Source organism: Paenibacillus alba, from assembly GCF_013204855.1.
Taxonomy (GTDB): domain Bacteria; phylum Bacillota; class Bacilli; order Paenibacillales; family NBRC-103111; genus Paenibacillus_E; species Paenibacillus_E alba.
Map to the genome: position 1 here is coordinate 57,672 of NZ_JABMKZ010000029.1, position 53,977 is coordinate 111,648.

The 53,977-nt window shown below is 46.6% G+C and carries 39 protein-coding genes and 1 pseudogene (1 of these 40 running past the window's edge); 3 read left to right on the forward strand and 37 right to left on the reverse strand.

What is annotated here, in order from left to right; all coding sequences use genetic code 11:
- From HQN90_RS27410 to HQN90_RS27475, 14 genes are all read right to left on the reverse strand, one after another.
- Positions 1-870: the 5' portion of a helix-turn-helix domain-containing protein gene (locus tag HQN90_RS27410; RefSeq protein ID WP_173224680.1), read on the reverse strand. It extends 567 nt beyond the left edge of the window; 870 of the gene's 1,437 nt are visible here — the first part of the coding sequence; the start codon lies at positions 868-870; its stop codon lies beyond the left edge, outside the window.
- Entirely contained in the window at positions 842-2,638 is a 1,797-nt protein-coding gene (locus HQN90_RS27415; protein ID WP_173224683.1) for a cache domain-containing sensor histidine kinase, read from the reverse strand. The genes HQN90_RS27410 and HQN90_RS27415 overlap by 29 nt, the downstream gene beginning before the upstream one ends.
- 463 nt (positions 2,639-3,101) lie before the next feature.
- A complete protein-coding gene (locus HQN90_RS27420) occupies positions 3,102-4,451 on the reverse strand; it encodes an ABC transporter substrate-binding protein (protein ID WP_173224686.1) in 1,350 nt (449 codons plus the stop codon).
- Positions 4,452-4,570: 119 nt separating this feature from the next.
- On the reverse strand, positions 4,571-6,166 hold the full coding sequence (locus tag HQN90_RS27425; RefSeq protein WP_173224689.1) for a response regulator: 1,596 nt from the start codon (positions 6,164-6,166) through the stop codon (positions 4,571-4,573).
- Complete coding sequence (locus tag HQN90_RS27430; protein ID WP_173224692.1) at positions 6,163-7,884, reverse strand: histidine kinase; 1,722 nt, start codon at positions 7,882-7,884, stop codon at positions 6,163-6,165. The genes HQN90_RS27425 and HQN90_RS27430 overlap by 4 nt, the downstream gene beginning before the upstream one ends.
- Before the next feature lie 817 nt (positions 7,885-8,701).
- Positions 8,702-9,097: a VOC family protein gene (locus HQN90_RS27435; RefSeq protein ID WP_173224695.1), complete on the reverse strand. Its 396-nt coding sequence runs from the start codon at positions 9,095-9,097 to the stop codon at positions 8,702-8,704.
- Between the two features lie 88 nt (positions 9,098-9,185).
- Complete coding sequence (locus tag HQN90_RS27440) at positions 9,186-9,692, reverse strand: AAA family ATPase (protein ID WP_173224806.1); 507 nt, start codon at positions 9,690-9,692, stop codon at positions 9,186-9,188.
- Positions 9,693-9,948: 256 nt separating this feature from the next.
- Positions 9,949-11,697 (reverse strand): hypothetical protein, encoded by a 1,749-nt coding sequence (locus HQN90_RS27445; RefSeq protein WP_173224698.1) that lies wholly within the window; start codon positions 11,695-11,697, stop codon positions 9,949-9,951.
- 60 nt (positions 11,698-11,757) lie between these two features.
- Positions 11,758-13,383, reverse strand: coding sequence for a DHA2 family efflux MFS transporter permease subunit (locus HQN90_RS27450; RefSeq protein WP_173224701.1), 1,626 nt, complete (start codon positions 13,381-13,383; stop codon positions 11,758-11,760).
- A 14-nt stretch (positions 13,384-13,397) separates the two neighbouring features.
- A complete protein-coding gene (locus tag HQN90_RS27455; RefSeq protein ID WP_173224704.1) occupies positions 13,398-14,714 on the reverse strand; it encodes an efflux RND transporter periplasmic adaptor subunit in 1,317 nt (438 codons plus the stop codon).
- Between the two features lie 9 nt (positions 14,715-14,723).
- Complete coding sequence (locus HQN90_RS27460) at positions 14,724-15,383, reverse strand: HlyD family secretion protein (RefSeq protein ID WP_173224706.1); 660 nt, start codon at positions 15,381-15,383, stop codon at positions 14,724-14,726.
- Positions 15,380-15,823, reverse strand: coding sequence for a MarR family winged helix-turn-helix transcriptional regulator (locus HQN90_RS27465; protein WP_079417575.1), 444 nt, complete (start codon positions 15,821-15,823; stop codon positions 15,380-15,382). The genes HQN90_RS27460 and HQN90_RS27465 overlap by 4 nt, the downstream gene beginning before the upstream one ends.
- Positions 15,824-16,118: 295 nt before the next feature.
- Entirely contained in the window at positions 16,119-16,430 is a 312-nt protein-coding gene (locus tag HQN90_RS27470) for an RCC1 domain-containing protein (protein ID WP_173224709.1), read from the reverse strand.
- Between the two features lie 63 nt (positions 16,431-16,493).
- A complete protein-coding gene (locus HQN90_RS27475) occupies positions 16,494-17,258 on the reverse strand; it encodes an SDR family oxidoreductase (protein WP_173224711.1) in 765 nt (254 codons plus the stop codon).
- A gap of 167 nt (positions 17,259-17,425) precedes the next feature.
- Here HQN90_RS27475 and HQN90_RS27480 point away from each other — a divergent pair, with 167 nt between their 5' ends.
- Positions 17,426-18,523: a stalk domain-containing protein gene (locus tag HQN90_RS27480; protein WP_173224715.1), complete on the forward strand. Its 1,098-nt coding sequence runs from the start codon at positions 17,426-17,428 to the stop codon at positions 18,521-18,523.
- Between the two features lie 107 nt (positions 18,524-18,630).
- On the opposite strand, the gene HQN90_RS27485 is transcribed toward HQN90_RS27480, so the two are convergent.
- Both HQN90_RS27485 and HQN90_RS27490 read right to left on the reverse strand, forming a co-directional pair.
- A complete protein-coding gene (locus tag HQN90_RS27485) occupies positions 18,631-19,839 on the reverse strand; it encodes a multidrug effflux MFS transporter (protein ID WP_173224718.1) in 1,209 nt (402 codons plus the stop codon).
- A 128-nt stretch (positions 19,840-19,967) separates the two neighbouring features.
- A complete protein-coding gene (locus HQN90_RS27490; RefSeq protein ID WP_216855486.1) occupies positions 19,968-20,258 on the reverse strand; it encodes a cyclic-phosphate processing receiver domain-containing protein in 291 nt (96 codons plus the stop codon).
- A 297-nt stretch (positions 20,259-20,555) separates the two neighbouring features.
- On the opposite strand from HQN90_RS27490, the gene HQN90_RS27495 reads away from it, so the two are divergent.
- Positions 20,556-21,254: a DUF4386 domain-containing protein gene (locus tag HQN90_RS27495; protein WP_173224722.1), complete on the forward strand. Its 699-nt coding sequence runs from the start codon at positions 20,556-20,558 to the stop codon at positions 21,252-21,254.
- Between the two features lie 224 nt (positions 21,255-21,478).
- On the opposite strand, the gene HQN90_RS27500 is transcribed toward HQN90_RS27495, so the two are convergent.
- The 21 genes and pseudogenes from HQN90_RS27500 to HQN90_RS27600 form a co-directional block, all read right to left on the reverse strand.
- Entirely contained in the window at positions 21,479-22,144 is a 666-nt protein-coding gene (locus HQN90_RS27500) for a VOC family protein (protein WP_173224726.1), read from the reverse strand.
- Positions 22,145-22,267: 123 nt separating this feature from the next.
- Positions 22,268-22,414, reverse strand: a pseudogene (locus HQN90_RS27505) (helix-turn-helix domain-containing protein); the annotation flags it as partial.
- Between the two features lie 504 nt (positions 22,415-22,918).
- Positions 22,919-24,295 (reverse strand): sulfatase family protein, encoded by a 1,377-nt coding sequence (locus tag HQN90_RS27510; RefSeq protein ID WP_173224732.1) that lies wholly within the window; start codon positions 24,293-24,295, stop codon positions 22,919-22,921.
- 72 nt (positions 24,296-24,367) lie between these two features.
- Entirely contained in the window at positions 24,368-25,192 is an 825-nt protein-coding gene (locus HQN90_RS27515) for a carbohydrate ABC transporter permease (RefSeq protein WP_173224735.1), read from the reverse strand.
- On the reverse strand, positions 25,189-26,091 hold the full coding sequence (locus HQN90_RS27520) for a carbohydrate ABC transporter permease (protein WP_216855487.1): 903 nt from the start codon (positions 26,089-26,091) through the stop codon (positions 25,189-25,191). Before HQN90_RS27520 ends, HQN90_RS27515 begins: the two co-directional genes overlap by 4 nt.
- 17 nt (positions 26,092-26,108) lie before the next feature.
- Positions 26,109-27,626: an ABC transporter substrate-binding protein gene (locus HQN90_RS27525; RefSeq protein ID WP_173224740.1), complete on the reverse strand. Its 1,518-nt coding sequence runs from the start codon at positions 27,624-27,626 to the stop codon at positions 26,109-26,111.
- A 121-nt stretch (positions 27,627-27,747) separates the two neighbouring features.
- On the reverse strand, positions 27,748-28,599 hold the full coding sequence (locus HQN90_RS27530; RefSeq protein ID WP_173224743.1) for a helix-turn-helix transcriptional regulator: 852 nt from the start codon (positions 28,597-28,599) through the stop codon (positions 27,748-27,750).
- Between the two features lie 125 nt (positions 28,600-28,724).
- On the reverse strand, positions 28,725-30,464 hold the full coding sequence (locus HQN90_RS27535; RefSeq protein WP_173224746.1) for a fibronectin type III domain-containing protein: 1,740 nt from the start codon (positions 30,462-30,464) through the stop codon (positions 28,725-28,727).
- A gap of 233 nt (positions 30,465-30,697) precedes the next feature.
- Complete coding sequence (locus HQN90_RS27540) at positions 30,698-33,832, reverse strand: glycosyl hydrolase (protein ID WP_173224749.1); 3,135 nt, start codon at positions 33,830-33,832, stop codon at positions 30,698-30,700.
- A 39-nt stretch (positions 33,833-33,871) separates the two neighbouring features.
- Positions 33,872-35,464: a response regulator transcription factor gene (locus tag HQN90_RS27545; protein WP_173224752.1), complete on the reverse strand. Its 1,593-nt coding sequence runs from the start codon at positions 35,462-35,464 to the stop codon at positions 33,872-33,874.
- Positions 35,461-37,251 (reverse strand): histidine kinase, encoded by a 1,791-nt coding sequence (locus HQN90_RS39720; protein WP_173224755.1) that lies wholly within the window; start codon positions 37,249-37,251, stop codon positions 35,461-35,463. Before HQN90_RS39720 ends, HQN90_RS27545 begins: the two co-directional genes overlap by 4 nt.
- A 64-nt stretch (positions 37,252-37,315) precedes the next feature.
- Positions 37,316-38,911 carry a type 2 periplasmic-binding domain-containing protein gene (locus HQN90_RS27555; protein WP_173224758.1) on the reverse strand — a complete coding sequence of 532 codons (1,596 nt, stop codon included), beginning with the start codon at positions 38,909-38,911 and terminating at the stop codon, positions 37,316-37,318.
- Positions 38,912-38,988: 77 nt separating this feature from the next.
- On the reverse strand, positions 38,989-39,861 hold the full coding sequence (locus HQN90_RS27560) for a carbohydrate ABC transporter permease (protein WP_173224762.1): 873 nt from the start codon (positions 39,859-39,861) through the stop codon (positions 38,989-38,991).
- Between the two features lie 15 nt (positions 39,862-39,876).
- Positions 39,877-40,779 (reverse strand): ABC transporter permease, encoded by a 903-nt coding sequence (locus tag HQN90_RS27565; RefSeq protein WP_246362871.1) that lies wholly within the window; start codon positions 40,777-40,779, stop codon positions 39,877-39,879.
- A 198-nt stretch (positions 40,780-40,977) separates the two neighbouring features.
- The gene (locus tag HQN90_RS27570) at positions 40,978-44,541 is read right to left on the reverse strand and encodes an S-layer homology domain-containing protein (RefSeq protein ID WP_173224765.1); all 3,564 of its coding nucleotides are present in this window, start codon (positions 44,539-44,541) and stop codon (positions 40,978-40,980) included.
- A gap of 122 nt (positions 44,542-44,663) precedes the next feature.
- Entirely contained in the window at positions 44,664-45,737 is a 1,074-nt protein-coding gene (locus HQN90_RS27575; protein WP_173224768.1) for a sialidase family protein, read from the reverse strand.
- Between the two features lie 119 nt (positions 45,738-45,856).
- A complete protein-coding gene (locus HQN90_RS27580) occupies positions 45,857-47,302 on the reverse strand; it encodes an ABC transporter substrate-binding protein (protein WP_173224771.1) in 1,446 nt (481 codons plus the stop codon).
- Positions 47,303-47,407: 105 nt separating this feature from the next.
- Positions 47,408-49,117, reverse strand: a complete 1,710-nt coding sequence (locus tag HQN90_RS27585; RefSeq protein ID WP_173224774.1) for a sensor histidine kinase — start codon at positions 49,115-49,117, stop codon at positions 47,408-47,410.
- The gene (locus HQN90_RS27590; protein ID WP_173224777.1) at positions 49,114-50,664 is read right to left on the reverse strand and encodes a response regulator transcription factor; all 1,551 of its coding nucleotides are present in this window, start codon (positions 50,662-50,664) and stop codon (positions 49,114-49,116) included. The genes HQN90_RS27585 and HQN90_RS27590 overlap by 4 nt, the downstream gene beginning before the upstream one ends.
- 18 nt (positions 50,665-50,682) lie before the next feature.
- Positions 50,683-51,513: a carbohydrate ABC transporter permease gene (locus HQN90_RS27595; RefSeq protein WP_173224780.1), complete on the reverse strand. Its 831-nt coding sequence runs from the start codon at positions 51,511-51,513 to the stop codon at positions 50,683-50,685.
- 13 nt (positions 51,514-51,526) lie between these two features.
- Complete coding sequence (locus tag HQN90_RS27600; protein WP_173224783.1) at positions 51,527-52,477, reverse strand: carbohydrate ABC transporter permease; 951 nt, start codon at positions 52,475-52,477, stop codon at positions 51,527-51,529.
- 344 nt (positions 52,478-52,821) lie between these two features.
- Between HQN90_RS27600 and HQN90_RS27605 the strand changes: the two genes are divergently transcribed.
- Positions 52,822-53,977: transposase (locus HQN90_RS27605; protein ID WP_173224786.1), on the forward strand; the 1,156-nt coding region annotated here is incomplete at its 3' end.

Consider the following 53,977-nt stretch of genomic DNA (forward strand, 5'->3'; position numbering starts at 1 on the left):
TTCATTGCGTTCTTCAAAGCAGCGGATCAGCTCGGCTTCCAACTCCGCGATGGGCGGCAACTTGTGTCGTTCCTTCATCTGACTTGCTTCACGACCGTACCAAGCGCCGTTCAACTGATTCAGTGCCCGCCGCCAATCCTGAGATAAACGAGCCAGACTGCTGCCCGCAGCCAGTCCGGCAGCACGGTTCGGCTTGTTCCAGCGGGCATGGCCTGCCTTCATCTGAAAGCTCCAGCAAAAGAAGGTTGTCTGTCCCCCTTCATAGAAGGATTGAACCAAGAGATACTCTTCCGTTCGGATACCCGCTTGATCGGCGTCAGCAGGTACGGCTCCGCTCAGCACGGCAATCACATCAAGCCACAGACTGCGAAATTTCTCCGCTGCCGAAACCGTTCCAACCGGATCCTCATGTATTGTTGTGCCTGTTCCCTGAATGCCCGACCAAGCACGGTGATAAAGAGGATACAGCACCTCTCCAGCACCTCGAAGTTCTTCAAGCAAATCCCCCTTGATCCGCGCCAGATTTTCCAACAGCACCTCATCGTTTAAAGACAGCTTCAACAGATAGTTAAAGGCGCCATATTGAAGGGCGTCCCGGACGTAATCAAAATGGCTCATGGCCGTCAGCATTATAAACCGGCTGCGGATTCCCGCCTTCCGTGTTTCCTTCAGCAGTTCAATCCCGTCCATGCCCGGCATGACAATATCGGCAATCACGACATCAGGCTTAAGCTCCAGAATAGCCGCCAATGCCTCCCTTCCGTTACCCGCCTCACCCGCAACACAAAAACCGTGGCGTTCCCAATCTACCGTTTCTCTGAGTGCCTCCCGGACAAAACCTTCATCTTCCACTAGCAAAACCGTCCACATGCCCACCATCTCCTTCCTGTGAATAAGGCGTTGCAATCAACAATGGCAGCTGGATCCGGACCACGGTCCCTTCCGCGCTGGATATAAATTCTATGGAGCCTTCCCGCTTAAAAAGCAGCTGCAGCCTTTCTCTCAGGTTGCTTAGTCCGATGCCGTGTCCGATTCGCCGGACTGGCCTGCGGGCAGCCTCTTCCATGCCGACGCCGTTGTCTTCCACCTCCAGAATAAGTGCGCTTCCTTCCACTTTGGCTCTGACCCAAATGGCGCAGCAGCCTTTGGCCTCGTCAAAGCCATGGACGATGGCATTCTCCACTAGTGGCTGGAGGCTAAGCTTGGGAACCAGAGCGTATTGAACCGATTCATCCATCTCATAATGGATGGTGAAATGATCCCGGAAGCGAAATGACTGTATCGATTCGTAGGAGCGCAACAGTTTGATTTCTTCTTTGAGGCTAACCAGCTCAATATCTGAACCCAAGCTTGCCTCCAGAATAGACCCCAAAGAGGTGCAGATGCCCGCGATCGCTTCCTGCTTTTCTTTTCTGGCCATCCATTTGACCGTGTTCAAGGTGTTCAACAGAAAATGCGGGTTCATTTGGGAAAGCAGCATTTGGAATCGAACCGCCTGCTTTTGCCGCTCCTCCAGCTTAAGCTTGTTTATGAGTACGACAACATCATCTATCATTCGGTTGAAGCTTTCGCCAAGGGAGCGCACCTCGTCCGTTGCACCCTTGCCGATGGTAATTTTGACATTCAGCTTCTTGTCCGAGGCTTCCTCCATGCTCCGTTCCAGGATATACAGCGGCCCCGTCATGCGGGCCGACAGGAAGATGGTCACCAGCACGAAGGCGATGACCAGAATGCTCAGAAAAAGGAAAGCGATCAGCCTTAACCGCTGAATCTCCTGCTGCAGCTCACTTAAAGGCATTTGACTGACCACATACCAGTCCAGTTCCTCCAGATAGCTGTAATTGACAAGGGACAAGGCGCGTTCATCCTCGAAATGCCCTTCCTTCGCCTGGGCAGACATGATCCTTTGCATCATAACGCTGCTGAAAGCTGTTTCCTTGCTTTGCAAAACGATCTCTCCTTGGCCGGAAAAGATGGTCAGATCCTTGTTGGCCGGGCTATCCTTTAACGTGCTGCGGAACCATTCTTGAATGTTGATGCTGATGCGCGCCAGTCCATAATTTCCCCGCAGCTGGTCATCCAGAATGGTGTACAGGCTCAGAAGCTTGCTCCCTTGGCTCCCGCTCACATCATTCCAATCATCGGCCATCCAGCGATAGGGATGAGACCCGCTTCGCAGCTCATTCTGCCAATCTTGCAATTCTTTCAACCGATTGGTCAACTGGCCATTGGGAGCATAGGACGTGTATACATTGCCCTTACGATCGATAAACCGGAAATACAGCTCCGTCTGATGGAAGAAAAAGCTGTTATTGATCCCAAACATTTTGCTTTCGATCACTTTCTTTCGGTCAAAGGGATCATACTTCTCCGGATCGTCCATAATCTGAATCAGACTCTCGTCCTGACTCAGCATGATGTTCGCCTTATAGGCGAATGCCATCATATCCGTCAAGGATACATGAACCTGCTGCATACGCTCGGACATTTGGTCCATCATGTCCTTCTGGCGAATGGATTCGAAATGCTGAAACAAATAAAAAATAGCGAAGCACAAAGGAACCATCAGGAGGGTAATGTAAGCTAGGATAAGCCTGATCTTCAAAGTGTTCGGTAGCAAGCGGCGCCATATTTTCATCGGAATGATTCACTCCCCAAGCGTAGTCGGATGTCTTCAATATACAAAATATGACGGAGGCATGTATACGCTCTCCGAAAGAATCGCCGAATTCCGCGAATAGGCAAAAAAGCCTCTGTCATGAGCATGAGACGCTTTGCCCAGAACCACGGCCGATTTTGAGTTATTGAATTTGGTCATACATTCAATTGTATCACGCGAAAAGACGGAACCCGTAGATTAAAACTTGTAGATTCATATAATAATTCTTAGAAGTTGGAGCATTCCTCACAGTTCCGTTATTCCCGCTGACAAATCCTAGTAAGGAAATCCCATTGAGGGAACTCTAGCGCCCTGTAATTCCCTTATCTCCGCAAGTGGCAGCCGGGATATCCCTGGGATAACCCCGCGAACAATCCAATTACAAGAAAGACCTGGCAGACTTCTTATTGAAGTCCGCCAGGTCCCTTTTGCAGCACAACGATTATTTTTTCTCAGCCTTAATCGCTTGATCCGCTCTTGTTTTCATATTCTGAATAGCTTTGTCCAAAGGCTGTACACCCATGACATATTTCTCTGTTTCCTCGTTAATAATTTTGGTCATTTCCGGTAAAGCGGTGGAAATCGTTTGAACGGGGAATGTATAGTCACCTTTGATTAAAGACTTCAAAGAATCCACGTTAATCAGGTTTGCTGCATCTCCGACCATAAGCTCAGCCACTTTATCCACATCGATCTTCTTGGAAGACGGCAAGCGCCCTCCCGGAATCATCAGAAGATTGCCTTCTGTTAGGTACCACGAGATAAATTGGAAAGCTTCGTCTTTGTTCGAAGACGTATTGTTAATCGACATGAAGTCGTTGAATCCTGCCGTATTCACTTTCCCGCCTTTCTCTAATTGGGGCACTGGGGCAAAAATGGTTTTGAACTCATGCGGGAAACTTTTCGTGTCCTTCACATTCCTTAGCAAATGTGTCCCCCCGAAGATCATCGCCGCTTTACCGGTCAGAAGCTCATTGGGAGGAAGCAGTTTGTTGGCGATAATTTCCGGCCACTTGACAGATAATCCTTTATCCTGCAGCGATTTTTGATATTCCAAGCCCTTCTTGACGGCAGGACTGTCGAAGGTGGATAATCCATCCGCGGTATAGTAGGAATCCACTGGCTTATTCTCAAGAATGGCGAAACGCACCATATTATCATCCGGAACCTTGATAAAGCTGCCCTTCTGATCAGCCGTTTGCAGCTTCTCGGCAAGGGTCATGTAGTCGTCCCATGTCCAGCCTTGAGCCGGAATCTTCTCTCCTGCTTTCTCCAAAGCCGTTTGATTAATCATTACGGAAGATAACAGCTTCATGGCCGGCAAATAATGCGTTTTCCCTTTGAAAGGGATGACATTATCTTTGCCAATTATTTCATCCACATTAAATTTATACTTGCTAATCAAATCATCCAACGGAAAGGTGACGCCAGCGTTTGCCCGGCGATTGTAATTCGTTTCTCCATAGCTGAAGAAGATATCCGGTGCATCAGAGTTGCTGATAAGGGCCGTATCTAGCTTCGTATTGCCGCTATCGTCGTTCACATAACGTGTATACTCTACTTGGATATCGGGATGCGAGCTATTCCATTTCGTGACCACATCCTTGGGTCCGCTCTCTTCAGGAATGCCGCCCCACATCTTAAGTTTAACAGCCTTTTTCGAAACTGCAGAGTTTGTTGTGTTGGCCGCAGCGGGTGATGGGCTTGTTTGGCTGTCGCTCTTAGCACAACCTGAAAGCATCAAACTAAATGCCACAGTAAGTGATAATGTGGAATAAATCGTTTTCTTCATACTGGTAAAACCCCTCTCTTACTTGTTTTCATCCGTCTGGAACATCATTAGCATAGCAAAGTGATCATTCCTGCGTAATGAATTCATTTAAGATCTTACCTGTCTTGTTTTATCCACTTTTAGTGAATGTAACGCTTACGATATTCTTGCGGGTATATGCCTTCAATCTTTTTGAACAGCTTAGCGAAATAATTAGGGTCCGAATAGCCGATTGCGTCGGCAACTTCATAAATTTTAACATTGGGATCCTTAAGCAGTTCTCTGGCTTTCTTCATTCGTATACGGATCATGTAGTCGATCATCGTTTCGCCAGTTTCTTTCTTGAATAAGGAGCTTAAATACGGTTCCGTAAAATTAACTTCCTTGGCCAAGTCAGACATTCTAAAAGAAGTGCTGTACTTTTCTTCGATCATCCTTTGCACGGTCCTAATTTCCGGGCGAGGTTGATGAACCACGTTTGAACGCAAGTGCTCGAAGAAGACTGGGATCCAGCCAACCAACCACTCGCTTATTTGTTGTATGGATTCCGCTGTCCTTACCATATGATGAGGATAATTTCCTTCGTAAGACTCAATCGAGTATAAGTCTCCTCCTTTATGTTGCAGATGCAGCTCGAATAGATGTACAAGATGCAGCCAACGTTCTCTGGCTAATTCAGGATAAAGTCTGGGTACATCGTCATCCAAATAAGCGTCCGCCATATTTTGTATGGCATTCTGAAGCGATTCTATATCCTGCCGAGCCATCATATCCAGCCATTCATCCTGTGACGAAATGGGTACAGCTTGGTGAGCAAACATTTGCGATCTATATGGAATGACACGATTCAAGTCATTGTAAAATCTCTCCAAAAGAGCTTCTTCGGCAAATTTACAAGCTTCATACAGGTCATATGCTCGTTCAACTGGAGAATACGTACCGAAATAGACCGATAGTTTGAGATAGCGTTGTATACATTCCGTCATCTCCTGAAGCATCGATTCAGCCCCTGGACCGGATATCATGCCGAATCGTCCCCCACCTAGTTCAACAATGTGTCCAGCCATATATTTGCGCATAACTTCCCGCAGGATATTCAACGCGGAAAAGTGCAGCAGCTTTTCACTCTTGAAACGATTCTCATCTACAACCGATTCGTATCGGTCGATTTTCATCATCGAAACCGTCCATGGAAATGGGGGAAGTAGATTCGCATATTCCTCTGAGAGATCATCCGCTTCCCGCTTCGAGTACTGCATGGTCATGAGATCACGCAAATGCTTTTCAATGGTTATTTCTTGGCGAAATTGAACCGCTGTCCGATTAAGCAGTATTGTTTCCTCCTGCTTTTTACGCTCGTTCTCGATTTCCTCTTGCATTTGCTGCAGCTTGGTTTGAAGATCATCCGGCTGCATGGTCAGCTTCAAAATATAGTCGGAAGCGCCTAGCTGCAAGGCCCGCCTTACATACTCAAAATCATTATAATTGGATAAAATTAAAATTTTGATATGCGGATATAAGTCCTTCACCCGTTCCATTAACGTGATTCCATCCATATTCGGCATGGAAATGTCCGTAATCAAGAGGTCACATGGCTTTTCGGCCAGAATGGCAAGCGCATCTAATCCGTCCACCGCCTCGCCAATCAATTCAAAACCAAATTCCTCCCAAGGAATAAACGTCTTGAGTCCAAGCCTTACCAGAAATTCATCTTCCACTAATAAAAGCTTGGTCATGCTGAATCCTCCATCCTGTTCCAGGGCAGCTTAATAACCGTCTCCGCTCCGGCATCCATGCCATTGCGCATAAATAATCCATAGGGTTCCCCGAAATGCATTCGAATCCGACTTTGAACATTTTCAAGCCCAATTCCACTATATTTCCCTTGTCTGATGGGATCGGATTCCTTCGTAGCGCCGGCTGCAAGCTTTCTCTCAGACAACCCTTGTCCATTATCTGTAATCGTAACAAACAACAAGTCATCTACCTGATAAGCCGCAATATGGATGCTAAGAGGCGTACGATTCCCATGGATTATACTGTTTTCCACAATAGGTTGAAGAGTGAATTTAAGCATACATGCAGACAATAGACTTTCATCGACATGAATCGACAATTCTATGTTATCGTTAAAGCGAATTTTTTGCAGCGAAAAATAATGGTGTATAAAATCAAGCTCATCTCGCAGTGTAACAACTTCGTTCTCCTGCTTCATACTGTAGCTCAGCATAATACCCAAGGAAGTAATCATATCCCCAACGTTTTTGGCACCCGAAAATAAAGCCAGCCACTTAATCGAATTCAGGGCATTAAATAAGAAATGAGGAGAAATTTGGGCTTGCAGGGCATGAAATCTTGCTTCCTCTTTAAGCTGCTGCTCTTCGCGGAGAGTCGTAACCATCTCCTTCAAACTTGACAGCATACGGTTAAAATGGTGGTTCAGCAGTCCAATTTCATCGTTTCCTCCTGCCAAAGCGGGCTTTTCGAAATTTCCAGATGCTGCCTTCCCCATTGCGTGCACGAGCGAGCGAATAGGCTTCATCAAACGGAGGGTAAATAAGACATAGATGCAAAGAAAGCACGCGAATACAACGATAACACTCCATGTCGTTGCAGTGCGTACGTTTTTCAACTGCTGCACCCATTGCTCCTGCATGGGGATCCATCGCAATTGCCAGCCCGTAGCTTTTAAGGTTTGTGCAAATGTGGATGCTTCATCTCCGGATTCCGTCCTGTTCCACAATTCATTCCGTCCCCACAGCAAACGGCTGTTATCGGATATTAGGAATTGCGCAGGTGAATCCTCCTCTAACCCATTGGACACGAGAAACATTTCCTTGATTGGAAAGGCGATAAAGACCAAACCATACCCCTTTGTCGTCTCCCCCTTAATTAACCGGACCATAGTAATAAAGCCCCCTTCTTGGTTCCCTTCAAGGCCTTTCACTTTCAAAGAAGGGTTCACGTCCCAAGCAGGAGCTCCATTTTTGTCTTTGGCTTGTTTCACATAATCGGGCATCACTTTAAGAATCTGTTCGTCTTGATTGGTCGCATACATGCTGCCATTAAATCCATAAACCGCAACGATGGCATGGTTGTCCAGAATATAGGAGATCAGGTTGTCCATCTTGTTCTGTAGTCCAATTACCCTCTGGTAGGTTGGATAATCATCTAAGTCCGACTGCCCCGAACTTCTTAGCAATTGCAAAACATCATAGTCATTAGTGAGCAAATTCGAAACATTTAAAGTCCGATTGAGCATGTCGTCGGCTCGGTCTGTAACCCGCTTTAGAACCTGGGTTTGTGTGTCCGTCATTTGTCTCATAAATATTTTGTCAGATTGAATGAAGTACAGATATAACATTAACAAAATAGGAGCCACAATAAACAACGTAAATACGAGTAAAAACTTTAGACGCAAAGAGAAAAATAACTTCCTTTTGTGTATGGTCATCCCTCTTTCCCCCTTTGAATCCAATGGGCAATGGACAATGGCAACCGTCCACCGAACGGTTGCCATGAGCATTTATATATGTAGTATTATAACTTACACATTACGTATATAACTAGGTGCTGTTTAATGATTAAACACGGTTAGATTTAATTTCCTAATCGATCAGCATAAAGGATACAACTTCTTTTGCAACCGTTTTATTGGCGAGCGGTGCAGGGAACTGCGCGGACCTTTTTGACAGAATCAGCGCAGGATGGATGCTCTTCTCCTGGGCAGTCCCAAAAGTAGATTTATTTACTTGGCAGCTCCTTTTTCTGTTTTCAAAGCTTAGGAATGTGGTTGGTGTCGCCCCCAGATAAGAGTCTCCAAAGACTTCTATTCGCGAACGATAGCCGCCTTTTGTACAAATAGAAGCTTCCAGAGACTCTTATTTCTACGTATGAGGGAGTTTTTGCGTGTTTAACCGTTGATAAGAGACTCTAAAGACTTCTATTTGTGAAAAACCATCCCTTTTTGCGTAGATAGGAGCTTGTAAAGACTCTTATTTTCGAAACAAAGGCAGGCTGCAGCCAAGGTCTTATGACCTTGGGGACAGCCCCATGCTTTGCTGAAATCCTGTCTTGGGGAGGCATGGATGTGGGTTCCAACCGCAAAGTACTTTTCCACCCTCACACCCATCCCTTTTCTATTCTACATTGAGCTGCTTTCCACTTCCGAACAGGTCAAACATATATATTTCACTGCCCCAGACCCCATAACATATAAATTCATATCAAAGAACAAAAGGCCGCCACGCGGCAGCCCTCCTTCCGATAATTTACTGTTTAGTAATCATCCACGTGACACCGAATTTATCTACGACTTCGCCATAATAAGCCCCCCATGGCTGCAGAGCGAGAGGGTACTTGCTTTCGCCGCCTTCGCTTAGATTGGCATATGCTGTTCTGGCTTCTGACTCATCGTCATAGTTCAGAGCAAGGCAGATGCTGCGGTTGTACGAGACCAGCTCAAATGAATCGGACATCATTAATGTGTTCGTGCTCGCCACTGTCAACGCCAAATGCATGACTTTATCCTTCATCCCATCGGGTATTCCCGGCGTCTCACCGAATGTAGTCAGAAACTGAATTTCGCCACCAAGTGACTCGATATAAAAATTCGCCTGACCTCTTGCATCCTCCGACATCAAATAAGCGTGAACTTGTGCTCCCATAAAACTTCAACAACCTTTCCACTTGAATTTGTTCTTTCATGAATACGACGAATGAACAATGGTGGAATCGACAAAGGAAATAAAAAGATTACAGATCAATCCTACGATTATCCTTTACTATCAGAGACTTGAAGTTATCCTGGCGGAGCATATTCAAAATCATCGGTTTACTTTGTTTTTCGAACCCTGCATTCCATTTGAACATCTTCATGAAAATATTTAATGTTGGTGTATAGTTGGCTTTTTCAATCCCTAATTTTTGCAAAATAAATCTTCTTATAATCCTAATTATTCTTATCGCATACGGGGTGTCCAAGAAAATGATTAAATCAGCATTCTGGAAGCTTTTGAAAACCCAATCATGGGTGTGAGCGCCTTCTATAATCCATCGCTCAGAACGAATTATACGGTCTAAGTACTCATCTCGTTCTTCGTCAGATCTTCTTATGTCTTCAGATTTATGCCTTTTCCAAACCACGTTATCTAATTCATAATACGGAACACTGGTCTTACGGGATAAATTTCTAGCAAGTGTCGTTTTTCCGCTCCCTACTGAACCTATGATATGTATTTTATTTGGAATATTCCTGTTCAGATTGATCCCCGCTTTTTGTGAAAGTTGTTATTCCTTAATTCTTCAAAACAACTTCAATTTCCTTCCATGTAGCATTGGGCGCGATCAGAGAGCAGTAATGAAAGGGGCAGCGGATATATTGCCGCGGCGCAGCAATGCCATGCATTCAGATCGGGATCACTACGATGATTTCGAAAAATAGGGAAGAACGCAAAAAGGGTGCCCCTCGCCATTTTCACGGCTTTTGGGACACCCTCTCTTATTGTGCTAACGTTCGTTATTTTAACTCCGCAATCAGTCGATCCATTTCACCTGAAGGTGTAGTCAAGGACTCATATACTCGAACAATGACATTGCTTTGAATTTGATCTGAAGTCAGATTGCTAAAGGTTAGCGTCTGCTTCCCATTGACTAAACGGTCGGTGCCAGTGAACGGGAATGCCTTGGAACCTAGGATACTACCAGATGAATCTACTAGCTCAAATTTCAACTTAGAAAAATTGTTGTCAACCAACACTTTCGGATCACGAATGAGATCCATAAATAATTGCAATTTATACGTATAATTGATTGCAATTGTCTGCCCTGGGGACACAATCTGACCCAAATAATAATCTTTAATATTTACCGTGTATGGAAATAGGGAGATTTTATGTCTGTCGTCTTGACCTTGTGCTGTCACCTGATAGGAAGCAATCGTTGATTTGAAGGTCGGCGTCGCCTCTCCGCTAGCCTCAGCATTGATGACATTTTGCACTTTCATCGTGAATGTATCGCTAGTTTCAGCGACAGGCAATACAAAAGCGTAGCTAACAACCGTCGATGTTCCAGGGGAAATAGACTTCTGCACGTTACTTTGTCTAGATCCTGTATAGTCAAAGCCTGTTGAACTCGATAACATTGTTTGGAATGCTGGAACAGGAATATCACTTAGTCCCTTATTCGTCAATGTAAACTTGGCAAATGCCAGCTTGCTTCCTTGGTCTTGGTTATCTGCAATATGAAGCTCGGCCAGTGCAACGTCCAGATCCTGATTAATGACGTTGTTCCATTTCTCGAAGGCAATCGGAGTCCCATAGCTATAGCTGCCCACAGCGGTCTTCGTACTAGGCAAGCCTACATTCAGCTTACCAATATGGAAAGACGAAGTCTTCACGTTGCCAGCCGCATCGGCTTGTGTAAAGCTTTCTGATGTCAGAACATTGATACTGTCCAAAACGGTATCCATATCCGCGCGAATAGCAAAATGCACATATTTGCTCTCGCCTGCATCAAGCTTCACAGCGTCTGTCTCCACTTGTTTGCCGGAATATACATTGGTTTTGGACTTCCCATCCAATTCCAGCATTGGCACCGTTTCAGCTTGATCGCTCGGGTTGGAAACCAAGAGTTTCACGACATACACAACGCCATCATTGCTGTTGCTTTTCGTAATATCCACCGTTTTGTATTGCAGCGGTGAATCCAGTGTCGGTATAGTGAAGATTTCCCCCCACTTCTTCATCAGCGATGCGTCTTTAAACTCTCCATGATTGTCATTCCATACCGCCCCATCTAGTGGAGTCGTAAGCAATGCTGTCTCCTGCTTCGGATACACATTGTAGTCCACATCTACAAGCGAGAGTTTGCTCAAATTCACTTCTGTTTGCCGGTTAACTACTTTGTAATACGTCAACTTGACTTCAGAATCGGGCTGCACTCCACGTGCATTCCCACTGCTTGCACGCAAGCTATAAACAATACCATCTGCCGTTGTTACTCTAAGCTCATAATCGGGAATACGCAGCGTTTGACCGCTAGTGTTATTGACTCGGATAACAGCGCCGATACGCAGGCCGCTCACCGATTTCTCATTATAAACACCCTCCACCGTTACTTGAAGGTTATCACTGATTTGATGAACCACAGCTGCATTTCCAGTTGCTGCTGTTGCATCCCCTTGATCTGCTAAAGCGGGAATTCCCGAAATTAGCAAAGAGGAAGACAATACGAATGTCATAGCTATCTGTTTCAATTGGATTCTCATCGTTCATTTCCTCCATAAATACGGATCATTGATCGTAGATCAAAGTCTCTCCGCTTTCGTTTACATTTCAATCATGACATGGTGCTGAGCATCCGAATTGGCGCTTTCCTCAGCTGCCGCGTTCTTTTTCTTTTTCTGTCTCATGAAAAAGACTAAAACAATGGCAATGAACGCAGGTATTGCAGAAAGCATCAACGTGTCCGCAATCGCTCTTGTCAAAGCTTCTTTTTGCACAAGTCCGTATAATACACCAACCACGCCACCGGCCGCTGAACTTGCATCTGTCCCGAGTTCCAAATAACGATTTACGACGCTCGTTTGAAGATCCGTATACGCCGGCGAAATCGAAGACATGGACTCGTTGAATCTAGCTCCATATTGTGTCGCTTGATTGTTCATATTACTTGTCAACACCGCAATACCAAGCGATGCCATAACATTACGGATAACATTGGATACCGAGGACGCCCTGCCTATCAGATGATTGGGCAAAGTGTTCATTCCCGCTGAAGACAACGGCATCATACATAAGCCAATACCAATACCGCGGATAATGAGCAAACCGCTGATCCAATGCGTAGAAGTTTGTTGAGAGAGCACATGCAGTTCTAAGGTCGTACAACCAATAATGGCTAAGCCTAATATGCCAAGCGGAACTACACCGTACTTGGAAACGAGTTTTCCTGCAACAGGCATCATGAAAGCCATCGCAATGGACTGCGGCATCATAACCAACCCCGTTTGCATAGGCGTCAACCCCGTTACATTTTGCATAAAAATCGGCATCATGTAAATACCGCCCTGCATGGAAATCATAACAAAGCTTGAAGCAGCCAAACTTAGCGTAAAAATGGGGTTCTTGAACAACCGGAAATCCATGATGGGATTATCTTTGCCAAGCTCCACCCAAATCAATAGGATGAAACTAAAAATAGAAATGAAAAACAAACTGACAATGTAGAGTGAGGTCCATCCCTCGCTTTGACCGTCTGTTAATGCCAGAAGCAGGGTGCTGAACACAATCATACATAAAATACTGCCGACATAGTCAAATTTGAGCCCTGCACGCTTGGGTGTCTCTTTCAAAATAATGAAACCAAGTGTTACAGCTATAATCCCAATTGGAACATTGATGTAAAATAAATAACGCCAGCTAAAGTTATCAACTAAATATCCGCTTAACGTAGGTCCCATGGCAGGAGCCGCCATAGCGGCAATCCCCCAGATTCCCATCGCAACTTGAATCTTGCTGCGCGGCATAATCTGGTAGAGCATCGCCATACCGACAGGCATGATGAAACCTCCGCCAAGTCCTTGTATAATTCGAAATACGATGAGACTCGTGTCGCTCCAAGCTATCCCGCACAAAATGGAGCCAATAACAAAGGCAATTACCGTCGTCAGAAAAGTTGTTTTGTAACCGAATCGATCCGATAAAAACCCACCCATAGGTACAACAACGGCTGAAGCGAGCATGTAACCCGTAACAACCCATTCAATTTCTGTCGACGTAGAGCCAAACACGGCCATCAGCTTTGGTATAGCAACATTCATCAAACTGTTATCTAAAATGGCGAGAAACGTTCCCAGAATGAGCACTAGTAGAGCTAACCATTGGTAACCTGTTATTTTCTCCTCTTGTTTCTCAACTTCGGGGGTAGCCGCTGCTGTCGTTGCTGATGACATCCTTGCAGCCTCCTTTACTCGGCATGAACCTTGGTACCATCCGTTAGCTTATCGTTTGGATTCAAGACGATCTTATCATTGGGTTTCACTGCCGCATCCCCTTTGAGGTATACCCAATCTTGGTTCTTATCTTCTGTCTGCAGCTCTACAGGATGAACGGTATCCCCGCTAATCTTATAAACGACCGTCTTGCCGTCTTTTTGCAAAAGGGCGGCTTTCGGTATTTCAACGCGATTATCCGCACTGCTTGCTCCAAAAGCAACACTGGCGACAGCTCCGGCATGCAAGGATCCATCAGGATTGCCCACCGTTAACTTAACAGGAAAGGTGTTATTATTCGTATCCGAAACCGGACTAACGAATGTAATTGTGCCTTCAAACGTTTTACCTGGAATGCTAGGTACCGTCACGGTTCCTTTCGCTCCTTGTTTAATGGAACCAACCATTCCTTCAGGAACACTGACTTCCACTTTCACTTGATCTATGTTTACAACCGTCAATAAAGCTGCTCCTGCTTGTGCCATTTCTCCTACATTGACATTCTTCTTTACGATAACACCATCAATTGGCGAAACTACCCCAGCATTCTTCACCGCATTTTGAACTAGCGTCAAAGCGGCTTGCTTCGCTGTAACGTCGGCTTGCAATTGCTCCAACGTATTGGCCGTCGCGCCTTCTTTGGCCAAGCTCAGCTTAGCCTCTGCGGCAGTCAATTGAGCGTTCGCTCCTTGTTGCTGCGATACAGCAGAATCATAAGCTGCTTTTGCTTTTTCATAATCCATTGTCGCTTTATCCAGATCGTCGGTGCTCACATCACCTTGATCATAGAAGTTTTTCGCATGATTGTAACCTTTGGTCACAAGATCATAAGCTGCTTTCGCTTGCGACACTCCAGCTTTGGCTTGATTGATTGCCGCTTTGGCTTGCTCCACTGCCGCACCTGCCGCTTGCAAATCCTGTGAGCGTGCGCCTGCTGCGGTATCTGCCAATTTGGCCTGCGAAGCCGTCAGTCCGGCTTGTGCTTGATCCAACTGCTGGCTTAAATCTTCGGTATCGAGTTGAACAAGTAGATCGCCCTTCTTGACTTTCGCACCTTCATCTACAGCAACAGAAGTGATTTTACCTGCTATTTTGGACACGACTTGAACCGTTTGATCCGCCGCTAGTTTACCGCTCGCCCCAGCTGCATTCGTACTGCCGATCGTAATCACTTTGACTGAAGGTGTTGTTGATTGCGCAGCGCTGGTTTGTGAAGAACTGCAACCGCTAATAAGCATAAGGGAACCTGCCAGAACACTTAAAGATATAACGACGTTCAGATGTTTTTTCATGGGTAATCCTTACTCCCCTTTGATATGGATTTTGATCGCAGCATTCATACCTGGCGCCAGATCCAATCCCTTATGATCGTCAATAGATATTTTTACATTCAAACGCTGTGTAACTTTTGTGAAATTCCCGCTTGAGCCCGTTGTCGGAAGCAATGAGAAGGTAGACGCTGTGGCTTGACCAATCTCCGTTACTCTCCCCTGGAACTCTGTTCCACCATATGTATCCACGTCAAACGTTACCAACTGTCCAACATGTATCTTCTTGATTTTCGTTTCATCAATATCTGCCGAAACGTATAAGGCGCTCTTATCCACAATCATTGCGACTGATTGCCCGGGAGCGACTACTTCGCCGACTTTGGCAGCGGTTTGAATCACCGTTCCTCCGATCGGAGTGCGCAAAGTCGCTTGATCGAGCAAACTATTCGATAAATTCGTAATATCTTGCTGTCCGACAATTTGATCGGCCACAACCGTATCGCCTACTTTAATGCCCAGCGTATTAATTTTGCCCGCAATTCGAGGCATGACACGGTAAATATCTCCCGCTAGACGGGCATTGTCTGTTGCTATATAATTAGCGCCCTGATACCAGTAATAACCACCAATGCTGGCTCCGCTAATAACCATAACAGCTAGAATAATAATTAGAACCAATTTACGTTTCATTTCGTTCCCTCCAGCTTTTTCTCCAAATGTTCAATGAGTATTCCGATCACTTCTTTACATGTCGCAATCTGCTCGACTGTAAATGTCGTCTCCAAACCTGTGTAGAACTCTTTGGTAATCGTCTCAAGCTTCGTTTTCTTCATCTGTTGACAAAAGTCTGTCGTACCAATCCAGACAATTCTTCGATCCTGTTTATCTCTTTTGCGTTCAACCATCCCATCACGTTCCAGCCGATCCACAATACCGGAAACCGTACTATTGCTGAGCTGCACGGATTGGGCGAGATCCCCAAGCTTTCTTGGTTCATTCATAAACAATTCTCTTAAAATAAACAACTGTGGTCCCGTTAACTCTTCCCGTTGGAGTTCCCGATACATTAAAGATACGCGCAGCTTATGCAGCCTCGTAAATTCAGCCACAAGATCTCTAACTTCTTCCAAACCACTTCCTCCTTAAAAAAAGTAATAAAAATAAATATTTCGAATACAAATGTTTCGCATGCGAAATATAAATATTGTATTGATCGTAACACGCATCTATGACTTTGGAAATATATACTTTATGAATTATTTGTGACTACAAAATAGCCGCAAGCTATCGCTTCCGACTCCATGTTCTGTCCTAAAATGATGGTTATTTCGAAAGAAGGCTGCCGATCTTATGCTGTCGGCAGCCTTCTCCTGATCTTATTTAGCTAATGTTTCCCGTTAATCCAACAAGCTTCCTGCCTAAATCTCAGGGGCGGGATGTAGCCGGGATAGGTTTCACTTCTACTTGTACGGGTGATAATTGGAGAGACCATTCCGATCCAAACAGTCCATGCAGATCATAGCCCCACATCCATAAGGAACCGTCTTTCTTGATGACAGCATCCGTATTATAACCCGCAAATACAGCAGTAACGTCCGCTAAACCCTCCACTTGGTAAAGAGGTCGATAATTTCTCTTATTCCCCACATCAAGTACATGATCTCGTGGAAAATACCCCATAGACCAAACAGTTCCATCTTTCTTCAGCGCTAACATGTGATCACTGTTTATAGACATATCAATCCTGTATCCACCTACAGATATAAATAACAATGGAAGTCTTATGCAGCCTGAGCTTACTTATAGGTGAGATCCACCACTTGCATCAAGCAATTGACTAGTTACCCAACGGCTGTCCGGCGAAGCGAGAAAGGCTACAATATCCGCGACATCCTCGGGTTCTCCCCATCTGTTGAAAGTTGAAAGACCAGCCGCATATTTTTGTCCACTGGGATCTTGTAACGTCCCCGCATTCATCTCTGTATTAATAATGCCGGGCTGGACGGCGTTTACTGTAATGTTGCGGCTACCCAGTTGTTTGGCCAGAAGATGCGTAAATGTGTCGATGGCCCCTTTCGACATGCTGTAGGTGAACACACTTGGAGAGGCCACTCGCGTCACAAAGGATGAAATATTAATAATGCGCCCTCCGTCTTTTAGACGCGGTAGAGCTTGCTGGGAAACAAAAAGGGGTGCTTTGACGTTAATCTTCATGACTTCATCAAAAGATTCTTCCGTTGTGTCCTCTAGGTTAACGATTTGCCCGATTCCAGCATTGTTGACAAGAATATCGAATCCGCTGCCGCCTGTACGTTTCCGAATGTCATCATCCAGCGCCACAAACAAATCATGGATGCCATCGAGAGTGCTTAAGTCAGCACCAATTGCAGACGCGTTCCCCCCGCTTTGCTCGATCTGGTGAACAATTGCCTCCGCTTCATTGCGTCTTTTTCCATAGTGCACGACGACAAATGCGCCCTCTTGTGCCAGACGCAATGCGATGCTGCGCCCAATTCCTCGGCTCGCTCCGGTTATTAAAGCGATTTTACCTGCTAACTTACTCATGCTTTCATCTCCTTGTCCGAATTCAAATATAGTTATATCACAGCTCAACATTTGAAATGTTGCTCTCTCATTCAGGACATTCATCCATAATTCGTCAAAGCACGATCCCTCTTTGTCTGTTTTATGTTACAATACATAAAACTAATCAAAGGGGAAATATACAACTTATGATAAAAAAGTCGTTTCTATTTTTATTTGCGTTTCTACTTGTCTTTCTTTCAACCCCCCTCTCCACTAAAGCTGAAGAAAGCAGTTATAACCTCATCATTAATGGAAAGAAGTTTAACTACAACTACCCGCCTATTGTTCAAAACAATGCGATTTATGTACCCATGTATGGCGTACTCTCTGAGTTAGGTATCAATCCACAGTGGGATAAGGATTACCGCACTTTCCGCATTAACACGAAATCCAGTGTCGTTTTCTTTAAGACGGATAGTCCCATTATCATTAAAACGGAACTGAATGTAGCTAATTTTGATTCCGAAGACAAAATATATGGGCCGTATCGAGATTTCAAACGAGAGGTTCTTACCTTAGATTTCTATCCAATTTCCAGTCAGGATGTCGTGTACGTTCCATTAGTGTTTTTAAGTGAATACTTGCATCTCGTGGTAGCATGGGGAGAAAATGGCAGCATATCGATTTCTGGAGGCAACTACAAGCCCGAGGATCATCTGAAAGAACTTTATTCCGCATGGGATGAACAATTCAAAAAGATTGGAAATTCATACTCTAATTACTGGTTCTCGTATAATTACAATGATTTTAAATCGAGGTACTATGAGATGTCCTATGCGCCTTATGATTTAGCACAATATGCAGAGCTCGGTCAATTTTTGAATAAAGACATCTGGTTGAATAAGACGTCAAAATTTTGGACGGATCGAACGCTGGACCTTCCCAATCTGACTAAAGTAAAAATTACTTATGTTGGTGATGGATCTATGCTTGTTAACGACGGCAATTATGATTACACAGTTAATACCCATACTTTGAAATCGATGTCTCATGGTTCACCTCTATCCGGCTTTTTCCTTAGAAGCCCATTTGATGTATTTGATTTTCCTCAGAAAGCTTGGGACGCCATAGCTGCACAAGAGGTTTATCGAGGTATGAATTATGGAATGGTGTTATTGTCTTGGGGCGATCCGAAACACACAAACGTGACAACAGGAAAGTATGGAACCATGTCACAATGGGTGTATGGTGACAGTACCTATCTTTATTTTGATAATGGTGTTTTATCAACGATTCAATATTAACTCAATCATACCGAGGAATTTTAACAACATGAAAACATGGAAAACCAGTCCAACACTAAGTTACAGTGTCAGACTGGTTTTCTATGTTTTCCATTTATTACATGCTGCTAATTTGAGCCCGCTCCACGCGTGCTGCTTCTTACCAGAAAGAAGTAAGACAACATTGCAGCAATGCTCGTCAATAATATAATTACGCCCAGCGGAACGGCAGTGTCTTCACCCGCAATGCCCACTAGCGGAGAAACGACCGCTCCGAGCAAGAAGGGAATGACACCAAGCAGCGCAGCAGCGCTGCCCGCCATTTGAGCCTGGCTCTCCATGGCCAGAGGAAATGCCGCCGTAGATGTAATGCCGATTGCCGCTACGAAGAAGAACAACGGAATCACCAAAGCGAAAAGCGGTCCATGGACGATAGCCACTACTAAGACAGCGACACTTGCCAAACAAGCAAGCCATAAGCCGAATAACATAAAGGCTTGTTCAGATACGCGATGCGACATCCGCCCGACCACTTGGGAACCGATGATCAGGCTGATCCCATTCGATCCGAATAAAAGAGCGAATACGGTCGGCGAAGCCCCGTAAATATTTTGATAAATAAAGGGCGTTCCCGAAACATACGCGAAGACACCCGCGATCATAATGCCCTGTGCCAGCATGTAGCCTACGAACTTGCGATCTCGCAAGAGCGATCCGTAATTCCGCAGCTGCTGCATGAAATTGCTAGGCCTGCGGAGTTCGGATGGCAATGTCTCCTGCAGCTTCCATTTTGTCATCGTCAACAGGTAGAGTCCCAGCAATGCCAGCGCTATAAATACACCAACCCAAGTCGTGAATGAAAGAATCCCGCTGCCGGTAACTGGTGCCACAAGCGGACCTAGATTACCAACAAGCAAGAGCAGCGAGAAAAATTTGGTAAGCTCGTGACCGCTGTACAGGTCGCGTGCAATCGCGCGGGAAATGACAATGCCCGCTGATGCGGCAAAACCCTGCACGAACCGGCATGCGATCAACAGCCCGATATTGGGCGAGAATGCGCAAGCTAACGATGCGACGACATAAACCGCCATAGAGATAAGCAGCGGATTGCGTCTACCGTGGACGTCGCTCAGCGAACCCATGACGAGTTGGCCAATGCCGAGTCCGAGCAAACATGCAGTCAAGCTGAGCTGCACCAGCGAAGCTGTTGTATCGAATTGCTTCACAATCTCCGGAAATGCGGGCAAGTACATATCAATAGTAAAAGGCCCGAGTGTCGAAAATAAACCAAGCAATAAAGCAAGTCTAAACACATGCTGATTGTTCTTGTTGGTCATAATAATGAGGTTCTCCTATTCTTCATTCCATATCCAAGACTCTTAATCTCTTTTTGTCGCTTTCGAATTGGCACAAGATTCGAATTCGGCTTGCACATTTCGAAGCAAAGAGTCTGTTTTTTATCCTATCATAACTGTACAGATTTCGACAACAATTTAAATGTGGAAGCTGCACTCACAGGATTATCTGTATGTAGGAAGATCTTGCTTGCCCTTAGACCATTCTCGCAAAAGTATTTAACAAAATCGTAACCATTAGGTAATTCATTTCCGTTCTCATCCTCGCCTAAGTCATGGTCTAGTGATAATATTTCTATAGTATACCTCTTAAAATATTGAATTGCTTCTTCGAATGTTCTTGCTACAATAAAGCCCTCTGGACAGTCCCTTAAATCATCTAGATAAATATTCGCCTTCATGTAATCACCTCTTGATAAGTGCAATATATTCCCATACATCCAACAAGTTCCCTTCTAATTCCTCATGACTGCGCCCTTCCTAGTGAATAACCTATGTGTAAAATAAACTTGCACAGGAACTAGTTTTAATTACATTATGTATAGTTCTATTTACATTTTGTGGATTATACTTTAATTAGGAGGTCAATATGTTCTATCAAGAAAAAAAATTGTTTCCATCATCGTTCGATACTTCTTTGACCTACTTATTCGCACGTCCCGCAAACATCCGCCAAAGGTATTATTAGGAGGTTCATTATGTTGAGGAAGAGTACAAATTCAGGTAGAAGGACTGCAGCAATTACTGGGGTGTTATTAATATCCGGGTTGGTTACAGGTATATTTAGTGTTGTTCCTGTTATAGATGGAGCAGACTACCTTGTCAAGGCTTCTACCAATGGAAATCAGGTACTAATAGGAGCGTTTTTCCAGTTATTAATGGTTATTGCATATGTTGGTATTCCTATTTTGATGTATCCGATTTTATGTAAGCATAATAAAGGTTTAGCTCTTGGGTCTGTTGCTTTCGGCATTATTGCAGGTGTGTTCATTATTACTGGTGTCATCATTCTTCTGTTGTTACTGACTTTAAGCCACGAATTTGCAAAAGTTGGAACTCTGAATATATCGTATTTTCAGACCTTGGGTGGATTGTTACGGGAAGGACGTGATTTGGTGAACCATGTGGCAACGACACTGGCATTTGTTTTGGCTATGTTCTTGTTTAACTGCATATTCTACCAATCAAAATTAATTCCACGTTGGTTGTCAGTTTCGGGTCTTATTGGGTCTACATTGTCCATATTGGCAAGCTTATTTTTTATGATTCGCTTCATCGGTCTGGATGCAACCTACATGATGTTGAACATTCCAATAGCCTTTCAACAATTGGTTTTGGCTATATGGCTAATCATTAAAGGATTCTACCGGGCGGAACAGGATTCTGTAACCAATTAAGATGAATGATCTAGAAAAGAACGGCTGTGGGACTGGATTGATATCAAATTAAATTGCATTCAATTTTTCTATTTCTATACTATCACGCCTGGTCATGCGTAACAAAAAAGAACAGTTACCTGCCGCGGTAATCTGCCCCTACTTCGAACTATTGTTTTGGAAAAACTAAGTCTATCGTTCTGTACTAGCTCAGCCCTGAGCTGTCCAAATGCTTACGCACATCACTAAAATATTTCATAAGGCAAATCCGGGACAGAGAATTGTCTATCGTTGCCTTTAATTTTTACCGTGACAGGGAATATTCCAGCTTTAGTATTGGTAGGAAACCATTCACGTTCTGAATTCACTAAAATAAAAAGCCCATGTTCGTCACCAACAGGCTGAAATGAGGTGCCATTTCCTTTCCATAAAGGAAGATTAATTTCTGATTCTAAGATTGACGCTGCGCTAGAAACATCCAGCACTGGTAGTCCAACTTCACTCACACAAAGAATGTCGTTGTTCGTAAATTCGTCTTTGGAAATGCTTTTTATATTGTGACGTGCAATATATTCCACGATGTTCCCTGAGGGGTCATAAAAATAAACCGCATGTGCGTTCCAATCTACAAATTCAAACTCATCCTGAAAATCATTTTGCAACAAAGTTACCCGCGTTGCTAAATACGCTTTCGCTAGTTTAAATTTGCTCTCTTCAATATTAAAAGCAAAATGGTAAAAGGGTTTTTCATCCTTTGCATCTGTTTGTACAAAGGTAAGGTCCGTTTCGCCAACTGCAACTGTGAATGTGCTATCATCTTCTTTTACTAATTCCAAGTCTAACGTGTGAACATAGAAATTTTTCAGTTCTTTCAACAAATTCGTTTCAAATTTAACTTCTTCAAAAATCAAGATTTATCACACCTCTCGTTCGAAATATCAAATATATACTTATTATCTTCCAATTAATGAAATATATGTTAGGTTTGTTCTGATTAGCTGCTATGCGGGCGAGACGTTAAGACAGGAGGGGCTGCCTTTTGAAATTCCGGCGCGCTTGGCCACATCATCAATGGATGCCGCATGATAGCCCTTTTCAATAAAAACCTCGACGGCTGCTGTACGTATGTTTTCCTTAGCCAGCTGCCGAATTCGGTCACTTTCCTCGCGCGTTCGCGGCATCTCTCTCACTCCTTCAACATATCCGTTCTCTTTACACATCATCATAATGAACACGGAACGGATAGTCAATAAACACTATGACTGACCGTTTGTTCAATATTAAGCTAATATTGATCACATACTTGTTGGTCTAACTATAGATGTATAAAACAGATGCTATGAGTGGCAATGTTTGTGTACAAGGTGAGTGGGCTGCCTTTCCCTATTTTGCAAATAAGAGTCTCTATAAGCTTCTATCTACGCAAAACGGGATCGTTTTTCACAAATAGAAGTCTTAATGGACTCTTATCGCTGATCAAACGCTCAAATACTCGCCCATTTGAAACAATAAGAGCCCCTATGAGCTTCTATTTGCACAAAAAGCCGTTGTTGCTCACGGATAAGAGTCTTCATGAGACTCTTATCTTGGGGCAAAACCTCGCAAGCTATGAAAACAAAAAAAAGAGCTGCCAAGTAGATATATCTACTTATGAGACAGCCCCATCTATGCGTTCTTATTCAAATCTATACATATTCCTTGGCGTGATAAGGACCGCCCTCTTTCATGACGGTCCACAACGGGTCCGTATCCTCTTTCATGGACAACATCATGTCATCATGCCATTCATTTAGCAAGTAGATCGCTTTCAGGCAGATATCGCTTCTTTGTTCAGCAAGATTGTACTGCTCGTAAGGATCATTTGCCAAATCAAACAACATCTCTTTGGGAAATCCATGGTGTCCGTCATGATAGGTTCGGATGTACAGCCAGTTCTCAAATCGGACACTTCGCTGGCAAACATGCGCGCATTGGGATACGACCAGGTACGGCCTACCCGTATCTATGCCTTTTGTAATACTTTCGGCATAACTCAACCCATCCCATGAATCCGGCTTAGACGCATCAAGCAAGCTTGCCAGCGTAGGAGCGAGGTCCAACTGATAGTGAAGCCCATCGTCTACGCTTCCTTGAAGACCGCCTGGCCAACGAATGATCATAGGAATCCGGCAGGTTCCTTGATCGGCTGTACCGTGTTCGGAATATATGCCTAGTTCCCCCATGTTTTCTCCATGGTCAGCACTGACAATAATCGCTGTATCCTCGAGAACGCCAAGCCTTTCAAGCGTCTGAATCACTTGTCCGATATGCTCATCCATATAACGAATGGCAGCGTCATAATTATCAATAATGACTCTCAAATCATGATGTTCCTTAATCATCTCGCTATGTCGCGGATGTCTATAGTAATGCGATTGGGCAAGCTTATTCATATCTTCAATACTATGCTGCCCTTTTTTGAGCTTGTGCTGCTGAAAGACATCCTCGGTAATCCATTCTGGCATCGGCTGATCCGCAAAGGGGTTACCGAAGTGATCAGGGGTTCTGTAAGGCGTATGCGGGTCCCAGAAATTCAGATGCAAGAACCAATCATCTGCCTTCGCGTTATCATCCAACCATTTGAGCGCTACGGGCAAAACTTGTTCAGCAGATTCTCCGCCTCTGCCCCCAACATTTAATACTTCATTAAACCCCGCGTTAAAGGTCCATACGGAATGTCTTTCCGAGAATGTGCTGATCGATGCCGTCTTCATGCCAACCTTGCGCAATACGCCAGGAAGGCTTTCCGTAGCCAATCGATCGCTGAAGCCACGCTCCATCCCTTCGCGCCTCATATCCGCAGCCGTCCCCCCATGTCCAACCACGCCGGTGTGGATCCCGAATCTGCCTGACATTAATGCCGATCTGGATGGCATACATGGCGCATCGGAGCAGTAATAGTTGTTGAATCGTACGCTCTCTTCTGCGATACGATCAATATTTGGGGATGTCGCACGGTGATAACCATAGCAGCCGAGATGATCAGGACGCAAGGAATCTAAATCCAAATATAGGATTCTCATAGATCATGTAACCTGCCTTTGATGTATTTTATAGTTTGTAGTTAGTAAATGTAGCTTGTGCATCATCTGTCGTTAGCCTTTCACTGCTCCAGCAATCCCATCTACAAAATAGCGCTGCAGAAATAAGAAAATAACAATGATCGGAAGTATCGCGATCGTACCACCGGCGGCAATCCCCGTCCAATCCACGACATTCTCACCCCGCAGCGCATATAAGCCAACGGCAAGAGGCCGCAGATTAGGCGAACTGAGTGTTAGAATTAATGGAATCATAAAAGAGTTCCAGGACCAGATGAACTGCATGATCGTCACACTACCGACGATTGGCTTCGATAACGGCAGCATAATTGTGAAAAAGGTGCGGAAAAATCCACAGCCGTCCATAATGGAGGCCTCCTCCAGCTCCTTCGGAATCTGGCCGAAGAAAGTAGAAAAGAGCAAAATAAAGATGATATGCGCTCCCCCAGCTTCTGCAAAAATAACACCTAACAAGTTGTTCATTAGTCCCAAATGTTTGATCAGATCATAAATCGGAATAATCGCAAATTCCATCGGTACAAACATACTGGCGACGAGAACCCCCAAAACCAGCTTCTTCCCTTTAAATACATATCGGCCAAGCACATATCCGCATGTTGCCGTTGCCAGAAGTACGATGAGGATGGTACTGACGGAAATAACCACACTATTGATAAAGTATCGTTCAAAATTGGCTTCATTCCACGCTCTGACCAAATTCCCCATTTGGAAGCTGTTAGGAATTAATCGAAGTCCATTGGTGAAAAATTCGCTCTGCGTCTTGAAGGAAGCGGACACCATCCATAAGAACGGATAAATCCAAACGATGCAAAAGGCGGTCATGACGACGTGGAACGATGATAATCTTAGGATTTTCATAATTTGGCACGACCTTTAATTCGTTTATTCAGCACGGATTGGATAATCGCGAGCGCACTGATGGTTACTGCAAAGAAGAGTCCGGCAGCAGACGCATACCCAAGTTGCGGAAGTCCCATTTCACTGGAAAAGGCGTATCGATAAATATAGGTGGACACCACATCGGTTGCGAAAAAGGGGCCTCCGTTGGTCATCGTTTTGATCAAATCGAATACTTTCAGGGAATTGACAACATTTAGCAGTAAAATGACAGCTCCTATAGGTAAAAGCAGTGGTATTGTTATATTAAAAAATAATTTAGTCCCTCTTGCGCCATCCACTTCAGCCGCTTCATACAGATCCTTTGGAATACCCTGAAGTCCGGCAAGCCAATAAATCATATTAATACCGAGATTTTTCCACACCGAAATGAGGACCACGGTAAACATCGACCATTTGGCATCTCCCAGCCAATTAATCGGCGTGCTAAGCAAACCTATTTTCATTAACGCATCATTGACGACGCCATCGCTGCCCCATATGAAAACCATAATAATACCAACAATCGATGTCGTTGTAACGACTGGCAGGAAGATTAAGGTCCGGTATATGCTGGCTCCCTTTAACCTAGGACGATTCAAAATAACGGCTAGTATTAATGGAATAAAGAGGTTAAGAGGCACGACACCGAACATAAATTTGAAACTATTTTTAAAAGCGTTCCAAAAGTAAGGGTCCTTCGCCACACTAGCGAAGTTATCAAGTCCAACAAAGGTCGCATCGGATGTCAAACCCGACCAATCCAACGTCGCATAGTACAAGCTGGCCGCAATCGGCCAGCCTTGAAACAGGACGAAAAGCAATAACGTTGGAACTAGGAATATCCAACACCACAATTCAATTTTCCATTTGGTTTTCACGCTGTGTGAACTCCCCATTATTTGATCGATTTGTAATCTTGTTCGGAGTAATTCTTATCTGGGCTCCAATTGGAGAAGATGAAATCATTCTTGTCTACCTTGGCGCCTTCCGACTTCGCCTTCGTGATAGCCGTATCCAACGCTTTATTAACGAGATCGGAGTACTGCTTTAGTGGAGCGGTTGGATCTTTGATCGCCCCGGCTACGACCCCTTGCAGGATATCGCCCACACCAGGCTGAACATCCTTATAATTGCCATACACACTTGTAAGCTCAGGGTTTCTAATCTGCGGATTCGGAATTAAACGGGAAGATTTCTGAACAATGTCATAGTATTGCTTAAACTGTGGAATTTCGGAGGAGCTCTCATTAACATCTTTTAAGATCGAGAATCGGTCTCCCGCTTTAACCAATACGGACTGATATTCCTTGCTGAAATATTCCTTCAAATAAAGCGCAGCCTCTTTCGGGTGTTTCGATGTCTTCGACATTCCGATCCAAGCACCAATGGTTGACTTAGGCAGATACCCCTTCTGTCCATCGTCCGGCACCGGAGGCATCATCACACCGAAATCCAAATTAGGATTATCCCGTTTCCATACACCGATGGACCATTCCCCTTGCAAAATGAAACCAGCCTGACCTTCGCCAAATAAAGCGCGAGCTTCAGGAGCGGATATGCTCATCGTCTTCGGATGGAAGCTTCCGTCATCCTTCATCCCCTTGAACAAGTTCATGACATCGACAACGGCTTTGCTGTCATAGTTCGCGTCATGCGTGGCCAAGCTGATCGGCGATTGTTGGTTCAACCCGCTGCCGCCCAGCGCGGACCAGTCCATCGCTGCCAGCTTCCATCGGCCGATTTGTTTGCCCCCCTCGATGATACCGTACGCCTTGCCTTTACCCGCTACCGTAATTTTCTTCGCCGCCTCACGGAATTCTGTATATGTTTTTGGCGGGTTATCAGGGTTCAGTCCGGCATCTCTAAATAGCTGCTTATTGTAATACACAAGCGTACTCGGCACGCTAGAAAGTGCAGGTATGGAATAAACCTTGCCATTTAACACCGTGGAACCTTCCACGAACACGCCATCAATGAATTGGCTCTTAAAAGCATCATCGAGGTACGCATCTAACGGCTGATACCATTCTCCTTTCACTGCCATACTGAGCGACATATTGCCTGGAATAGGGAACAAATCCGGCGCGTCTCCCGATTTAATCGCGGTCGTGATCGTATTCTGGAATTGGTCAACGCTCATTAACGTATATTCGATTTTGATATTTGGGTATTTCGCTTCAAAATCTTTGATAAATTTCTCGCGATAGGGCTTCTCACTATCTGCCCAGTCCATCACCCGCAAGGTAACCTTGTCACCTGTTGGCGCTGCTTCAGCTTTATTTCCCGAAGTTCCCGTTGCTGCAGGAGTTCCCGTACTAGCTGTATTCGCAGGAGTGGCAGAGCAAGCCGTAATGATTTGTACAATTAGTGCAGATCCGATTAAAATAGCAGAATATTTCCTTTTTTGTACCATTGATATATTTCCCCCTTTTTAAGATTGCAAATATTCGCAGTTAACCTTTGTAGTGAGTAATTCCGCTAATTGTATACGCTGTCAAGCCCTCCTCACCCTAAACTATATTTTATATGTTATCCTACAACCTATCCGCAGACCATGTAGGCACGATGCCATTTTTTGTACTTTTGATACTTTTTCGAAAATTACTAGGGGACATGCGAAATGCTTTCTGAAAAGCGCGATTGAAATGCGACGCGTCATAAAAGCCGCATTTCTGCGAAATTTGCTCGATGGTGTTTTCCTGGTCTTCCAGCATTCGTTTCGCTTGTATTAATCTCATTTTTTGAAGCATCTGCATCGGGGTCAGTTCATATACCTGCTTAAAAGCCCGGCTAAAATAGACAGGATTCATATGGTAAATGTCAGCTAATTCCTCACGCGTAATATTTCGCTCCAACCCCTTCTCAATATAATGAAGCGCATAATTAAAGCGGGCAATTTCGAACGTATCTCTCGATGCACGCTTTTCTCCGATTTTGGAGCTTTCCACAATCTCATGAAGCAGAAACAGCGCCAGAAAACCTGCCTGCACGGCCCCCTGTTCATGATCCTTTTGCTGCCACATGTCTTTGAGTTCGTCGAACTTCTTCTCATACAGAGCAGTGTCCCGAATTGTAATTACCTTGTTGAACGGGAACAACTGAAAGAAATCTTCTCCCTCTCTAACGTGCAATTCTATGCTAAACAGAAAGTGAATCCCTTCTTTTTGCGAAATCACATTAAAAGGCGTATCAGGGCGATGAATCATCACGTCACCGGTTTTGGCAATATACTCCTTGCCGTCGTCTGTCGTGATTACTTCCCCGTCTTTGATATAGGATACCGTCAGATAAGGCTGGGTGAAATCAAACATGAACCGGGAGTAGTATTGTATTTTTTTCACATCAAATAACGTTATCGCAAATAGATCCTTCACCTGTGTCGACAAAATAGATTCACTCCTGTCTCTTTTTCAGTGATTATATCAGTAATTAACTATTTGCAATACTCCATAAAAAAACGACCATCCCCGATTGCATATCGAGAGATGATCGTCACTTAGGACAAAATCGTTTATGGCATGGTCGTCAAGAAAGTTTTTACCGTATTTGCAAAATTATAGCTGCTTGCGCCATCCCAATTAATCGACCATGTCATGGCGCCACGAATATCCGGATATTTCGCTACAGGCTTGTAGCTTCCGCAGTTAGTCCCGGCTGCCAAGCAGCTGAGCGCGTTGTTCACGACCGTAGGAGTGACGTAGCCTCCCCCGGCTGCAGATGTCGTAGCTGGAAGGCCCAGCCCAAGTTGGGAAGGCGCTACCCACTGCAGAGTCAAGTCAGATAGTGCCGTCAAGAAATTTTCTGTGCCTTGGGAATAGCAAAGACCATCGCGACCCAGCATGCAGCCGGAGTTGTAATACTGAACATTAATGACCGTCGTAATATCCTTTAGGTTCGTGTAGAGCTGCATATAGGACGTATTTTGATTCTGCATGTCTATCGTTTGCGGGGCCATAGTCAAAATGAAACCGGAGCCAACTTTTTGCTGCAGCTGACGAATAGCACTAGTTAAATTCGCAACATTCATGCCGTTCTCCAGATCGATATCGATGCCATCGAACCCGAATTGTGTCATTAAGCCATACATACTATTTACAAAATTGCTCACATTGGGGGAAGCAGCGCTCAAATCAATATTGCCATTTTGCCCTCCAACGGAAATGATCACTTTTTTGCCTTGCGCATGCTTAGCCTGGATATCGCTAATGAGATTGGCATTCGTATAGCCGCCAAGTGCCGTAGACAACGAAGAATCAACATTAAAAATAACTCCGCCTGGTTTGGTCGCGTCCATATCGGCAAAAGCCACGGCTATAAGATCATACTGGCTTGGTACCGCGCTAAGCTTGAGATTCGTTGCACCATTCGTGAAGTTTTGCCAGTACCCTGTGAGGATATGTTTCGGTAGTAGGCCTCCCCCGCCAGAGCTTTGGGTTGTTCCGCTAATCGCCGAGCTTGCAGCAGAAACATTACCAGCCGCATCTTTGGCTTTCACAGTAAAAGAATACGCTGTGCTTGCTGCAAGTCCTGTAACCGTAGCCGTCGTACTCGTTACAGACACTGACAATGTCCCTCCTACGTAGACGTCATATCCTGTAACGCCAACATTGTCCGTAGATGCAGTCCAAGATAAGGAAACACTGGATGATGTAGTTCCAGTTACGCTTAAATTCGCAGGAGCCGTAGGAGGCTGTGTATCACTTCCCCCCGTATTGGTCGCAGCACTTGTCGAGTTACTGGCAGCGGACACATTGCCTGCCGCATCTTTCGCTTTCACGGTGTACGAATAAGATGTGCCGGCACTTAATCCCGCGTCCGTGTAGGATAACGTACTGCCGGAAACACTGCCAACTAACGCAGAAGCCCGATAGACATCGTATCCAGTAACGCCAACGTTGTCTGTAGATGCGTTCCAGGTGAGTGATATGCTGGATGTTGTGGTTCCGGTTGCATGTAAATTGGAAGGTGCCGTTGGAGCTTGTGTATCTCCGCCTCCACCTTGAACGAGTCCCCACAAGGCAGGTACGTTTGGCGGTTCCCAGCCTACTAGAGAGGTATGTCCTTGAATGCATTTATAGCTGCTGCCGCTATAAGTTACCGTATCATTTGCCACATAGGACACATTAGGTGCCCAAGCACCTCGATCCGCAGCAAAGGCCATTCCCGGAATCAAAGCAAGGAGTAAAGCTGCAATCAACAGAAAAGCAAGCACTTTCTTTAACCCCGTCGGGCTGTGTGAAACATTTTTCATAAAATTCCTCCTTAAATGTCTGTACAGTCTCTACTTCTCCATCCGAAAAACGGCTGCAGTCGAATCATCCCCCCTTATGAATATCCAAATAATATACAGTTACATTTCCAATTTAATCCATTACGGCACTTCTTCTCAAGTGCAAATACGTATTATAACAGGGATAATATACGCTTACTGCAAAAAAAATCCCGTGGGAGCACTATGCTTTCCCTCGGGATTTGATCACCAATTCAAACAAGCAGCAGTTTAATGCCGGACAACCCAAAGCTAACTAGGCAATACCGGTCCGTCCATATCCTTTGGGCACCAGCATCGACCCAACCGATCTTATCCGTGAAGCTGGTCGGTCCGACAAACATGACCTCACCCTTCAGATGATGATGAGGTCCGAACGTATTACGGCCGCTTGTTATTACTTCAATTTCAAGATTCAGCATGTCGTCCACCGGCTCCACGCTCAATTCCAGTTGGTTCGCTCCCCAGAGAACGGTTCCTGCACGTTGTCCGTTCACGGTGACGCCAAAGGCAGGACAGCGCATATTGTCCCATTGCAGGACAAGCCTTTTGCTGTTATTTCGCAGCTCCGTTCGTACACTCTCTGACAAAGGAATGGACTGGTTCAAAACGATGCGCCCCGCATAAAAAGACAGCCCTTGACGCGTGATATCCTCCGCATCGAGCTTCTCCGGCAGGTCAGTCAGCAGAAACGGCCCCTCTGTCCAGAGAGCATCCCCCGCTGCGGACTCCCAGTCGACGGCCGGCTGAACGGCAAACGGACCCAGCACATACAGACTCTCGATCTCCACATCGAAGATCAGCTTATTGCGAATGGGGGCCAGGTTGGCTCCTGCAACGCCAAAGAAACGATAAGTCTCCTCATTGCACTGAAAAAGCCCGGAGATGCGGATGGCATTCCACCCGGCCTTCACTTGACGTCCAATCGGAATCGTCGGAAAGCTCCTGTCGCCGCCAAGCCAGCCGTCAGCTTCATCCGCGTAGACGGATTGGCCGTTTACCTCCACCTGCCAATACTCAGGACGCTCTATCGCCAGCTTCCATAGCGATCGGTCGGTGTGCAGCAGAAGCTCATCTGCTGTCTCGAACGTGTAGACCATTTCAATGTGAACTGGTCGCTGCATAGCGATGCAGTTCTCTTGAATGTTCAGCACGTATGTGGAAGGCATCCAATCGCCGCCATCTATGCGATATACCGCATAGTCAAGCGTTATAACATTAGGCATGTCCAAACGATACTGCCATGCTGCCTCCAGCGGAATGGCGAGGGGGGCAGCTGATGTCTCCTTCGCCACAGACAAAGCTCCTGCATCATCTTCGGCACACTCCCGGATTGCGAAAAACTTGGACTCCCCAGGGGCTAACTTTATAGTCGAGGCCATCGCGCGCACATCATCTTTGGATTCCGTTCCTTGTTCCAAGATAAGCTCCTTCCAGCATCGCTTGTCTGCTTCTTGAATTTGCAGCTCGATGAAGCCGGTGTCGCCAGTATGAACAGCATACAGCAGCTTCATTCCTGGCATGCGACGCTCCTGAACATACAAGTGCCGCATAGCATCAGGCGAAGTTTCGCTGACCGCTAGCCAGTCTTTTCGTGCCAGCGCGTGATCATCTCGTGCCAAGGAGCTCACATTCGCAACACGGATAACAGCATCGCTCGCAAACCATGACGCCACTTCTCTACTGGGCTTCCCCTCCAAATAACGGGGCCCTTCTCCAATAAGTATAACTTTGCCGCCTTCCGCTGCCATTAGCTTCAATAAAGCAAAGGTCGAGCCATCCAACGTAAGCAAGCCACTGACGATAACCGTGTCATAATTCTGACAACCTACATGCAGCAAGCCTTCTGCCGCCTTGCCATATTTGCGAATCAGAGCTTCATCACCATAATCGAAGTCACGCTGAAGAGCCAGCAGTTCAGCGGCTAATGCCTCCATATGCGCTTGCAGATCTTTCACTCTTTGCCCTGTCTGCAGCCAAGCTGTGCGAATAGGATGAAGCACGAGAATACTCGAATTGGCTTCTCCAAGCGTCAACAAATAAGTAAGCCTTGCGAAATAGTCATTGAACTGTTTGTATACGTCCCACCAGGGCTGCTGCACATACAGAGAAGGCGGATAATCCCGCTTGCGGACTCCGCGAATCGAATACGCTTGCAAATGCGGACAAAGCCGGTTAATTCCAAGTACAAACTGCCATTCGGCCAGCTTCTTCATCTCGCGGAAGCTCAAATTCCACCCGCAGCAGCCAAACGTTTCCGTAATAACAAAGTCTTTGCCTAGCTGACGGGCAACCGATGCAGCTTGCTTGGGCAGCAGCACACTCCGCGTATTTCGCCCTAGCATGTCGATGCCTGGCATGTGCATCTTCTCATAAAGCGGCATGACGCCTGCCGTATGATGCATTTGCTCCGCTAAAGTATCCTCCCCCATAAAGTGCCCCGTTAACTGCCAGCCGTGCGCGTCACACCAATCAGCGACAAGCCCAACGGAATGCTGGAATCTTTCCGTCACCAGTCTCCAGTATGCATAGCGTAAGCGATACGCTTCTTCCAACACGGGCTGATCCTGTTCATCCGCCTCGGCGAGCAGCCAGCCGACCGCAGCATATACCGACTCCCCGTAACGTTCCTGATAGACGGTATCGAAACCATCCGACCAAGGAATACCGGAGAATTTGAACTCATCTGTGAAAATGCCGGGAATTCCGCTCTTGCCGAATCGCTCCCCGAAGCGTTGGAAATATACCTCATGACATGCCTCTATAAAGGCCTCTATCGCCTTTTCCGAAAGAATGTCTATATAGTACGGATTCACCCGACACATGACGGCGATGCCTTCGTCCCAGTCCCCCTCTGCCAAGGAAGATTCCAGCATCCGCCAACGCTTCTCTTTCTTCTGACGTACGAGCATATATTTGAAATCCTCGTTCTGGCGAAGCGTTTCGATTTGCTCATCTGCTCCTTCGGACATCACCTTAATTCCTTCAAGCGATTTTTGCTGATAACGAAGTCCCAACCGGGGAACTATGCCATTGGCCGTGCCGCTCGGCCACCCGTTTTCGTCATAGCACCAAGCCTCCAGTCCTTGAATCTCAGCCTCATTCACCGCCACTTCAACGGCATCCATGAATGCTTCCCCCATATAAGGGGTAAGCAGCCCCTGCCGGGCATGCATGAAAAAGCCGCCTAATCCAGCGCGCTTCATCTCGCCAATCTGACGGCGCAGTTCATCCGGCTCCAGCTTATCGTTCCATGACCAGAAGGGCACGCTTCGGCAAGCAGCCGGAGGATGAAGAAAAGTCGCCGCTTCGAACAAATTCTGTTTTTTTCCATTTTCAATACGATCCAATGCTATCCGCTCCTCTTCATACCCAATTTCTCAATCTCTTCAGCTGTCAGCGAAAAACTTCTGTGGGGAAGTTCCCGTTATTTTTTTGAATAAGGTGCAGAAATACTTTTCATTATGAACACCAACAGCCTCAGCCAACTCCAAATTGGAGTAGTTGTTCTTGCGAAGCAGCTCAATAGCCCGCTCAATTCTTCGCTTGGATACGTAATCAGTGAAATTAACGCCCAACTCTTTTTTGAACAGCTCGCTCACATAGGTGGGATTCAAATGAATATGCTCCGCTACAAGACTGAGTGAGATCGATTCCTTCAGATGATCCTCGACGTATCTCATCGCCTTTATCATTTCAGGACGAAGACCGCTTCCTTCCGCAAGCGTCCCGAGCCGCTCCCCTTGCAGCCGCAAACGCTCGACCAGTTGATGCAGATGCGTACAATCAGCGAAAGTACCCCTTATGGCATCGGCTTCGGCATGCTCCGCCGGCAGCAGACCCTGCCGAAGCCGGACACACCAGCCCTCGACATAGTCAACCAGCCTGTCAGGGTTTACTCGGTGATCGTGCAGATGAGGAAGCAGCGGTGCAAGCACTTCGCGGGTAGACTTGGCACTTACCCGCACCAGCGCCCGCTCGAAGTGTTCCGTAAGCTCGCGCCAGTCGTGTTCGGTGTAGCTGAGCCTTCGGTTAAACGTCACGATTGTACCGAAACTGGCATAGAAGGTATCCCTAAGCGCCTCTTTCGCTTCCTCATAAGCGGCCGCAGCTTGGCCCCATCCGCTATGCATACGGCTAACACCGACTGAAACCGATATCCTCAAATAGGTTTTGATGGCGTCGCGAACATTGACGCCAAGCTCGTAACAATTGTTATCAAACATTTGTTCACTGCCGGCATGAATAGTGGCAAAGGCCACCATGACACTAGGCTGCAGCTCGCAAGCGAAACAACCTCCCACCCCCTGCAGCACTTCTTCAATAATGTTCAGCATGCCGTATTTCAGCATGTTGCGGTCTGACGGAGAGAATTCCGAACAGAAGACGTCGTAGTTGTCGAAGCGGATGGCAAAGCAGCCGTATTGACGCGGCTCGAAGCCAGGCGCTAATTCCATGCTGCGACGTTCCATGACAGAAGCCGTCACTTCGCCCCGCACAAGCTCTTCCAGCAGATGCTTGCGCAAACGATGCGAATTCTCCTTTACGGAACCGCTCAGGCTCTGAATCCTATGTTCCTTCTCTTCTCTGGCCATTACGTTATCGCGCGCTTTGGATAAGGCGGTGAATACATCCTCTTCACGCAGGGGCACTTTCACCAGATATTCGAACACGCCTATGGCGATAGCTTGCTTGGCGTAGGCAAAGTCGGAATAAGCGCTTAGAATAATAACCTCTACGCTGGGCATACGTTCACGAAGCTCGCGAATAAGCTCAATGCCGCTCATCCCCGGCATGACGATGTCCGTCAGAATGAGGTCCGGCCGCAGTTCGGCTGCTTTCTCCAAAGCTTCGTCGCCGGAATAAGCATAGCCGACGAGTCGAAAGGGCAGCTGCCTTTCCGCCCAACGCTCGAAATACTTCTCCAGCCTGCGCACCATGGGCGGCTCGTCATCCACGATCAGGCATGTCACCTCTCTCATGACTCCACTCTCCTATCCAGAACTTCCTGCTTCGCAAGCTGCTTTTCGGCCTCATCCGGGAACGTGAGCGTTACGCTGGTTCCCCGGCCCGGCTCACTCCAAACGCTTAGTCCGTAAGGCTCCCCGTAGTTCAACCGGATGCGCTGATGAATATTGTACAAGCCAATTCGTTTACGCTTATCCCAATTTCTCTCTACGGGGTCCTCTATCAGCAAATCTTTCGTCTTTTCAGTCGTCATCCCGATGCCTTCGTCCTCAACAACAATCACGAGCATGCCTTCGCGGATAGTAGACGACAAGCGTATCGCTCCGGACTTGCGGCCTCCTGCGTAACCGTGGAAGATGCTATTTTCCACGATCGGTTGAAGGGCCATACGAAGCACTGGCAGCTCCAGCGTATTTGGATCAATTTCTTCCACAAGATCGAACTCGCAATCGTACCGAATCATTTGAATATAGATATAATCTTTCACATTCCTGAGCTCCTGCTCCAGACTGACACGGTCGGAAAATTCCGTTATTCCGTATTCCAAAATGGATATCAGCGCTTCAATGATGTTATCCACCTCATGATAGCGGCCGAAAGCCACTACATTGCTGATTGACCCCAGAGTGTTATATAGAAAATGGGGATTGATCTGCGATTGCAGTACCTGAATCTCCAATTCTTTCTTCTTGCGCTCACCGCGATTCACATGTTCAATTAGCGTCCGAATCTGGTGCAGCATATCATCGAATGTTTGTGCCAGCTTGCCGAACTCATCCTGGCGCGTGCTTGATATGTTGACATTCAGATCGCCATGATTGACCTGGTTTATTTTGCGGATGAGGTAATACACGGGCGTTCGGATCATCCGAGCGACAAAACCTGCCGTCACCCCGCTGAGCAGGAAGCCCAGCAGCAGCAGACCGACAAAAAAAGTTTCCAACCGCTTTAAGGATTTCTGCAGATCGGTGCCGTCATAGAGGGCAAATACAATCCATTTGGTACGTGGATTGATGCTCTTCATGATCGTTACCACCGTCCCGTTTATCCGTTCCTCAAAGACATCGTCCTTGGCCTCGACAAGCTCGCGCCCGTCCCGGTCATCAAAGCGGAGCCGATGATCGACAACCTTGAACAACCGGCTGCCGGTGGGCTCCAGAATTACGCGTCCTTCCTTATCCATAATCCCCAGCTGCAAATCATTGCTGCCCTCTCCTACCCGCTGCAGCCTCTCTTGCAGGGCTGTCAGGTTGAGATCGACGGCAAACGCCATCGGCTCTCCGGCAATCACGATCGCCCGGGTGAAGGTGACCGTCCAGCCAGAAAAAAAGTTAGCGTAAGGCTCACTGACCTTCACTGCACCATAAGCAGATCTGTAAGCCATCTGATACAGCGGATCTCGGTCTTCCCTAGCGTCATTGAATACTTTGGTGACCGGATTGCCGCCTAGGATGGACAAATCCTTGCGGATCAGGTACACATCGGAAAGCATCACGGAGTTTTCCCGGTAGACGTTCTCGAGCGCGGCCTGCGCAGCAGTGAGATCATTGCGCCACGAATCCGCCGATGAGGACAGCTGGGATATCGTATTTTGCACAAGCAGAAAATAGAGGTCGATATACTCCTCCTCCTTATGCAACAGCTGCGTAGCTTGATTGAGCTGACTGGACGTAATTTCATTTTCGATATACCGGTAGGACAGCGCACTGAGAATGGCCTCCGAGCTAAGTACAAAGACGAAGCAGACCAGAAACAGTCGAAACGAGACGGTATGAAACCATCTCTTCATCCACTTGTTCACGCAACCCGCTCCTCTCCGCTGAAAATAGGGAAAAGAAGAGGCGATCCCCCTTCTCCCTGTCGTTTTATTTTAATACCCCATCATCTTGAAGCTGTTTGGTGTACATGGCGATGGCATCGTTCAGTTTGAATTTATCCTGCATCGTTTTCACATACGTATCCCAATTGGTCAATGGCTCTTTGCCCGTTACGAACTTAAGCATCATTTCATTCGCATATTTCAGTCGGTCCTGCGCCATCGGGTCGTTGTCAACAATACGCGGATTGATATTATTGTCTTTCAAGTAGCTGGTATTGATTTTCTGGTTGGCGTTGGTAACAGCCGTGTTCTTGAAATCAAAGTAAACACTGTCGTTAGCTTTGCGCACGAAGGCATAATTATAGCGCCATTCTACTTCCTTTTCATTGTAGGTGGACTTATCGATCAGCTTCGGCTGGCCGTTCGCCACCGTAAAGGTCTTGTCCTTAATGCCATAAGCTAGATAAGGATAAGCTTCTTTACTCGTATACAAGTATTGAATGAACTCCATCGCACGCTTCGCCTTGCCGGCATCTTTCAACGCTTCCTTTGAAAGCCCTACCATGGATTGCTGGAACGGTTTCGTTTCCAGAATCTGGTCGCCATACGGCCCCTTCGGAGGCGCTATTTGCTTCCAGTCGGGTACGCTGCCTCCAGTATCCTGCATTTTTTTCGTATCAGCCGGCTCCAGCCGGCGCCAGTCTGCAATCATGATACCGACCTTGCCCTGATACATCTTATTATCGACTTTAAGTCCATCATCAATAGTCACCCAATCCGGATCCACCACTTTGGCGTCAATCATATCCTTAATAAACTGGAGGGCTTCCTTCGTCTTCGGATCCGTGTTGTATACAACGACTTTGCCATCCTTCACATCGACAAAATTGGGCTGTACGCCGAACATCCAGAAAATTTGCTGGAAGCCTTTCGCACCGCTCGAGCTGTAGCCCAGAGTTCCTTCCTTCGGCAGCATGGCGACGAAACCATACGTATCGTTCTTGCCGTTGCCGTCTGGATCATTGAACGTGAACGCTTTCATAACTGTCATAAGCTCCTGCGGGTTTGTCGGCACCGAAAGATTCAACTTTTGCAGCCAGGTATTGTTGACCCACCAACCGTTAACGCCTCCGACTCCTTCGGAAGCAGGTATGCCAATCGTGTGTCCTTTATATTTCATAGGCTCTAGACGGGAAGCATCAAACGCCTTAGGAATTTCCGGGAATTGTTTCAGCAATTCGTCAAGATCAGCCAGCAAGCCTTGATCATAATATTTCACAGCCGAAGCTCGGTCAGGGAAAGAAACGATGTCCGGGATCTGATTGGAGGAGATCAGCAGATTGAGCTTGTCTTTCCAGTTTTCTCCGCCCATGGTCATCTCCAGATCAATATTATTGTCCTTCTCGATCATTTGGCGAATCGGGTCCTGCTCTTTGGCCGGCAGCGGCGTCGTCAACCGATAACCGATCGTATTATAGAAGCTCAGTTTATATTTCTTGTCAGCTTCCTGTGACTTAGCCGTGGTTTGCGGCTGTCCGGATGCCGATGGCTCCGCCTTATTCTCGGCCTTGCTGCATCCCGCAGCAATCACTCCTATTGCTATTGTCAAACTGAGCAACGTACTAACGCTTTTTTTCCTCAAATTGAACCTCTCCCTTTTTATTATTGTAACATGCTATATCGAGAGTTATCTCTAGATATCTTTGAAATAATGGTTACTTAACCTTTAATTGAGCCAACCAGCACACCTTGGGTAAAATGCTTTTGAATAAACGGATAAACAACCAGAATGGGCAGTGTCGTGACGACAACCGAGGCCATCTGTACGGAAATAGGATTCACGGCATCGGCAGCTTCAGCTGCGTCCCCGCTGATAGCGACAGATGCGAGCAGAATCTGCCTAAGGAACAACTGGACAGGCTGACTCTCCGGGTTATTGATGTAAAGCAAGGCGTCAAAATAACTGTTCCAGTGCCACACGGCATAAAAAAGGCCAACCGTCGCAATAATCGGCAGCGACAACGGTAGGACGATGCGCACCAGAATCGAGATTTCCCCTGCTCCGTCAATACGAGCCGCTTCATCGATGGCTTCGGGCAGCTGCTCAAAAAAGCTTTTGACGATCATCAGATAAAAAGCATTAATTAGTCCTGGTATAATCAGCGACCACTCCGAATTCAGCAATCCTATTTCTTTGACGAGCAAATAGCTCGGAATAATGCCCCCGTTGAATAGCATGGTGAAAACGATAAACAGCAGAAACCAGCTTCGTCCCGGCAAAGATTTACGAGAAAGCGGAAGCGCCGTCAAGACTGTAAAGAGCAAATTAAGCAGGGTACCCACAACAACTCGAAAAATGGTAATTTGATAGGCATCGAGCAGTCTGCCTCCTTGCATGATCTCCCGATAAGCCGTCAAAGTCATATGCGACGGGATTAGAACCAACCCGTTTTTCTTAATAACCTCCGAGATCGGGGTTAGCGAAACGCTGATGACATAAAGAAACGGAAGCACGCAGGAGGCAGCGAGTAAGATAAGCAATGTGTAATTTAGGCCTTTGGCGATCCGGCCACTGGTTGTCGTGTGCTGCATAAGGCGCTTTTCCTCCTACCAAATTTGTCCGTCGAATTTTTTGGCGATGCGATTCGCCCCGAGTACAAGTACGAAGCCGATCACGGATTTGAACAATCCGACCGCTGTGGCAAGTCCAATCCGCCCTTCTTGCATGCCGACACGATACACCCATGTTTCGATCACGTCTGCCTTCTCTTGATTAAGCGGATTCAGCATAATGAAAATCTGATCAAAACCCACATCGAGAATAGCGCTTAGACGCAGCACCAGCATAAGGATAATCACATTGCGGATGCCAGGCAGCGTGATGTGCCATAGCTGACGTGAACGGGAGGCGCCATCCACCTTCGCAGCCTCATACAGGCTAGGGTCAATGCCGGCTAACGACGCTAGATAAATAATCGCCCCCCAACCGATTGACTGCCAGATGTCCGTTGTCACGATGAGCGATCGGATGAGTCCCGATTCCGTCAGAAACGATATCCGATCCAGATGGAAGGCGTTCAATAGTTGGTTGATGAGCCCCGATCCAGGCGCCAGGAAAGCAACCAGCAACCCGTAAATAATGACCCATGAAAGAAAGTGAGGCAGGTACGTCAGTGTTTGGATCGTCCGTTTGAAACCGCCTGAGGTGACCGCATTGAGCATTAAAGCGAGTACAATCGGCGCTGGGAATGAGAAAATCAATTTGTACGCCGAGATGATAAGCGTGTTGCCAATAATTTGTTTCACATACACACCATCGAAAAACAGCTGAAAGTTATGCCAGCCTACCCAAGGACTTTGCCATAATCCCTGCAGGACGTTAAAGTCTTTAAACGCAGCGGTGATATATACCATCGGCACATATTTGAAAATGGCGAAGTATAACAGACCTGGCAGCATGAAGGCATACATCACGCCGTATCTCCGCATAAGGTTTATTGTTGCGTACATGTGTTTAATCTCCTTTCTGTGATTGTTTTGTATCTTTATTGTAGCGCCACGAAAACAGACATCCTTTCCATATCTTCGGCATTTGGTCTAAAATCTTAGGAAACCTGAACCTAGTCTGCTTAACTGTAGCTTGCCCATACATAAAAATCCCCCTCCAACCATTTGTGGTCAGTGGGGGATTTTGAACTTTTTGCGCCTCTAAAGTCCTAACAAGAGATAAATAATTGTGGCAGCTTCCGCGCGCGTCGCATCCAAGGAAGTGGAACTCGGATCGCTGAAACTTGAATATGTCGTCAAGCTATCCGCGTTTTTGCCCAAAACCGCAGCCGCTTTTTGCGTTAATGCCACCATCTGCTGCTTCGTTAACGTCTGATTCGGGTTGAAATTACCTGCTTGATCCCGTTCCACGATGCCTTTTCCTGCTGCCGCAATAATGGCCGGATACTCCGTGTAGCCAGCAGCGCTCAAATCCGCAAAGACAGTCGGCGAATCGGAGTAATCATTCGGTATTTGCAAAGCTTTGGCAAGCATAACGGTGAAATCAGCTTTAGTCATCAGCGCTTCCGGCAAATAATAACTCGCGGTTCCACCAGCCACAATTCCTTTCGTAGCAACCGTGTTGATGGCTGATTTTGCCCAATAATTGGCGTTGACATCTTCATAGGTTTTTTCCTGAAGTTTCACCACGGTCATCGTATAAGGTTTCAACGTTGTTGTTGCCGAGAACTGACCGACTGGGACTATTGGAAATGGATTGCTTCGAGGCTCTTGTCTCCAGATGGTGTAGTCGTTAACAAGAAAATCAGGCACAGGATCGCCGCCGTAAGACCAGATTGGCATCATTTGCTGACCAGGGAGCGACACCTCGATTTCTTTGTTAGTTCTATTGCTGAACACAACGGTTTTGACACCCTCCTCATCACCTAGGCCCCAAGCGCCAACGTCATTCACTTTCAGGTCTTTCCCATAAACATAATCGGCTGGCATGGCATTGTTCATCATTCTGTAATCGCCGGCCGTCATATTCATATCATAATAATAGTCGTTTTCCTTCAGCAATTTCCCGATTTCCCTGAAAGTGTAGTAAGGGGGAAGCACGACCATCCCTGCCTTATTATTCGCATCAAACCGATCCTGTACGACGCCAAAAAATTGATTGTCAATCAAACAATGATAGGCCGAAATCTGGACATTGCCGGATTTCACAAAATTCAAAAATCGTTCCATATAATGCATGGCAAAAGCGGGCGTTTTCCCTAAATGAATTCTTCCTTTTTCGGTCAAATTGGTTTCGCCGCCAAAAATAAGCCCGCTAATACCGCCATACTCCGTAATCCAAAACTCCTTGTTCGGAAATTGCGCTGACTGCTCTTTAATCAATTGGTAGCGGTTTTCATTATTCACATTGAGAAAGTCCATGAACTTCTCTTGGGTCAAATTATCAAGATCGTGAATCCCTGTATATTCATGCGGGATGACGGCATCATAAATATCCGGATTTGCGGCAATGGTCCTGTTCCATTCTTCCCATCTGACATAACGGTTATGGGCAGAGTCAACCAGATCAAGCGGGTCATTCGGCTTATGAGCGTCAGGGTTGCCAACGATGATCGTCTCTTGCCATTTATCCAAAATAACGATGCCTACTTTAATCGATGGATCGATTTGCTTAATCGCCGTGTACACCTGACGAGCTTTATACACATAGTCGGTCACTGACGGGAAAGCATTGCCATAGTGATTCAGATAAAATTCATTGCCCATTTCAATACGAATCGGCTGCTGGGATAGACTCCTGATTTGCTGCACTTCATCCTTGATATCCTCCACAGACTGATAAGCCACATTGAGCACAAAAGTGCTTGGCAAATTAAGCTCATTAGGGCTCTTAAATATATCGTTGAGATAAATGCCGTTTTTGCCGTTATTTTTCCCGTTGACGGAAGTGTACTCGAATCCGGTTGTTACATTCGCATAACGGGGATCGTTCGCATTGACCAGTGAGCCGTCTTTGTACAAATAATAATTCGCCGCAGTGCCGTCAGGCACACGCAGGAGATCAATTCCCAGATCCTTCATCAAGGAAATGTTTCTTGCGCTGTACCATTGATCGGATCGGCCCAGATCATTCAGTTTGGGGTCATTCATGCCATACAGAGCAGAAGGAATTGCTTTCCCCCCCCCATACACGGCAAATGAGGACGTACTATGCGTCAGCGCTGCGGCCGGCGTGACCGTGACCTGACAAGTAACGATGATGCTGTTATTGGCTGTTACCGCTTGGATCACGGCACTTCCTGGCGACACGGCTGTTACAGCTCTGGCTTTTGAAGCGCTTCCAGTTAGCTTCACAATTTGCTCGTTGCTGCTGCTCCATATGACGCTGTCATCATCCAATTCAACATTCGCGGGCTCATAGATCACTCGCAAATTTTCCGTGTCTCCTACACGAAGATTCATCGTTGTTTTATAGAATTGCAGGCTGCTAAGAACAGGTCCTGTATAAGGGTTGTCGGCTGCCGAAGCAAATACCCGCACATCGTCCAGACTCGGCATCAATAAATGATGCCCGAAGGTGATCGTTCTTTTGGCAGCTGTGAATAAGCCGGTATACATCCCCATCGTTTGATAGGCGGTTTCTTCCTTTTTCTTGATTTGCACGATGACCGAATTGCCGTCTACCAGTAATCTAACATCGTAACTAACCCCTGACTCGATAAGGTAATCGGCAAGCTTGGTCTCACCAACGATGCCTGATTTGTAAAATGAGAGTTTATTTTGTTTCACTAATAACGAATCATAATTGCTGCTCTGGCTGTCGCCAAGATCAACTCGCATGAAAGCTCCTGCCGCTGAGACATCCGGGATCATGAGATTAAACGTGAGCAGAAATTTCTTCCATGACTTCCCCTTGATCCTTGCCTTGGACACAGAGTTTGCATCCTTGGCGACAAACCGCCCATCCACATATTGATAATTCATATAATTGCCTGGTGCCGCATCCCACTTGGCTGTCGCTTTGGCAAACGTATCCTCAAAAACGTTAGGCCATGATGCTGTCAATTGATCGACATCGGGAATTTGCGGGAATTCGGCCTCCGGCGAATAGACCTTTACATTATCCAAACTAGGCTTCAACAGATTGTGCCCAAACGTTACGGTCCTTTTCTCTGCTTCATACAAATTGGTGTACATGCCTATCGTTTGATAGACGCTTTGATCATTCTTCTTCAATTGCACGATGGCCGAACTGCCATCAACCAGTATTTTAAAATCGTAACTGACCCCGGATTCCATCGTGTAGTCGGCAAGCTTGGTTTCGCCAACGATGCCTGATTTGTAAAATGAGAGTTTATTTTGTTTCACTAATAACGAATCATAGCTGCTGCTTTGGCTGTCGCCAAAGTCAACTCGCATGAAAGAGCCTGCCGCCGAATCATCGGGGATCACCAGATTAAACGTTAACAGAAATTGCGACCAATTCCTTCCTTTGATCCTTGCTTTCGAACTAGCATTTGCATCCTTGGCAACAAACCGCCCATCCACATATTGATAATTCATATAGTTGCCCGCAGGAGCATCCCATTTGGCCGTGGGACTGGAGAAAGCATCCTCAAAGACGACAGGCCAAGAAGCAGAAACTTGATCGACATCGGGAATGACTGTGCTTTGTGCGGATACGTGCGACGGAACTGTGCTTATAACACTCAACAATAAAGTTAACACCATAAACATACTCATATATCTTGCAAAATAGTTCATTTTCCATCCTCCCATTCATTTATCAGATATTAAAACGCTTACAAAAAATCCCAATTCAGAACATCCAGCTGATTCTAACAGCAAATTCCTTCATCTCACCCCCAATCGTCTTTTGTTTTCCCTCAATTAGAGGCTTTATTCACCAAGTGCTGCAATGCCGCATGCTCCGACACACATGCTCCCGCCTCAACATCTTCTTCGGTGAACACGGCCATCAGTATTTCTTTGGCTTTCTCCCGTTCCCTATCATAAATGACATAAATAAGGCCCTCTCGATCCTCTACACCATCTGGATAGGAGATATCTGCTCTTTCATCAAGAACCAGCCCGCCTTTCCACGTAAGTCCATCATCCTCGGACAGCATGGCGGTCAGGTGGCTTCGTCCTTTGAACCCATAGTGGTTAACCAGCAGCAGGCGACCTGACTGCAATCTGCGGATGAAGAAACGTGAGCTGGGACCGCCAAGTACAGTCGGCTTGCCAGGCGACCAAGTGCGCCCGCCATCATAAGAAATGCTTTCCCCAATTCCATAGAAAGCTCTGACCAGCATCCAAAGACTGCCATCTCCCCGCTCAACGATCATATGCTCGTCGAAGTGACGATTCGGAATGTCCGCAGAACCTCGCAATTGGAAGCTTGCTCCCGCATCCGTCGACACATACACATTCGAGAAGGCTTGCTCCGGCAGCTCGTTCAGCGGAGATTCATGACAAGCCCATACGGCAATCGGCAGCAGCCATTCCCCGTTCTTCAACACCGTTGGTTTATTCATCATAATCCCATCGGCAATACGCCTTGGATTCGTCCAGACAATTGTGTCAGCTCCCGGGTCCGCGCAGACCGAAGCCCATACCCCGCAGCGTCCGTCGTACCAACTGTAACTTTGGGACCAGAATACCCACAAGCGTCCCGCAGGATCCTTCCACAAACATGGATCGAAGGCTCGCACCTGCTCCGGTGGATCAATCACATAGAGCAGATCGGACCACGACTGTCCGCGATCCTCGCTCTTCACGAGAGCGACGTAATTGCTGGGGCCCTCTCCTGTCCCTCCACTGTAGAAGGCCGCCCACAACCTATTATCAGGAGCGCATTCGATACCTGGAATTCCCTGCCATTGCCGAACACGGTAATAATCTCCGATGACGGGCTGAATCGCTGCCCCTTCCAATGCTAAATCAAAATTAGGTCTCATGACGTTTCCTCTCTTTCTGTAGCTCATCTAGATAGATAACACCCCCAGAGCTGCTTGCTAGGCAAAGCGATCTGAGGGGTGCGATAAGTTCCGGTAACGTTAATCGCTGCTATCCGCCGTTACTTCAGCGGCTTGAAATTCGGCTGCAGATATTTGTTCAACTCCACCGTTTTGGCTTCCACATTGGCAGTCGTCAATTTATTGAACGCATCTCCCAGCTCCTGCAAAGACTTCTCGATTTCTGGAAGGTCCTTGCCCTTGATAAACAGCTCCGTCATGACATCATTGACAACACCCGATTTCTTAATATCGATAGAGCCCACTTTAAGCGGAGGGTTCACTACCGAATAATCCAGTCGAGGCGCCATTGGGTAATTCGTTGACTTCCCGTTGATGACAAAACCTTCTGAACCTTTGCGATCCGCCGGTTGAATCGCTTTATCCTGAGCGGCAAGGTTTGTAAAAGAACCAAGCCCCTTTTTGGCCAATGTCACAAACATTTCATCGGAGATGAAAAATTCCCATACCTTCTGCGCTTCTTTGAGATGCTCCGTTTTTCTATTGATGCTGAATCCGCTGGCTGTCTCGTAGGCAGGACCACCCAGAACTTTCCCTCCCCAGGTAGGGAAGTCTGCCACGGCCCAGTTGATTTTGGCTGGAAACTGATCATTGAATACCCCGATATCCCAAGTAGCAGCGGACAGCATGCCGATATTGCCCTCGGAGAACTGGGCGCGGATCATATCGTTGTCATAATTGCCGACGCCTGGAAAGACGCTGCCTTCCTTATTCACATCAATCCACCACTTCACATATTTAGCAAAAGGCGAAAAGTCAAATTTGCCAGTAGCAGCATTCCAGCCTTCCCTGCCATAAATGTCTCCCGATACGGCTGCCGGATAAATCACATAGTACCGCCAGAATACCGTCTGCTTGATCGGCAGACCAAGGCCGAACTTCTTGCCGCCTCCACTGGCTGTTATCTGTTTCGCATATTGCTGCATTTCCTGCCAAGTCGTTGGAGGCTTCTCTGGATCAAGTCCGGATGCTTTGAACAAATCCTTATTGTAAACTAATTTCAAATTGGTGACGTTCTCAAAAACACGGTCCAGCTCACCATTCTTGGCGGTTGGCGGCGCTGTAAGAGCCGATTGATCAAAACGTTTGCGAATTTCCGGTGTAATCAGGGGATTCAAATCCAGTGGATAATCCGCATTGGCCAAATCGGCCGATATATTATAAGCAATATCCGGAAGTTTGCCGGCATTCAGCGCAAGCTTCAGCTGCTCGTCATAGTTATCCGAGTAAACCTTATAGTCAATCTGGATATTGTCAGGATTCGTTTCATTGAACTTTTTGATTAAACTCTCCCTAACTTCAATATCATGCCTGGTGTTAGCCCAAACCTTGATCGTTACTTTTTCCTTAGGTTTTGCAGTGTCTACCGCTGGCGTGCTGCTTGCATTCTTGCCATTATTCGTACTGGACGAGCATCCGGCAGACAGAGCCAGCACCACAGCAGCTATCGTAAGCAAACTGCGGTTTCCCCATTTATTTGTACTCAATTGCTTCAACCCCTCATCTTGATTTCAATTACACCCTCATTATAGAAAGGAATCCACCCGCAGTTAACCCCTCAAAACTCGTATTTACTGACAAACTAGCCGCGATTATGACAGCTTATCCACATAGGGAAGCAGCAGCTCAAAGCATTTGCCCTGCTCCAGCTTCTTCATCCGCAGGCCATGGGCTTCGCCAAAATAGAGCCGGATCCGCTCATGAACATTACGGATGCCAAAGGAGTCCGGATCGGGAACCTGTTCGCTGAGCAGCCGCAGCACCCGCTCCTCGTCCAGAACTTGTCCATCATCGAAGACACCTAGGCAAAAAACATCCTCTGCAGCACGCCAGCCTTCAACCCTGATAAGGCTCCCTCCCGCTTGGCGGTTCATTCCGTACATAATGGCGTTCTCAACCAGCGGCTGAAGCGAGATCTTCACAATCTCCTGCTTCATGAATTCCTCAGGGATCTGGATGGCAATCGTAAACTGTCCCTTGTAGCGGATTTGCTGCATGCCAATATAGTTATTCAGATGTTTTAGCTCCTGCTCAACGGTCACGATATCGACCTGATCAAGGCCCCCTCGAAGGAAGCCGCTTAAATATTCAATCATGCTGGTGAGCTCCCGGTCCTTGTGCTCCAGTGCTTTCCACTGAATCGTATCTAGACTATTGTAGAGAAAATGCGGGTTAATCTGGTACTGCAGCAGCCTCAGACGGTACTCCTTCTTCAGTACCTGCTCCTGGCGAATCTCCATTAACAGTTCACGAATCCCGTCATAGAGGACGCCAATCTCATCCGCTCGCACCAAAGGCGGGATGTGCAGGTTGGCTCCGTCGCTTTTCTTGCGCACAACGAGCGAGGCCAGCCGTTCAATCGGCCGCGAGAAATTCCGCGCCAGCCGGATGGAGAGCAGCGTCATCCCGAGCAGCAGCACCACCACCAGACCAATGGTCCATTGATACACCTTGTAGAGCGGCAACAGCACCTGATGCCTCGGCACAATGCCGAGCAGCATCCATTCCGCTCCAATCGTCCGTACGGAATAATAGCTGTCCCCTTCTGTAAAGCTGTATTCCGGCTTGTAAAGACTCTTCTCTTTGGGAAGACGAAGGATTCTCGACTGGAGCTCCGAATTCTGTTCCGTTCCCGGAGAACGAATTAATTTCCCATTCCCGGCATCGACAATGAGATACTGGCTTTGACCTAGTTGCTGCGGCTCTTCCAGCATCGCGCTCATGGAGCTGTACGGGACGGTAATCAACAGACAACCGTGCAATTGCTGGGCGGCAACACTGCCTAAAGGAACGATCCAGGTGAATTCGCCCGTTGTTTTATCGTCAGACAGCCAGTAAGCGTGTTCAAGCGTTCGTTTGTCCAAGGCAAAGCTCTCAATACGTGCAGGATCTTCTTTTACGGGAAGTCCGTAGCTGGAAAGATAGTGATTTCGGGGCAAGAGAAAGGAAACGCGAAAATCCGCGTTAATATACTTGATATTGGTCAGGTACTGAGATAGCCGATTGGCCACCTCTACCTGCCTAAGAATAGGAGCTTGCGGATTGGCAATTGCCTGCATCAGCTCTTCATCCTGAAGAAACAGCCCCTCTGCTGTTTGGAATTCTTGGTACAGCTGTCCTAGAGGGGCAGCTGTGCGGGACAGGATCATGTCCGCGCTTTCTTCCAATTGCCGGGTGAATAAATTAGAGGTCACGAGAATATTCACAAGACCAACAGCCAGAAGTGGAAGAAGCGCCAATGCGAGCATAAGCAAGAACAGCTTTTGGTGAAACCGGCGGAAAGGCGGGCGGCGCTGTTTCATACAAGCGCCCCCCGATACTCGGAAGGCGTCATGCCATATTCCCTTTTGAACAACTTCACAAAATGCTCTACCTTGTTGTACCCCACTTTGTAGGACACCTCGTACACCTTAAGCGTGGGGTCCTTCAGCAGCCTGATCGCTGCGCCCATGCGGGCCCGAAGCAGGTGAACACGGAACGTGACTCCCGTTTGCTGCTTGAACAGCTCGCTCAAGTAAACGGGGGAAAGACCTAAATCCTCGGCAATGGTGGTCAATTGGAGATCCTGCTCGTATTCCTTGCCAATCCGCTCCAGAGCAAGCCGAATCAAGCGATGGATTCCTTTGCCATGCCGCTGACGGAGCAGATGATGAATCTCATGGGTAAAGAAATACAGAAGCTCCTTGATTTTCGTATGACCGGAGATCCGCATCCGGAGGTCATCTGTATTCGGCAGGGGTCCTTCACCTTGGGCCTGAGCATGTTCCCGTATCGTGGACAGCCATTCAAAGCACCAGCGCTCAGCCGCTTTCAGCTCCCATTCCACGAAGGCAGGAGCCAATTGGTTGAGCCACTCGATCACTCGGTCTGTATCTCCTTGCAGTATCCACCCAATGAGCTCTGCCATAGGCTTCGTCCACTGCATATAAGCCATTTCGTCACGAGACGGCAAAAGAAAGCGAACCGGCTCCTCCAGATTCGCCCCCATATATGCCATCATTTTCTCTGTTTCCCAAAACAATCCAGAAAGTTGAAGCGGACTTTGCCCAGACTCTGAAATCATAATATGTACTTTCTTCTTGGTGAACCGTTCAATAGAGTCGTAAAGCCGCCGGGCAAAAATGAGAAGCTCCTCTTGGGAGCTAATGCCTCCCGTAACCAGCAGCCATTTGCCGAAGGAAAGGCGAATCGGGCAAACAGCCTCGTAGTCGGCTATAAGCTCGAACATCACATTTTGCACGGCAAACTGGTCAATTTTGGCGGACTCCATATGACCATGCTGATCAGCCCCATCCAACGTAATCAGGTGCAGTCTCAACTCGCCATCCAGCAGCCATTTCAGCCCTACCTGAACACATTCGTCTTTCCACTCATAGCCAGGTTGATCTCCTAAGATGAGTTCCTGAATGTACTGGGAGCGGATGGATTCCTCGTAATACCGATTGCGGCGGTCACGGTTTCTCAGCACCTTAAGCTGCTCCAGTCTGTCCACCTGCTTAAGAAGAACCTGCAGCAATTCTTCCGGTTTGGTCGGCTTGAGCAAGTAATCGGTTACCCCCAATTGGAGTGCCCTGCGGGCATAATCGAATTCACTGTAAGCACTGAGAATAATAAATTGGGTATTCGGCCGATAAGCCTCCGCACGAGCTATCATCTCTAGTCCTGTCATATCCGGCATCCTGATGTCCGTAATGACAATATCCGGAGATACAGCCCGGATTTGTTCGAGGGCGCTTTCTCCATCTTCTGCTACACTGGCAACCACGAGATCGTATTCTTCCCAAGGAATAATTGTGACTAGTCTTTCCCGAATAAAATGCTCATCATCCACAATCAACACTTTATACATGCTGCATCCTCCGATCTGTCAACCCTTCACAGCACCTTGCGCAAGTCCACCTACAATTTGCCGGTTCAAAACAATAAATACGACGAGTACGGGAATGACAGAAATCATCGAACCCGCCAGCAATAAATTCCAGGCCGCTGCTCCTGAACCCATATTCCGCAGTTCAACTACACCTACAGTCAGTGTTTTGGTATCTGGATTGCCGATACTCATGACCAAAGGGAAAATATAATTATTCCATTCCGCAATAAATTCCAACAGGAAAAAAGTAGCGGTAATCGGAGCCATCAACGGCAGTGTCAATCGGTAAAAACGCTTGAAATAGGAAGCTCCATCCACAATTGCCGCCTCATCCATCTCTTTGCCAAGCGATTTAACGAAACCTTCGTATAGGAAAACACTAGCTCCCAAACCATACAGCGCAGCAAGAGGGATTGTAAAAATGCTGTTCGTGAGTCCCCAATCCACGGCGAGCTTGAACTTGGGAAACAAGGTCATTGGACCCAGACTAACGAACATCACCCCAATAATCAGCAGCGAGAGCAGTCGTTTGCCAGGAAATTGGGTTCTGGCAAACACATACCCGGACATCGCTCCCATAAACACACTCAGCCCAGAGCTGATCGTAGCAAAAACCACCGAGTTATAGAAGTACAGGGAGAAATTCAGCTCTTTCCATACCTCCGAATAGTTGGAGAACACCCACTTCCGGGGCAGCAAGCCGCCGCCTGTAATCAGCTCCTGATTGGATTTGAAAGAATAAAACAACACGTAAATCACAGGAATCAAAGTTATGATGGCGACGACAGACAAAATTACATACTTTAACCACTTTAACAGATGTTTCACCTTGCTGTCCTCCTTAATTATGATAATCCATTTTCTTGGTCAACTTGAAGTAAGCTATCGAGATCACGACCAGGATAAGTGCGGTAAACACCGCCACCGTTGCCCCGTAGCCATAGTTGGTGCCTGCATCTCCTCCGAAAAACTGATGAAAAATATACAGGAAAGTCAGCTCGGTAGCATAGTTCGGTCCACCATCCGTAAGGACAAGAAAAGGTCCCATCGACTTGAGAGTTCCTAAAATAGACAGGAACAAAATCATCTGCAGAATACGTCCCATCATCGGAAGGGAGATATAACGCACCCTTGTCCACCCCGTAGCTCCATCGATATCAGCACTTTCATAGACATCTTTCGGAATGCTGGTAAGGCCTACAAGCAAAAGCAGCATATTGATGCCAAAATTTTGCCACGCGTCCAAAACCATCCCGCTCACAAAAGCTGTCCACCCGCCCGACAGGAAGGCAATCGGTTGATCGATCAAGTTGAGGGCAAGCAGCAGTTGATTAAGACCCCCGTTGTACGGGTTCAGCAGGATATAAACGACCAAAGCCATCGTTGAGGCCGGCAAAATGTAAGGCATAACAAACATTGCCCGAAACGCATTTTTCCCTCTCAATTGCGAACTGAGGAGCAAAGCCAGCATAAAGGCCAAAGGCAGCTCAAGCACGATTTTCAGGGAGAAAAGAGCCTGCTTCCAGAGGCTGGACCAGTAGACTTGATCATCCATCAATCTTTGGAAATTAGCCAGCCCCGTAAATCGCTCCGGCCTAACCCCGTCATAGTAATAAAAAACGTATTTAACCGCCCAAGCGATCGGGTATAAAGAAAAAAGTACAAAGCAGCAAACAGGAATCAGCAGCATAAGGTAAGCAGCGCCATACTTTCTGCAAAAAAGTCGAAAGGGGTTTAGGGCTCTCACACTCGCTGCTGGCGTCATGTCAGACTCTACGGATAAATCAGTCATAATGGGTATTGCCCCCTAATTTATATTGGTATCGCCATTATAGCACCGCCTTTTTCGACTATCCCCCCCTTAAACTTTATATATACTGCACAGAATAGGAGAAATTTAATGACGGGACTGATACTTCTTCCAAATAACCCCATAAAGGCAAAAAAGGGGCTGTCTCAGAAGGGGAAAAACATTGAACTCGGCTTGAGCCTGCCAAAAAGGCCGTCTCCGGAGGGAAACAGCATCGAACACGCTCTGAGCCTGCCGAAAAGAGACTGTCGAACAACTCGAATTCCTCCCCTATAATATTGAATTTTTAGTATAATAAAGAAAAACCATGTAGCGAGGGATGGAAAGTGTCCATACAAAATGAGGATGAAAAACAATTAACCATTGAAAATCTTGGAGTTCGCCCTGCTGTGATTGAACAGGTAGCTCATCTTTTGCCTGCTCGTAAGGGAACTGCAACAGCCCATGCGATCCGGTATAAAGATTTTGGTGCGCTCTCGTTCGCGGACGTGGAGCTCTTTGCCAAGCTGCCTTCCCATCCTTTATGGAGCCAAGTCGAACGGTTTGTTGATTTCTCTTTTGCTGATGAGCTTTGCGCCCATTTGTATTCGCCACAAGGTCAGCGTCCTTATGCGCCTTCACTTAAACTCAAGATTCATCTCATACAGGCCATGGAAAACTTGTCCGACCGTGAGATGGAGATCCGTCTCATGTTTGACATGGCGATTAAACGATTTGTCGGTATTCCCTTTGCGTTTAATGGCTTTGATCACAGTACGATTGCCTTTGATCGTGATCGGATGGGTGACGAACTTTTCCATGCTTGTTTCCACTATATTCTCGCGCAAGCCAGGCAACTGGGTCTATGGAAAGGAGAGCAGGAGATTTGGCTGGTGGATTCCTTTCATACCCATGCTATTTCTAGCAGTATGAGTGCGTATCGGCTTATTTTCCACGGCATGCTCAATCTGGTGAATCACTTAAAACGAACGCATGCACAGCTTCATCGCGTCATGATTGAGAGTTTGCAAATGCAGTCGTGGTGGGATAAACTGCCGGCAGACAGCGAGCCAAGCGAGAGGATTGCCGCGTTCAACTTATTGGTCGCCAGGGCATACGCGCTTCTCTCTTATTTAAAACAAGAAAACGTTCAGCAGCTTCGCCAAAAAGAAACAACAAAAAAGCAGCAACAACGTTTTGATGAGCTGCGCAAGGTACTGCTAGACATTCTTGAACAAAACACGCGTCCTACGGATCCGACAGAGTCCAACAAGCAACAAGCGGAGGCCTATGAAAAAATTCCGTTCAAGGATCGACCTAAGGACCGTATTGTAAATGCGCATGATCCAAGTGTGCGTAATGGACGGAAAACAGCAAAAAAACCTTTTACAGGGGACAAAATTCAGGTTGTGGAGTCGAGCGCTTCGGGGTTCATTTTAGACGCAGAGCCCGTTCCTGGAAATGAAGCGGATGGTGATCGCTTGGCCCATTTACTCCAAAGTG

Coding starts and splice junctions, on each gene's coding strand:
- HQN90_RS27415 (WP_173224683.1), bottom strand. CDS start 2,638: ATGAAAATATGGCGCCGCTTGCTACCGAACACTTTGAAGATCAGGCTT.
- HQN90_RS27420 (WP_173224686.1), bottom strand. CDS start 4,451: ATGAAGAAAACGATTTATTCCACATTATCACTTACTGTGGCATTTAGT.
- HQN90_RS27425 (WP_173224689.1), bottom strand. CDS start 6,166: ATGACCAAGCTTTTATTAGTGGAAGATGAATTTCTGGTAAGGCTTGGA.
- HQN90_RS27430 (WP_173224692.1), bottom strand. CDS start 7,884: ATGACCATACACAAAAGGAAGTTATTTTTCTCTTTGCGTCTAAAGTTT.
- HQN90_RS27435 (WP_173224695.1), bottom strand. CDS start 9,097: ATGGGAGCACAAGTTCACGCTTATTTGATGTCGGAGGATGCAAGAGGT.
- HQN90_RS27445 (WP_173224698.1), bottom strand. CDS start 11,697: ATGAGAATCCAATTGAAACAGATAGCTATGACATTCGTATTGTCTTCC.
- HQN90_RS27450 (WP_173224701.1), bottom strand. CDS start 13,383: ATGTCATCAGCAACGACAGCAGCGGCTACCCCCGAAGTTGAGAAACAA.
- HQN90_RS27455 (WP_173224704.1), bottom strand. CDS start 14,714: ATGAAAAAACATCTGAACGTCGTTATATCTTTAAGTGTTCTGGCAGGT.
- HQN90_RS27460 (WP_173224706.1), bottom strand. CDS start 15,383: ATGAAACGTAAATTGGTTCTAATTATTATTCTAGCTGTTATGGTTATT.
- HQN90_RS27470 (WP_173224709.1), bottom strand. CDS start 16,430: ATGTCTATAAACAGTGATCACATGTTAGCGCTGAAGAAAGATGGAACT.
- HQN90_RS27475 (WP_173224711.1), bottom strand. CDS start 17,258: ATGAGTAAGTTAGCAGGTAAAATCGCTTTAATAACCGGAGCGAGCCGA.
- HQN90_RS27480 (WP_173224715.1), top strand. CDS start 17,426: ATGATAAAAAAGTCGTTTCTATTTTTATTTGCGTTTCTACTTGTCTTT.
- HQN90_RS27485 (WP_173224718.1), bottom strand. CDS start 19,839: ATGACCAACAAGAACAATCAGCATGTGTTTAGACTTGCTTTATTGCTT.
- HQN90_RS27490 (WP_216855486.1), bottom strand. CDS start 20,258: ATGAAGGCGAATATTTATCTAGATGATTTAAGGGACTGTCCAGAGGGC.
- HQN90_RS27495 (WP_173224722.1), top strand. CDS start 20,556: ATGTTGAGGAAGAGTACAAATTCAGGTAGAAGGACTGCAGCAATTACT.
- HQN90_RS27510 (WP_173224732.1), bottom strand. CDS start 24,295: ATGAGAATCCTATATTTGGATTTAGATTCCTTGCGTCCTGATCATCTC.
- HQN90_RS27515 (WP_173224735.1), bottom strand. CDS start 25,192: ATGAAAATCCTAAGATTATCATCGTTCCACGTCGTCATGACCGCCTTT.
- HQN90_RS27525 (WP_173224740.1), bottom strand. CDS start 27,626: ATGGTACAAAAAAGGAAATATTCTGCTATTTTAATCGGATCTGCACTA.
- HQN90_RS27535 (WP_173224746.1), bottom strand. CDS start 30,464: ATGAAAAATGTTTCACACAGCCCGACGGGGTTAAAGAAAGTGCTTGCT.
- HQN90_RS27545 (WP_173224752.1), bottom strand. CDS start 35,464: ATGAGAGAGGTGACATGCCTGATCGTGGATGACGAGCCGCCCATGGTG.
- HQN90_RS27560 (WP_173224762.1), bottom strand. CDS start 39,861: ATGCAGCACACGACAACCAGTGGCCGGATCGCCAAAGGCCTAAATTAC.
- HQN90_RS27565 (WP_246362871.1), bottom strand. CDS start 40,779: ATGTACGCAACAATAAACCTTATGCGGAGATACGGCGTGATGTATGCC.
- HQN90_RS27570 (WP_173224765.1), bottom strand. CDS start 44,541: ATGAACTATTTTGCAAGATATATGAGTATGTTTATGGTGTTAACTTTA.
- HQN90_RS27575 (WP_173224768.1), bottom strand. CDS start 45,737: ATGAGACCTAATTTTGATTTAGCATTGGAAGGGGCAGCGATTCAGCCC.
- HQN90_RS27585 (WP_173224774.1), bottom strand. CDS start 49,117: ATGAAACAGCGCCGCCCGCCTTTCCGCCGGTTTCACCAAAAGCTGTTC.
- HQN90_RS27590 (WP_173224777.1), bottom strand. CDS start 50,664: ATGTATAAAGTGTTGATTGTGGATGATGAGCATTTTATTCGGGAAAGA.
- HQN90_RS27600 (WP_173224783.1), bottom strand. CDS start 52,477: ATGACTGATTTATCCGTAGAGTCTGACATGACGCCAGCAGCGAGTGTG.